This is a genomic window from Winogradskyella sp. PC-19, assembly GCF_002163855.1.
In the GTDB taxonomy this organism is placed as follows: Bacteria; Bacteroidota; Bacteroidia; order Flavobacteriales; family Flavobacteriaceae; genus Winogradskyella.
In genome coordinates, this window is sequence record NZ_CP019332.1 from 2,683,977 (window position 1) to 2,741,647 (window position 57,671).

General features: G+C 33.1%; 59 protein-coding genes and 6 tRNA genes (2 of these 65 cut by a window edge). 49 read left to right on the plus strand and 16 right to left on the minus strand.

Annotated elements, in window-relative coordinates:
* From BTO05_RS12415 to BTO05_RS12435, 5 genes are all read left to right on the plus strand, one after another.
* Window positions 1–2,864: the 3' portion of a tetratricopeptide repeat protein gene (locus BTO05_RS12415; RefSeq protein WP_087492979.1), read on the plus strand. The gene continues 157 nt to the left of window position 1, outside the view; 2,864 of the gene's 3,021 nt are visible here — the last part of the coding sequence; the start codon falls outside the window, past its left edge; it ends in the stop codon at window positions 2,862–2,864.
* Window positions 2,865–2,927: 63 nt separating this feature from the next.
* Window positions 2,928–4,655 carry a TonB-dependent receptor gene (locus tag BTO05_RS12420; protein WP_087492980.1) on the plus strand — a complete coding sequence of 576 codons (1,728 nt, stop codon included), beginning with the start codon at window positions 2,928–2,930 and terminating at the stop codon, window positions 4,653–4,655.
* Window positions 4,656–4,664: 9 nt separating this feature from the next.
* On the plus strand, window positions 4,665–5,123 hold the full coding sequence (locus BTO05_RS12425) for a YciI family protein (RefSeq protein WP_087492981.1): 459 nt from the start codon (window positions 4,665–4,667) through the stop codon (window positions 5,121–5,123).
* A gap of 100 nt (window positions 5,124–5,223) precedes the next feature.
* Window positions 5,224–6,840 (plus strand): amidohydrolase, encoded by a 1,617-nt coding sequence (locus BTO05_RS12430; protein ID WP_087492982.1) that lies wholly within the window; start codon window positions 5,224–5,226, stop codon window positions 6,838–6,840.
* A 25-nt stretch (window positions 6,841–6,865) separates the two neighbouring features.
* Entirely contained in the window at window positions 6,866–7,603 is a 738-nt protein-coding gene (locus BTO05_RS12435) for a hypothetical protein (RefSeq protein WP_087492983.1), read from the plus strand.
* Here BTO05_RS12435 and BTO05_RS12440 read toward each other — a convergent pair.
* A complete protein-coding gene (locus tag BTO05_RS12440) occupies window positions 7,600–8,295 on the minus strand; it encodes a class I SAM-dependent methyltransferase (protein ID WP_087492984.1) in 696 nt (231 codons plus the stop codon). The genes BTO05_RS12435 and BTO05_RS12440 overlap by 4 nt on opposite strands.
* Before the next feature lie 19 nt (window positions 8,296–8,314).
* Here BTO05_RS12440 and BTO05_RS12445 point away from each other — a divergent pair, with 19 nt between their 5' ends.
* The 4 genes from BTO05_RS12445 to BTO05_RS12460 all read left to right on the plus strand — a co-directional run bounded on the left by BTO05_RS12445 (window position 8,315) and on the right by BTO05_RS12460 (window position 11,101).
* Complete coding sequence (locus BTO05_RS12445; protein WP_087493360.1) at window positions 8,315–8,806, plus strand: YkgJ family cysteine cluster protein; 492 nt, start codon at window positions 8,315–8,317, stop codon at window positions 8,804–8,806.
* Window positions 8,807–8,811: 5 nt separating this feature from the next.
* A complete protein-coding gene (locus BTO05_RS12450; protein WP_157662587.1) occupies window positions 8,812–9,717 on the plus strand; it encodes a hypothetical protein in 906 nt (301 codons plus the stop codon).
* Between the two features lie 2 nt (window positions 9,718–9,719).
* Window positions 9,720–10,559, plus strand: coding sequence for a sterol desaturase family protein (locus tag BTO05_RS12455; RefSeq protein ID WP_087492986.1), 840 nt, complete (start codon window positions 9,720–9,722; stop codon window positions 10,557–10,559).
* A gap of 149 nt (window positions 10,560–10,708) precedes the next feature.
* Window positions 10,709–11,101: a hypothetical protein gene (locus BTO05_RS12460; protein WP_087492987.1), complete on the plus strand. Its 393-nt coding sequence runs from the start codon at window positions 10,709–10,711 to the stop codon at window positions 11,099–11,101.
* Here BTO05_RS12460 and BTO05_RS12465 read toward each other — a convergent pair.
* Entirely contained in the window at window positions 11,081–12,370 is a 1,290-nt protein-coding gene (locus BTO05_RS12465) for an exo-beta-N-acetylmuramidase NamZ domain-containing protein (protein WP_087492988.1), read from the minus strand. The two genes, BTO05_RS12460 and BTO05_RS12465, sit on opposite strands and share 21 nt — an antisense overlap.
* A gap of 18 nt (window positions 12,371–12,388) precedes the next feature.
* Here BTO05_RS12465 and BTO05_RS12470 point away from each other — a divergent pair, with 18 nt between their 5' ends.
* The 27 genes from BTO05_RS12470 to BTO05_RS12600 all read left to right on the plus strand — a co-directional run bounded on the left by BTO05_RS12470 (window position 12,389) and on the right by BTO05_RS12600 (window position 38,521).
* Complete coding sequence (locus tag BTO05_RS12470; protein ID WP_087492989.1) at window positions 12,389–13,621, plus strand: ABC transporter permease; 1,233 nt, start codon at window positions 12,389–12,391, stop codon at window positions 13,619–13,621.
* Between the two features lie 66 nt (window positions 13,622–13,687).
* Complete coding sequence (locus tag BTO05_RS12475; protein WP_087492990.1) at window positions 13,688–15,046, plus strand: pyridoxal-phosphate dependent enzyme; 1,359 nt, start codon at window positions 13,688–13,690, stop codon at window positions 15,044–15,046.
* 59 nt (window positions 15,047–15,105) lie between these two features.
* Window positions 15,106–16,380 carry a DUF2851 family protein gene (locus BTO05_RS12480; protein WP_087492991.1) on the plus strand — a complete coding sequence of 425 codons (1,275 nt, stop codon included), beginning with the start codon at window positions 15,106–15,108 and terminating at the stop codon, window positions 16,378–16,380.
* Window positions 16,381–16,389: 9 nt separating this feature from the next.
* Window positions 16,390–16,617, plus strand: coding sequence for a PspC domain-containing protein (locus BTO05_RS12485; protein ID WP_087492992.1), 228 nt, complete (start codon window positions 16,390–16,392; stop codon window positions 16,615–16,617).
* Between the two features lie 3 nt (window positions 16,618–16,620).
* Window positions 16,621–17,643 carry a potassium channel family protein gene (locus tag BTO05_RS12490; protein ID WP_087492993.1) on the plus strand — a complete coding sequence of 341 codons (1,023 nt, stop codon included), beginning with the start codon at window positions 16,621–16,623 and terminating at the stop codon, window positions 17,641–17,643.
* Window positions 17,644–17,735: 92 nt separating this feature from the next.
* The gene (locus BTO05_RS12495; protein WP_087492994.1) at window positions 17,736–19,526 is read left to right on the plus strand and encodes an alanine/glycine:cation symporter family protein; all 1,791 of its coding nucleotides are present in this window, start codon (window positions 17,736–17,738) and stop codon (window positions 19,524–19,526) included.
* A gap of 26 nt (window positions 19,527–19,552) precedes the next feature.
* Window positions 19,553–20,422: a ComEA family DNA-binding protein gene (locus tag BTO05_RS12500; RefSeq protein ID WP_087492995.1), complete on the plus strand. Its 870-nt coding sequence runs from the start codon at window positions 19,553–19,555 to the stop codon at window positions 20,420–20,422.
* Window positions 20,423–20,436: 14 nt separating this feature from the next.
* Window positions 20,437–21,603, plus strand: a complete 1,167-nt coding sequence (locus BTO05_RS12505; RefSeq protein WP_087492996.1) for an acyl-CoA dehydrogenase family protein — start codon at window positions 20,437–20,439, stop codon at window positions 21,601–21,603.
* Window positions 21,604–21,686: 83 nt separating this feature from the next.
* On the plus strand, window positions 21,687–23,117 hold the full coding sequence (locus BTO05_RS12510; RefSeq protein ID WP_087492997.1) for a carboxypeptidase-like regulatory domain-containing protein: 1,431 nt from the start codon (window positions 21,687–21,689) through the stop codon (window positions 23,115–23,117).
* Window positions 23,118–23,203: 86 nt separating this feature from the next.
* Entirely contained in the window at window positions 23,204–23,398 is a 195-nt protein-coding gene (gene rpsU / locus BTO05_RS12515) for a 30S ribosomal protein S21 (protein ID WP_087492998.1), read from the plus strand.
* A 115-nt stretch (window positions 23,399–23,513) separates the two neighbouring features.
* The gene (locus tag BTO05_RS12520; RefSeq protein WP_087492999.1) at window positions 23,514–24,404 is read left to right on the plus strand and encodes a tyrosine-type recombinase/integrase; all 891 of its coding nucleotides are present in this window, start codon (window positions 23,514–23,516) and stop codon (window positions 24,402–24,404) included.
* 14 nt (window positions 24,405–24,418) lie between these two features.
* The gene (hpf, locus tag BTO05_RS12525) at window positions 24,419–24,721 is read left to right on the plus strand and encodes a ribosome hibernation-promoting factor, HPF/YfiA family (protein WP_087493000.1); all 303 of its coding nucleotides are present in this window, start codon (window positions 24,419–24,421) and stop codon (window positions 24,719–24,721) included.
* A gap of 114 nt (window positions 24,722–24,835) precedes the next feature.
* Window positions 24,836–24,909, plus strand: a tRNA-Thr gene (locus BTO05_RS12530).
* An 87-nt stretch (window positions 24,910–24,996) separates the two neighbouring features.
* Window positions 24,997–25,078 (plus strand) — tRNA-Tyr (locus BTO05_RS12535).
* A 46-nt stretch (window positions 25,079–25,124) separates the two neighbouring features.
* Window positions 25,125–25,197, plus strand: a tRNA-Gly gene (locus BTO05_RS12540).
* A 71-nt stretch (window positions 25,198–25,268) separates the two neighbouring features.
* A tRNA-Thr gene (locus tag BTO05_RS12545) sits at window positions 25,269–25,340 on the plus strand.
* 105 nt (window positions 25,341–25,445) lie between these two features.
* Complete coding sequence (gene tuf, locus BTO05_RS12550; RefSeq protein WP_087493001.1) at window positions 25,446–26,633, plus strand: elongation factor Tu; 1,188 nt, start codon at window positions 25,446–25,448, stop codon at window positions 26,631–26,633.
* Window positions 26,634–26,693: 60 nt separating this feature from the next.
* Window positions 26,694–26,766: transfer RNA gene (locus BTO05_RS12555), tRNA-Trp, on the plus strand.
* Between the two features lie 59 nt (window positions 26,767–26,825).
* Window positions 26,826–27,023: a preprotein translocase subunit SecE gene (gene secE, locus BTO05_RS12560; RefSeq protein ID WP_087493002.1), complete on the plus strand. Its 198-nt coding sequence runs from the start codon at window positions 26,826–26,828 to the stop codon at window positions 27,021–27,023.
* A gap of 19 nt (window positions 27,024–27,042) precedes the next feature.
* On the plus strand, window positions 27,043–27,600 hold the full coding sequence (gene nusG, locus BTO05_RS12565; RefSeq protein ID WP_087493003.1) for a transcription termination/antitermination protein NusG: 558 nt from the start codon (window positions 27,043–27,045) through the stop codon (window positions 27,598–27,600).
* A 71-nt stretch (window positions 27,601–27,671) separates the two neighbouring features.
* A complete protein-coding gene (gene rplK, locus BTO05_RS12570) occupies window positions 27,672–28,112 on the plus strand; it encodes a 50S ribosomal protein L11 (RefSeq protein ID WP_087493004.1) in 441 nt (146 codons plus the stop codon).
* A gap of 10 nt (window positions 28,113–28,122) precedes the next feature.
* Window positions 28,123–28,812, plus strand: coding sequence for a 50S ribosomal protein L1 (gene rplA, locus BTO05_RS12575; protein ID WP_087493005.1), 690 nt, complete (start codon window positions 28,123–28,125; stop codon window positions 28,810–28,812).
* Between the two features lie 19 nt (window positions 28,813–28,831).
* On the plus strand, window positions 28,832–29,353 hold the full coding sequence (gene rplJ, locus BTO05_RS12580; protein ID WP_087493006.1) for a 50S ribosomal protein L10: 522 nt from the start codon (window positions 28,832–28,834) through the stop codon (window positions 29,351–29,353).
* A 58-nt stretch (window positions 29,354–29,411) separates the two neighbouring features.
* A complete protein-coding gene (gene rplL / locus BTO05_RS12585) occupies window positions 29,412–29,789 on the plus strand; it encodes a 50S ribosomal protein L7/L12 (protein WP_087493007.1) in 378 nt (125 codons plus the stop codon).
* Window positions 29,790–29,922: 133 nt separating this feature from the next.
* Window positions 29,923–33,735 (plus strand): DNA-directed RNA polymerase subunit beta, encoded by a 3,813-nt coding sequence (rpoB, locus tag BTO05_RS12590; RefSeq protein WP_087493008.1) that lies wholly within the window; start codon window positions 29,923–29,925, stop codon window positions 33,733–33,735.
* A gap of 62 nt (window positions 33,736–33,797) precedes the next feature.
* Window positions 33,798–38,099, plus strand: a complete 4,302-nt coding sequence (gene rpoC, locus BTO05_RS12595; RefSeq protein WP_087493009.1) for a DNA-directed RNA polymerase subunit beta' — start codon at window positions 33,798–33,800, stop codon at window positions 38,097–38,099.
* A gap of 104 nt (window positions 38,100–38,203) precedes the next feature.
* Window positions 38,204–38,521, plus strand: coding sequence for a DUF3467 domain-containing protein (locus BTO05_RS12600; protein WP_087493010.1), 318 nt, complete (start codon window positions 38,204–38,206; stop codon window positions 38,519–38,521).
* Window positions 38,522–38,745: 224 nt separating this feature from the next.
* Here BTO05_RS12600 and BTO05_RS12605 read toward each other — a convergent pair whose 3' ends face one another.
* Window positions 38,746–40,335, minus strand: a complete 1,590-nt coding sequence (locus tag BTO05_RS12605; protein ID WP_087493011.1) for a peptide chain release factor 3 — start codon at window positions 40,333–40,335, stop codon at window positions 38,746–38,748.
* Between the two features lie 166 nt (window positions 40,336–40,501).
* Between BTO05_RS12605 and BTO05_RS12610 the strand changes: the two genes are divergently transcribed.
* The 6 genes from BTO05_RS12610 to BTO05_RS12635 all read left to right on the plus strand — a co-directional run bounded on the left by BTO05_RS12610 (window position 40,502) and on the right by BTO05_RS12635 (window position 43,360).
* Complete coding sequence (locus tag BTO05_RS12610) at window positions 40,502–40,885, plus strand: OmpA family protein (protein ID WP_232459739.1); 384 nt, start codon at window positions 40,502–40,504, stop codon at window positions 40,883–40,885.
* A 104-nt stretch (window positions 40,886–40,989) separates the two neighbouring features.
* Window positions 40,990–41,511 carry an isopentenyl-diphosphate Delta-isomerase gene (gene idi, locus BTO05_RS12615; protein ID WP_087493013.1) on the plus strand — a complete coding sequence of 174 codons (522 nt, stop codon included), beginning with the start codon at window positions 40,990–40,992 and terminating at the stop codon, window positions 41,509–41,511.
* On the plus strand, window positions 41,511–41,921 hold the full coding sequence (locus BTO05_RS12620) for a 6-pyruvoyl trahydropterin synthase family protein (RefSeq protein WP_087493014.1): 411 nt from the start codon (window positions 41,511–41,513) through the stop codon (window positions 41,919–41,921). The genes idi and BTO05_RS12620 overlap by 1 nt, the downstream gene beginning before the upstream one ends.
* A gap of 2 nt (window positions 41,922–41,923) precedes the next feature.
* Window positions 41,924–42,895, plus strand: a complete 972-nt coding sequence (locus BTO05_RS12625) for a type I phosphomannose isomerase catalytic subunit (protein WP_087493015.1) — start codon at window positions 41,924–41,926, stop codon at window positions 42,893–42,895.
* A 72-nt stretch (window positions 42,896–42,967) separates the two neighbouring features.
* Window positions 42,968–43,237 carry a hypothetical protein gene (locus BTO05_RS12630; protein ID WP_087493016.1) on the plus strand — a complete coding sequence of 90 codons (270 nt, stop codon included), beginning with the start codon at window positions 42,968–42,970 and terminating at the stop codon, window positions 43,235–43,237.
* 49 nt (window positions 43,238–43,286) lie between these two features.
* Window positions 43,287–43,360, plus strand: a tRNA-Thr gene (locus BTO05_RS12635).
* 190 nt (window positions 43,361–43,550) lie between these two features.
* On the opposite strand, the gene BTO05_RS12640 is transcribed toward BTO05_RS12635, so the two are convergent.
* The 10 genes from BTO05_RS12640 to BTO05_RS12680 all read right to left on the minus strand — a co-directional run bounded on the left by BTO05_RS12640 (window position 43,551) and on the right by BTO05_RS12680 (window position 50,668).
* A complete protein-coding gene (locus BTO05_RS12640) occupies window positions 43,551–44,273 on the minus strand; it encodes a DUF4369 domain-containing protein (RefSeq protein ID WP_087493017.1) in 723 nt (240 codons plus the stop codon).
* 51 nt (window positions 44,274–44,324) lie between these two features.
* Window positions 44,325–45,584: a DUF819 domain-containing protein gene (locus tag BTO05_RS12645; RefSeq protein WP_087493361.1), complete on the minus strand. Its 1,260-nt coding sequence runs from the start codon at window positions 45,582–45,584 to the stop codon at window positions 44,325–44,327.
* A gap of 550 nt (window positions 45,585–46,134) precedes the next feature.
* Complete coding sequence (locus BTO05_RS12650; RefSeq protein ID WP_087493018.1) at window positions 46,135–46,302, minus strand: Arc family DNA binding domain-containing protein; 168 nt, start codon at window positions 46,300–46,302, stop codon at window positions 46,135–46,137.
* Window positions 46,295–46,786 (minus strand): hypothetical protein, encoded by a 492-nt coding sequence (locus BTO05_RS14160; RefSeq protein ID WP_198295232.1) that lies wholly within the window; start codon window positions 46,784–46,786, stop codon window positions 46,295–46,297. The genes BTO05_RS12650 and BTO05_RS14160 overlap by 8 nt, the downstream gene beginning before the upstream one ends.
* A 1-nt stretch (window position 46,787) precedes the next feature.
* Window positions 46,788–46,940 carry a DUF4177 domain-containing protein gene (locus BTO05_RS14040; RefSeq protein ID WP_157662588.1) on the minus strand — a complete coding sequence of 51 codons (153 nt, stop codon included), beginning with the start codon at window positions 46,938–46,940 and terminating at the stop codon, window positions 46,788–46,790.
* Between the two features lies 1 nt (window position 46,941).
* Window positions 46,942–47,430: a hypothetical protein gene (locus BTO05_RS12660; RefSeq protein ID WP_087493019.1), complete on the minus strand. Its 489-nt coding sequence runs from the start codon at window positions 47,428–47,430 to the stop codon at window positions 46,942–46,944.
* Entirely contained in the window at window positions 47,417–47,602 is a 186-nt protein-coding gene (locus tag BTO05_RS12665; protein ID WP_087493020.1) for a hypothetical protein, read from the minus strand. The genes BTO05_RS12660 and BTO05_RS12665 overlap by 14 nt, the downstream gene beginning before the upstream one ends.
* Window positions 47,603–47,605: 3 nt before the next feature.
* Window positions 47,606–48,466: an SPFH domain-containing protein gene (locus tag BTO05_RS12670; RefSeq protein WP_087493021.1), complete on the minus strand. Its 861-nt coding sequence runs from the start codon at window positions 48,464–48,466 to the stop codon at window positions 47,606–47,608.
* Window positions 48,467–48,758: 292 nt separating this feature from the next.
* Window positions 48,759–49,694, minus strand: coding sequence for an alpha/beta hydrolase family protein (locus BTO05_RS12675; protein ID WP_087493022.1), 936 nt, complete (start codon window positions 49,692–49,694; stop codon window positions 48,759–48,761).
* Between the two features lie 374 nt (window positions 49,695–50,068).
* On the minus strand, window positions 50,069–50,668 hold the full coding sequence (locus tag BTO05_RS12680) for an alpha-ketoglutarate-dependent dioxygenase AlkB family protein (RefSeq protein ID WP_087493023.1): 600 nt from the start codon (window positions 50,666–50,668) through the stop codon (window positions 50,069–50,071).
* A gap of 26 nt (window positions 50,669–50,694) precedes the next feature.
* On the opposite strand from BTO05_RS12680, the gene BTO05_RS12685 reads away from it, so the two are divergent.
* Entirely contained in the window at window positions 50,695–51,381 is a 687-nt protein-coding gene (locus BTO05_RS12685; protein ID WP_087493024.1) for a M15 family metallopeptidase, read from the plus strand.
* Here the strand turns inward: BTO05_RS12685 and BTO05_RS12690 are convergent.
* Window positions 51,378–52,361 carry a hypothetical protein gene (locus BTO05_RS12690; RefSeq protein WP_087493025.1) on the minus strand — a complete coding sequence of 328 codons (984 nt, stop codon included), beginning with the start codon at window positions 52,359–52,361 and terminating at the stop codon, window positions 51,378–51,380. The genes BTO05_RS12685 and BTO05_RS12690 overlap by 4 nt on opposite strands.
* Before the next feature lie 83 nt (window positions 52,362–52,444).
* Window positions 52,445–52,798, minus strand: a complete 354-nt coding sequence (locus BTO05_RS12695; protein WP_087493026.1) for a DUF6249 domain-containing protein — start codon at window positions 52,796–52,798, stop codon at window positions 52,445–52,447.
* A 150-nt stretch (window positions 52,799–52,948) separates the two neighbouring features.
* Between BTO05_RS12695 and BTO05_RS12700 the strand changes: the two genes are divergently transcribed.
* Window positions 52,949–53,527, plus strand: a complete 579-nt coding sequence (locus BTO05_RS12700; protein ID WP_087493027.1) for an RNA polymerase sigma factor — start codon at window positions 52,949–52,951, stop codon at window positions 53,525–53,527.
* Complete coding sequence (locus tag BTO05_RS12705) at window positions 53,517–53,915, plus strand: hypothetical protein (protein ID WP_087493028.1); 399 nt, start codon at window positions 53,517–53,519, stop codon at window positions 53,913–53,915. The genes BTO05_RS12700 and BTO05_RS12705 overlap by 11 nt, the downstream gene beginning before the upstream one ends.
* On the opposite strand, the gene BTO05_RS12710 is transcribed toward BTO05_RS12705, so the two are convergent.
* Complete coding sequence (locus BTO05_RS12710; protein ID WP_087493029.1) at window positions 53,912–55,237, minus strand: hypothetical protein; 1,326 nt, start codon at window positions 55,235–55,237, stop codon at window positions 53,912–53,914. The genes BTO05_RS12705 and BTO05_RS12710 overlap by 4 nt on opposite strands.
* A gap of 121 nt (window positions 55,238–55,358) precedes the next feature.
* Between BTO05_RS12710 and BTO05_RS12715 the strand changes: the two genes are divergently transcribed.
* The 4 genes in view from BTO05_RS12715 to BTO05_RS12730 are tightly spaced (at most 3 nt apart) and all read left to right on the plus strand, a layout consistent with a single transcriptional unit that may run on beyond the window.
* Complete coding sequence (locus BTO05_RS12715; protein ID WP_087493030.1) at window positions 55,359–55,907, plus strand: RNA polymerase sigma factor; 549 nt, start codon at window positions 55,359–55,361, stop codon at window positions 55,905–55,907.
* Complete coding sequence (locus tag BTO05_RS12720; protein ID WP_087493031.1) at window positions 55,891–56,415, plus strand: hypothetical protein; 525 nt, start codon at window positions 55,891–55,893, stop codon at window positions 56,413–56,415. The genes BTO05_RS12715 and BTO05_RS12720 overlap by 17 nt, the downstream gene beginning before the upstream one ends.
* Entirely contained in the window at window positions 56,399–57,595 is a 1,197-nt protein-coding gene (locus tag BTO05_RS12725) for a hypothetical protein (protein WP_157662589.1), read from the plus strand. The genes BTO05_RS12720 and BTO05_RS12725 overlap by 17 nt, the downstream gene beginning before the upstream one ends.
* A 3-nt stretch (window positions 57,596–57,598) precedes the next feature.
* Window positions 57,599–57,671, plus strand: the start of a protein-coding gene (locus BTO05_RS12730) for a hypothetical protein (protein ID WP_087493033.1). The gene runs 575 nt beyond the window's last position; 73 of the gene's 648 nt are visible here — the first part of the coding sequence; it begins with the start codon at window positions 57,599–57,601; its stop codon lies beyond the right edge, outside the window.

The window sequence follows — 57,671 nt, forward strand, 5'->3', positions numbered from 1 at the left end:
TTGATGACATTAAGTACGAAACAGACGATGAAACTTTAAAGTCTGATTGTAGCTATTACATCGCTAATTGTGCTGTGCGTTTAAATCAAAAAAATGCAGATGATTTAATTGAGGATTTTGTGGAAGAATATCCGACAAGCACAAAGCGAAATACCGCTTTTTTAGATGTTGCTGATTATTATTTTGAAAACGATGCTTTTTCATATTCCAGAAAATGGTATGAAAAGGTTGACGAAATGAGTATTTCAAAATCAGAGCAAGACAAATACAATTTTAATTATGGTTATAGTCTTTATGCAACAAAGAATAGAAGTGGTGCCGAAAAATATCTAAATCGTGTAAAAGAAAATGGCGACTATGGGTCACAAGCCAAATATTATTTGGGTTATATGGCATACGAAGGTGATGATTATGATGCTGCAAACGAATATTTTGAGGCCGTTTCTGATAACGAAAAGTATAAAGAGAAGCTTAGTTATTATCAAGCAGATTTAAATTTTAAGCTCGGTAAGTTTGAAAAAGCCATAGAATTGGCTGAAGAACAATTACCAAAAAGTAATGAAGAGGAGACTTCAGAGTTATCAAAAATCATCGGCGAAAGTTATTTTAATCTTGAAAAATATACTGAAGCTATTCCGTATTTGAAAGCTTATAAAGGAAAAGAAGGCCGATGGAATAATACAGACTTTTACCAATTAGGCTATGCATATTATAAACAAAATGATTTTGAAAATGCTATTTCGGAATTCAATAAAATTATAGACGGAAATAATTCTGTAGCTCAAAACGCTTATTATCATTTAGGTGAGAGTTATATCAATCTAGATAAAAAACCTGAAGCCTTAAATGCATTTCGCAACGCATCACAGATGTCTTTTGATGAGCAAATTAAAGAAGATGCTTGGCTTAACTACGCAAAAATTAGTTATGAGATTGGTAACCCATATCAATCCGTACCTCAAGTGTTGGCTGGTTATCTAGAAGCGTATCCAAAAACGGAGTATAAAGATGAGATTGAAACATTATTAATCGACTCATACATTACATCAAAAAATTATGAGGAAGCTTTGGTTCTGCTTAAGGACAGAAATAGTCTTGAAAATAAAATAGCTTATCAGAAAGTTGCATTTTATCGTGGTTTAGAACTGTATAATGAAGATAAATATGCCGAAGCATTAACGATGTTCAATAATTCATTAGACCAGCAACGAGATGATGAATTTACATCTCGTGCAACTTTCTGGAAAGCCGAAACGGATTATAATCTAACGAATTACAACGAAGCTCTGATTGGTTTTAAGCAATTTAATCAAGGTAATGTTTCAAGTTATTCTGAAGCTAAAAATTTAGACTATAATTTGGCTTACACTTATTTTAAGATTAAAGATTATAATCAGGCATCTAACTATTTCAATAGCTTTATTAATACTAATAAGGATGATAGACTTAGAACTAATGATGCATATCTAAGATTAGGTGATGGCTATTTTGTGTCAAGTGATTACAGTAATGCTATCACCGCTTATGATAGAGCTATCAGAATAGGAGAAATCGAAACAGACTATGCTGCTTTTCAAGTTGCCATGAGTAATGGTTACATGGGTAATGCATCAACAAAAATTAAAGAACTGAATAGTTTTATTGCTGGTTATCCTAAATCTGGTTTACGCGATGATGCGATGTATGAGCTAGCAAACTCTTATGTAAAAACTAGTGAAACAGATAAAGCCATGTCCATGTACGACCGTTTAAATTCAGAATATAGCAGCAGTGCTTTTATCTCAAAATCATTATTGCGTCAAGGTTTAATTCATTATAACGCAAGTGAAAATGAACACGCTTTAAGTAAATTCAAAAAAGTAGCAAATGACTACGCAGGTTCACAGGAATCAATCCAAGCGGTTTCTACTGCACGATTGATTTATATCGATTTAGGTCGTGTAGACGAATATGCAAGTTGGGTAAAAAGCCTAGACTATGTAGAGGTTACCGATGCCGAATTAGACAACACAACATATCTCGCAGCAGAAAAGCAATATTTAGATGGTAATACAGATCAAGCTATAAGACAATTTAATAAGTATTTAAATGGATTTCCAAATGGAATTCATGCAGTAAAGTCACATTTTTATTTGGCACAACTGTATTATAAGAAAGATTTATTTGACAATGCAAAACCTCATTACAGAGCTGTTGTTGATGCTGCAAAAAATGAATATACAGAGCAAGCTCTGGTAAAGTTGAGTGAGATTTATTTGAATAATTCTGAATGGGATAATGCTATTTCAATATTAAAATATTTAGAAACTGAAGCGGACTATCCACAAAATATTATCTACGCACAATCCAATATAATGAATGCGCATTACCAATTAGACGATTATTCTGAAGCAGAAGTTTATGCCGAAAAAGTATTATCAAATTCTAATTTAGATATTAAAATAAAAAGCGATGCGCAATTAATCATAGCGCGTTCAGCATGGAAGTCAGGTAACGAAACGAAAGCCAAATCTGCTTATGCTTTAGTCGAAAAAACAGCCTCAGGTTTTGTTGCCGCAGAAGCATTGTATTATAATGCCTATTTTAAAAACAAAGACCAAAGTTACGAGGTATCTAATACTGTAATTCAAAAATTAGCCAAAGACTATAGTAGCTATAAACTCTATTCGGCAAAAGGATTGGTGGTCATGGCGAAGAATTATTACGCTTTAGATGATGCTTTTCAGGCTACCTATATATTAGAGAGTGTTATTTCTAGCTTCCCGGAATTTGAAGAAGTTGTAGAAGAAGCAAAAACTGAATTAAATAAAATAAAAGCTGAAGAAGCAAAAACAAATTCATCAATTGAATCAGATAAAAATTAGAATTCTGTTGTCATTCAGAGCATAGCGAAGAATCTTTTTTTTGTCAAAATCAAAACAAATCACATGAATATCAAATATAAAATAACAGCGCTTTTCATTTTAATGACATCTTTTTTGTTCGCTCAAGAACGAACAAAAGATACTATTGATGACCAAACGGTTAACGTAATTAAACCTTATACGCCCACGATATCTGACGCCTTTAAAATCAAAGACAAACCATCGTTAGAAGATGATAACACTATTAAGAAAAAAGAAGTCAAATACAATATTTTTTCTATTCCTGTAGCATCTACTTTTACTCCCGCAAAAGGTAAAGCAGCAAATGTAGATAAGGCAAAACCAGTAAAGCTTTATGATAATTATGCATCTCTTGGTTTTGGAACTTACACAACTATTTTGGGAGAGGTATATTTGAATCATGAGTTGAGTAGTGGAGAAAATGTTGATGGTTATTTTAGCCATCATTCATCTCAAAGCGGTATAGATAATTTGTTGTTGGGCGATGATTTTTCTAAAACAGGACTGAATGTCAATTACTCGCAAAAGCTAAATGATTTTTCTTGGAAACTTGATTTAGGAGCAGACATAAGGTCATACAATTGGTATGGCTTACCACAACAGTTTTTTGGTCAAACTGAAGCTAATATGATAGATTCAAAAATTAATTATAATAGTTTTTATGTTGGAGGTAAGTTAAATTTTGAAGATTCATTCATTAAAAGTGGTAGTGTACGTTTTAGACGATTTGGAGACGATAGAGATTCTGGAGAAAATCGTTTTGTAGCTAAAGCAGATTTTGATGTACCTATTTCTGGTGAAGTTGTGGAGACAGAATTTAGAGTTGATTATTTAGGTGGAAATTTCGATAGAAATTACAACACTACAACGGCTTTAGATTACGGAAATATAAATGTGAGTTTATCACCGTCATATCAAATAACACAAGATGATTTGACTGTGGATTTAGGTGTGCGTTTAACGTACCTTAATGATACAGAGTTTAACGATAATAAATTATTTATCTATCCAAATATAGAAGCTTCATACCGTTTAGTTAATGATATATTAATTGGTTATGCAGGTGTCACAGGAGATTTAATTCAAAATTCTTATTATGATTTTTCAAATGTCAATCCATTTGTATCTCCAACATTATTAATTACTCCAACAGACCAACAGTACCATGGATTTATTGGTCTAAAAGGAAAGCTTTCAAACAGCGTGAGTTATAATATAAAAGGTAATTATTTTGCAGAAGAGAACAAAGCCTTATTTAAAACTAACAATGCACAAACTTTTGCTACCGAAGATTATCAATACGGAAACTCATTCGGAGTTGTTTATGATAATGTAAAAACATTCTCTGTTGGAGGAGAATTAAATATCGATGTCAACAGAAACTTCAAACTAGCTATAAAAGGAGAATATTTTAATTACAATACAGATGTAGAAGCGCAAGCTTGGAATTTACCAAATATTCAAGGTTCCATCTTTTTAGATTATCAAATATCTAGACAATGGTTTATGGGCGGAAGTGTGTTTTTTACAGGAGAAAGAAAAGATGAATCAGCTTTGTTAGGAACATTAATAACACCAGTTCAAAGACAAACTGTAACCTTAGATAGTTTTTTCGATGCAAATGCTCACGTAGGTTACAAATTATTTGATTACTTGTCCTTTTATGCTAAAGTAAATAATATAGCAAACCAAGATTACCAACGTTGGAATAATTTCCCAGTTCAAGGTATTCAGTTTTTAGCTGGTGCTACATATCAGTTTGATTTTTAACTTTACAAGATGAAACAACTATTACTTCTTATTGTATTCTTAAGCGTTGCCTTACTAATACAAGCTCAAAAAACAAACCCTAAATATGATGCCGAGTTAGCCAAAAAAGTAGGTGCTGATGATTACGGTATGAAGTCTTATATCTTAGTGATTCTTAAAACAGGCTCGAACACATCAAAAGATAAAACCGCAGTTGACAAAGCTTTTGCAGGACATATGGCAAATATGGAAACAATGGTTGAAGCGGGTAAATTAGTAGTCGCTGGCCCTGTAGGTGAAAATGATAAAGATTACCGCGGTATTTTTATCTTAAACGAAAGTGATATAGAAAAAGCAAAAACACTTTTAGCAACTGACCCAGCAATAAAAGCCAAATTTTTGGATTATGATATTTTTCCTTGGTATGGTTCCGCAGCTTTATCCGAATACCTAGAAGCATCTGATAAAGTATGGAAAGTAGGCTTTTAACATAATGACGTTATTCAGTTAGAAAATTTAAATAGCGTTTTCATCCATAACGCTTTTCTTATTTTTACACTTCAAAACTTTTAAAATCCACAATCAACCGATGAAAAAATCACTTTCAATTTTAGCACTAATCACAATATTGTCCTGTGAAACAGCAAAACAAACCGCAGATTTAATTGTTATAAACGCAACTATTTACACTGTCGATGATGCCTTCAGTACAGCGGAAGCATTTGCTGTTAAAGATGGAAAGTTTTTAGCTGTCGGTACTTCCGAAGATATAGCTAGTTCTTACAAATCTGATAATATGGTAGATGCTAATGGGCAAACTATAACACCAGGATTGATTGATGCACATTGTCATTTTTTAAATCTTGGAATAGGTTTGCAAGAAGTGCAACTTATGGGGACAAAAAGCTATGACGAAGTTATACAGCGAGTTGTTGATTTTCACAAAGAAAAAAATGCAGATTACATTATGGGTCGTGGTTGGGACCAAAACGATTGGGAAGACAAAGTTTTTCCAAATAAAGCTAAGTTAGACGAGTTGTTTCCGGATACACCAATAGCACTAACAAGAGTCGATGGACATGCTATTTTGGTTAATCAAGCTGCTTTAGATTTAGGTAAAGTTACAGCTGATAGTAAAATTGATGGCGGCGAAGTCGTTTTAGAAAATGGGCAACCAACTGGTGTTCTTATTGATAATGCAGAATCTTTAGTGATGAACTTCTGGCCAACTTCTACAAAACAAGAAGCGATTGACGCACTTTTAGGTGCTCAAGACGTATGTTTTGATTTAGGATTAACAACAGTTAATGATGCAGGATTAAGTATTGAAGCGATTAACTTAATAGACAGTTTACAACAAACAGGTGATTTAAAAATGCGAGTTTATGCTATGGCTTCTGCGACTCCTAAAAACTTAGATTACTTTATAGGTAAAGGCATTATTAAAACAGATTTTTTAAACGTGCGATCATTCAAGTTTTATGCAGACGGTGCATTAGGGTCAAGAGGTGCTATGATGCGTGATCCTTACAGCGACAAACCGGGACACTTTGGGCTTTTGGTTAATGATATTAAAACACTAAAAGCAACAGCAAAGCGTATAGCAAATTCTGAATATCAAATGAATACACACGCTATTGGCGATTCTGCAAACCACGCAGTTTTGGATATCTATAAGGAAGTACTTAACGGTAAGCCAAACCGTCGTTGGAAAATTGAGCACGCTCAAATAGTGTCTGCAGAAGATTTTCCAAAATTCAATGATATTATACCTTCTGTGCAACCAACCCATGCTACGAGTGATATGTATTGGGCTGAGGACAGAATTGGCGAAAAGCGTATGAAAGGTGCTTATGCTTTTAAAGATTTATTAAAACAATACGGAAAAGTAGCTTTAGGTACAGATTTCCCCGTGGAGCGTGTAAATCCTATGCTAACTTTTTATGCAGCTGTGGCAAGACAAGATTTAGAGCAATATCCAGAAGGTGGTTTTCAGATGGAAAATGCATTAAGTAGAGAAGAGGCATTAAGAGGTATGACTATCTGGGCAGCCTATTCTAATTTTGAAGAAGAAGAAAAAGGCAGTATCGAAGTTGGTAAATTTGCTGATTTTGTCATCTTAGATAAAGATATAGTTACGGTTGAGGCTAAAGAAATTCCACAAACTAAAGTTGTCGGAACTTATGTTGGTGGTGAGAAGCAATAGAAATAGATGATTTTTTGTTTTGTATATGATTAGATTTAAATTAACCTTTATCATCTTTATTTTTTTCTTTTTTTCTAAAGCACAGAAAAGTGTAGAGTATATTCAAATGCCAACTTGTGAAGAAGGAGTCAAAGATGCAATTTCTGATGCTGATAAAGGTTTTTTTGTGTCTAAATCATATGGATTAACTTTAGATATTAAATTTGATGGTTTTGCGGATTTTTACAATAGCTACCTAAAAAATCAATATAAAATATCGTTTGAAAATGGTGGTTGCGTGTCCTCTAATTATTCAGAATGTTATAAAAAGACAACAGAAGAATTAATCATTCAAAAATATGGGGATGATATATACGTTAGAGCACGCAAAGAAGCTGCTATTGAATTTAAAAAAACAAATGAATTTCTCGAAATAGTAAAGCCTAAAATTGATTCAGGCTATGTGTATTCTTTTGTGTCATTTGGAATGGAGCCAAAGTTTTTAGTTAGCAACCAAGAAACTGATTTTATTAAATATTTGGGATTTCCGAATTTTCAAATAGATTATTTTAATCCTCAAAACTACTGTAGAATCTCATTTGTCGTAGAGAAGGATGGAAGTTTGAGTAAATTCAGTTTAAAGAATGCTAAAACGTTGGAAGAAATTAACAATCAAAAACTAATGAAGAAGTTACGTAATTCTCCCAAATGGTTACCTGCTAATTATCTGGAAGAGGTCATAAGGTATGAGGTTTCTTATAAGGTTCCTTTAAGTTTACTTTAGAATAATCTAGCCAAATAATCAAAATGCTCACCATCCATAACTTTCTCACATTTTAGTCCAAGCGTTTTACAAGCTAGTTTTAAAGTCTCAAAATCGAGGTACAGCCATTTCATTGGTTCTTCTTTTTCGTTTTTGTAGCTGAGGTAATAATCTAATTCACCATAATAACCCCCACTTAAATCTAGCCAAGTACCGCCATCATCATCTTCGAACATGTATTTAATATCAGAAGAATCTATTAAGATTTGACCATTAGGGTTTAAAAGAGATTTTAAATGCTTCAGATATTTCGAAACTTGTAGGACTTCTTCAAAAATCCCTGTACCATTCATTAGGAGTAAGATGGTGTCAAAGTTTTCAGTTTCGTCTAAGAGTGGTTTTAATTCAATATTCAAAACACCACGCTGGCTAGCAACGTTTACTGCACCTTTTGATATGTCAATGGCTTTTACATCAATACCGTTTTGTTGTAAATACAGACTGTGACTACCCGAGCCACAACCAACATCAAGCGTCTTTCCTTTTGCTAACTGTAACGCCTTTTGTTCAAGCTTTGGCATTTCGGTATACGCTCTAAATAAGTAGGGAAGAGGCAATACATCTTCATCAGAAATATTAGTAGATGTAATAAGGTCTTCAGAATAATTATCCGAGTAATAATCTAACATCGCTTTTCCGAAAATGTCTTTCATATTAAGTAACTTTGTTTTTATGCAAGACTACATTAATAATCTACCAAAGCTCGCCAAAGATAAGCATAAAGAGAATGCAGCGTTTTTTAAGAAGCTTAAAAAAAAGCCACCAAAGCAATTAGATTATATCATGCAAGATTTGCATGAAGCAGAGTTTGAACGTACCGATTGTTTAGAGTGCGCCAATTGCTGTAAAACAACAGGGCCATTATTTACCGATAAAGATATTTTGCGTATTGCAAAACATTTTAAAATGAAACCACAGCAATTTACGGAACAATTTTTGAGGCTAGATGAAGAAAATGATTACGTCTTGCAGTCTGTACCTTGTACATTTTTAGGCGCTGATAATTACTGTTCTATTTATGAAGTTAGGCCAAAGGCATGTCGTGAGTTTCCGCATACGGATAGAAAGAAGTTTCAGCAAATATCTAATTTGACACTAAAAAATGTAGCTATATGTCCAGCTGCTTTTAATATAGTTGAAGCTATGAAAGCTCGAATCAAATAATACCTATGAGAAAAATAATTTGTATTCTATTACTATCCATTTATTTTCAAAGCAGTGATGCCCAAATAAGAGAATGGATGACACCTTTAAAGTTTGCCCAAATCAAAGCTAGAAGTGAGAATAAGCTTATTATAATGGCATGGAGTAGATCGTTAGAGATTCCTTTTCCAGCAATTGTTAAAGACGAAAACGGTAAAGACGTATATCTAAGAAATCTTTTTGAATCTCCTGTTATTAAAGAGTTTTTATGGACTTATTTTATTCCAGTAAAAGTTGATGATGATTTTTATGGAGAGTTAATGAAAGACTTAAAAGTGAAAAGAAGTCAAAGTTATATTGATGCATTTGAAGATGACTCGCTTAAGATTATGGATGCTAATGGGAATATTATTGGTACTTCTGGTGCTTTTACTGAGGTTCTTAATTTTTCTAAATTTGTAACAAAGTATAATTTAAACACATCGTTTTTAAAGCAAGAATTAATTAATTATCATACCAACAAGGACTTTTATTCGACATTTTATTTGGCTTCAAAATATATAGATTACAGCATTTTGGTGAATGATAAAGTTAGAGATGAGATTTTAGAGTTATCTAATATTTATTTCAATGAAGCAGAGCAGATTTTGTCAGAAGACCAAAGTTTAGAAAATAAAGAAGCATTAATTCAGCGCATTCAATTAACAAAACTAAAACAAGATTTAATAAAAAATAAGTCTCGAAAAGTTTTACGTCAATTGAATAAAATAGCTGAGCTTGGTTTGCAAGATGTCAATAAACCTTTAGAGAAATTTCTGCAATACACGGCCTATCGTTTAAGAAACGACACTGAGAATTTTTCAATTCTAGAAAAAGATTTATCTTTATTATACAAGAAACAAGCGCAAAGCATTGTAGATATAAATCGATAATATTGGAAACTTTATACAACTATTTCGAAACTATTCCGTCTTCGCACAGAAGCTTAATACTAGTTTCTGGGATTACTTTTTTTTGGCTACTAGAAGGTGTATTACCATTGTTTAGATTTGATTATAAGAAGTGGAAACACGCTGTGCCAAATTTCTTCTTTACATTAACAACTATTGCTATTAATTTTGGATTGGCTTTTTTGCTGTTATGGTCTGCTGATTGGGTAAAAGCAAATAATTTTGGAATTATAAATTGGTTGCCAGAAATACCACTTTGGGCATACATGTTTTTGGGTATTTTTTTACTCGATTTTTTTGGTGCTTATTTAGCTCATTTTGTCGAGCACAAAGTAAAGCCTTTGTGGATGGTACATTTGGTACATCATACCGACCATAAAGTAGATACAACCACGGCAAATAGACACCATCCTATTGAAAGTGTTATAAGATTTACTTTTACTTTGCTTGGGGTTTTTGTTGTTGGCACTCCAATAGCAATTGTTATGCTATATCAAGCTTTATCTCTAATTTTCACACAATTTACTCATGCTAATATCAAACTCCCAAAGGCAGTTGATAAAGTGATTAGTTATTTGCTGATTTCTCCTGATATGCATAAAATTCATCATCATTACAGGTTGCCTTATACAGATTCTAACTACGGAAATATATTCTCAGTTTGGGACAGGTTATTTGGAACATATATGTATATGGACCGCGAAAAATTAGTCTATGGTGTTGATGTTTTTCCTGATGAGGTGAAGAATAGTAATATCAAAGATTTACTGAAACAACCTTTTCAGCCTTATGAAAAACCAACGCTTACTTCAGAGTTAGAGTGATTTTATTTTAGTTACTTATATCGATTTTTAATAACGATACATCGAATAAAAATTTTACGTAATCTAAAACTGCATTATTCTCGTATCTTAACCAAGATTAATTAATTCTATTGAGGAAAACAATTTTGTTTGACTTAAGAGAAATTTGAATGAAAATATTCCCCCGATTTATATTCGCAATCTTATTGCTAGGATTTGCGCATGTTTCCTTTTCCCAATCCGGAAAGGCTGTCTTACATAAAAATAACAATGTTCAAGCTTCTGGTTTAATTCATAAATTAAACGCGTCAAAAGATGCAATCATTTTAAAAAGTGATAAAAAAATAAACTACGTATATACCGCAAATAATACAGATTTTGAGGATGTAATGTTTAGAATAGATGGTACATCTTATGAGCTACCTTTGTATAAACTAAATAAAGGACGCAATGTAATTGTTGCCATACAATCACCACTTCGAATAGTGTTTGTAGTTAATATTATTGAGGAATTCCCTAAGCCAAAACTAGTAGGTAACACTTTAAGCTCGGTCGTAGATTAGGTATTTTTCACGTTTTTGTTTGTAAGCTTCTAAATCAGTTTGCCAGCTTTTTTTAATTTCAGTTTCAGTCTTACCTGCTTCTATTTGTTTCTGTAGATTTTCTGTCCCTGCATGTTTTGTGAAGTTTGCTGTATTAAAAACTTTAGACTTGTCTTTAGCATGTTTATAAGCGTCTATAACATATTTTAAGGTAAATCTTCTTTCAGCTTTTATTTCAGATAAGTCCACGCCATAGCAAACTTTATTTTGGTATTTAGGGTATTTAGCACCAAAATTAGAAACAGGTGTGTAGTTAAAATCATAATGATTCTTATCTAAGTTAGGTGAGCCATAACGTTGAAATTGAAATTCTGTTCCACGACCAGCATTGATTGTAGTACCTTCAAATAAACCTAAACTTGGATATAATTTTATGGATTGGTCGTTTGGTAAATTCGGAGAAGGTCTTATCGGTAAATTATAAGAGGATTCGTGTGAGTAATTTTCTAATTCTATAATTGTAATGTCGCAAGCTACACTGTTGTTAAGCCAAGCTTCACCATTAATCATTTTTGCGTATTCTCCAATAGTCATTCCATGAACTAACGGAATTGGATGCATACCTAAAAAACTGCTATGTTGTTTCTCTAAGGTTGGCCCATCAACATAATTACCGTTAGGGTTTGGTCTGTCTAAAATTAAAAGCGGAATGTTTTGCTCAGCACAAGCTTCCATCACATAGTGTAATGTCGATATATAGGTATAAAATCTAACCCCAACATCTTGTATGTCAAAAACCATGATGTCTATACCATCTAGTTGTTCCTTCGTTGGTTTTTTATGTTTTCCATGTAAAGAATGAATTGTTAAACCAGTCTTTGTGTCTTTGCCATCTTTCACCAATTCCCCAGCATCTGCTTTTCCTCTGAAACCGTGCTCTGGAGAAAATACTTTTTTGATGTCTACATTCAACTTTAAAAGTGAGTCAACGAGGTGAGTGTAAGGATAGGCATATTTTTCAAACACTACTTCATCAGTTTCTGGGTCAACTAAGTAAATAGAATCACCTTCGGTTTCAAAAATAACAGACGTCTGATTCGCTACAATACCGACCTTTTTTCCATTTAATATTGGCAAATATTTTTCAGTTTGATTGGCGCCAACAATAATCTCTTTTTCACGCTGATTTTGTTTCGGAACTTCATTATTTTCGGTTTTATTATTATCTGCTTTAGAACCACAAGACATCATCATTAAAACCAATAATAAAACTGTATTTTTGAACATCATAAACGGCTTAGATTTATTTTGAATTTCGAACTCTTTATAGCCAAACGCATAATTGGCAGTAAAACGTATAAAAGTAGTGTTTCGGCACCAATAATTAAAATTGGTATTGCTGCTATTGCTATTGGCATCATAGTAATGCTTATTGCTATTGCAACAGGTCTAGGGTTACAACAAAAAATCAGAGATAAAGTTGTGGCGTTTAACGGTCATATAATTATCGATAATTATGATACCAATGCGTCGGACGAGTCTCAAGTGCCCTTAAGTTTAGACCAAGATTTCTACCCGGATTTTAAAACTGTTGAAGGCGTAACCCATATTCAAGGTACTGCAAATAAATTCACCATTATAAGAACAAAAACTGATTTTGAAGGTGTTTTTATTAAAGGTGTTGGTAAAGATTACAGGTGGAATTATTTTGAAGAATTTCTTACTGATGGACGCTTACCAGATTTTACTGGAAAACTGAATAACGAAATTTTAATTTCAAAATATCTTGCTAATCGATTAGGATTTAAAGTTGGTGATACATTTCAATCTTTATTTGGAGAAGATTTAAACCGTCCGCCAAGAATACGGAATTTTGAAGTCGTAGGTATTTATAATTCAGGTTTTCAGGAATTGGATGAAAAATTCTGCATTGCCGATATTAGACATATACAGCGTCTTAATAAGTGGGAAGAAAATGAAGTTGGTGCTTTTGAGGTTTTTATTGATGATTTTTCTAAAATTGAAGAAAAAGGAGAAGCTGTTTACCGTGAAGTACCTTCGTTAATGAAGTCAACAACTGTTACCAGAAAGTATAATACCGTTTTTGATTGGATTAAGATTTTTGATAGTAATACCTATGGGATAATTGCAATTATGATTTTGGTTGCAGGTATTAATATGATTACTGCGTTACTAGTCTTAATTTTAGAGCGCACACAAATGATTGGCATTCTTAAAGCTTTGGGTACCGCTAATTGGTCTGTTCGAAAAGTGTTTTTATACAATGCCTCATATTTAGTCGGTTTAGGATTGTTTTGGGGAAATATTATAGGATTAGGATTGTTGTTTGCTCAGAAATATTTCAAGCTCTTTCCTTTAAATCCAGACACCTATTATGTTAGTGAAGCGCCAGTATATATTAGCCTAGACTACATTCTTATACTTAATGTAGGTACTTTTGTAGTATGCTTATTGATGCTTCTTATACCTTCAATCATTATTTCAAAAATTTCGCCAGTAAAAGCAATACGCTTCGACTAAAACATAATAGTCTTTTAACTTTTGCTTTTTAACTTTTAGAGTAACTTTGCAACGCAAAATAATATTATGGACTACGCAGAAAATATTTTAGGAACTATTGGTAATACGCCAATGGTAAAAATGAACAAATTAGTTGAAGATTTACCATGTTTAGTATTGGCTAAATACGAAACTTTTAATCCAGGAAATTCTGTAAAAGATAGAATGGCACTTCAAATGATTGAGGATGCCGAAGCAGATGGAAGATTAAAACCAGGCGGAACTATTATTGAAGGTACTTCGGGTAATACAGGTATGGGATTAGCTTTGGCTGCGATTATAAAGGGTTACAAATGTGTTTTTGTATTAAGTGATAAGCAGTCTAAAGAGAAAATGGATATTTTGCGTGCTGTTGGTGCAGAGGTTGTGGTTTGTCCAACAGATGTAGAGCCAACTGACCCAAGAAGTTATTATTCAGTTTCAAAACGTTTAGCCGAAGAAACTCCAAATTCTTGGTATGTTAATCAGTACGATAATCCAAGTAATTGTAAAGCACATTTTCAAAGTACAGGTCCAGAAATTTGGGAACAAACCGACGGAAAAGTTACTCACTTTGTCGTAGGTGTTGGAACTGGTGGTACAATTTCTGGTGTAGGAAGTTATTTAAAAATGAAAAATCCAAATGTAAAAGTTTGGGGAATTGACACTTATGGTTCTGTGTTTAAAAAATACCATGAAACAGGTGTTTTTGACGAAAATGAAATTTACTCATACATCACCGAAGGTATTGGAGAAGATATATTACCAGCCAATGTAAACTTTGACGTTATTGATGGTTTTACAAAAGTAACTGATAAAGACGCAGCAGTTTATACACAAAAATTAGCCAAAGAAGAAGGCATGTTTCTTGGTAACTCTGCAGGTGCAGCTATCAAAGGTGTTTTACAATTAAAAGAACATTTTGGACCTGATGATGTTGTTGTGGTATTATATCATGACCACGGTAGTCGTTATGTTGGTAAAATGTTTAATGACGATTGGATGCGCGAACGCGGTTTTATAGAAGATGAAGTTACAGTGGCTTCAGACTTAATAAAAGATCACTCAGATAAACCTTTAGTTACGGTAAAAACAGAAGAGTTGGTGTCGCATGCTATTGAGCGAATGAAAACTTTTAAAATTTCGCAAATACCAGTAGAAGATATTACAGGTTTTGTTGGTGCTGTTGATGAGACTGATTTGTTTAGACGTTATGTCGAAGACAAAAACATATCTGACCTACCAATCAAAGAGGTAATGAGTAAACCTTATCCAGTGGTTAAGATGAACACCAAGATTGAAGAAATCTCCAAGCTTATTAATAAAGAAAACAATGCAGTTTTAGTTGATTTAGAAAACGGGAAATATCATATTATTACCAAGCACGATATTATTAGTGCATTGTAATTTTAAAATAGAATTAAATAAAAATCCTGAGCATTGCTCGGGATTTTTTATTTTAGAGCATGCAAGAAGACTTTCTTCATTTTGTTTGGAAACATAAACGGTTTGATACTTCAAATTTGAAGTCAATAAATGGTGAATCAATTTCTATAATTAATCTTGGACAGCATAATTTTAATGCAGGTCCAGATTTTTTTAATTCGCAATTAGTAATTAACAGTCAAAAATGGGCTGGTAATGTAGAGATACACATAAAATCTAGCGATTGGTATGTGCATAATCACGAAACTGATACCAATTATGATAATGTAATTCTGCATGTCGTTTGGGAACATGACACCGATATTTTCAGGAAAGACAATACTGAAATTCCAACTCTAGAGCTTAAAAATTATATCGATAAAGGTTTACTGAATAATTATAAAAAACTCATGCAATCAAAAGCTTGGATTAATTGCGAAAGTGATTTCCCTAAAGTAGATGAATTTAGTTTTAATAATTGGCTAGAGCGATTATATATTGAGCGTTTAGAACGAAAATCTGAAGACATATATCAACTTCTTGAAACTTCAAAAAACGATTGGGAAGCTGTACTTTTTAAAATGCTTTGCAAAAACTTTGGTTTGAAAGTGAATGGCGAATCATTTTTGAGTTTATCCAATTCGGTAGATTTTTCAGTAGTAAGAAAAGTAAAACATAATATTAAAGATTTAGAAGCCTTACTTTTTGGTCAGGCTGAATTACTAAAAGATGATATACAAGATATATATTATATCGAACTACAGAAACGCTATCAATTTTTAAAGCAAAAGTTTCAATTGAATAATCAAGGTGTTTTGCCATTACAGTTTTTTAGGTTGCGACCACCAAATTTTCCAACGATACGCTTATCTCAACTAGCAGCTCTTTTTAATAGAGAGCAAAGCTTATTTTCAAAAATAATTGAATTAAATGCTACTGAAGACTTTTATAATTTATTTGAAGTTGAAACGACTGAATTCTGGAAAACACATTATACATTTTCAAAAACTTCAAAATCTGTAAAAAAGAAATTGACAAAATCATTTATAGATTTATTGTTAATCAATACGATTCTGCCTATAAAATTCGGCTATTTAAAATCTTTAGGAAAGTCATCAGAAGAAGAGATTTTTGAACTCATAAAATCTATAAAAATTGAAAAGAATAGTATTGTAGATAAATTTTTAAGCCTAAAAGCAATTGGTAAATCGGCAATGACTTCTCAAGGATTAATTCAGCTTAAAACCGAATATTGTGATAAAAATAAATGTTTACAATGTGCAATTGGTAGCCAATTAATCTCAAAAAATCAATAACTTGCAGTTATGAAATTGTTCTACAGTTTGTTATTGTATTTTCAAAAGCGTGGCTATTATGTTTGCCAGCGTATCGCAGATCGTATGGGTATCCGAGCAAAAGTGGTACGCACAACTTTTATTTATCTCACTTTTGTAACAGTAGGATTTGGCTTTGCGGTTTATTTGTTTTTAGCATTTTGGATACGTATAAAAGATATTATTTACACAAAAAGAAGTTCGGTTTTTGATCTATAATTTATGTTGAATCCAATATTAAATCTCTTTAAATCCAAAATTTACACAGCACTATCTTTACTTTTAGTAGTCATGTGTATTGGTGTTTTAGGCTACCGATTTATATCAGATTATAGTTGGGTAGACTCAGTTTATATGACTGTTATTACTATTACAACAGTTGGTTTTGCTGAAGTAAATCCTCTAGATACGCCTTCAAAAATTTTCACTATTTTTCTGATTCTAGCTAGTGTTGTTATTGTAGGTTATGCAATCTCTATTATCACCGAATTTATTCTAAGTAAAAATAATTTTGAAGACCTAAAACAGCGAAAGATGCAAAATAAAATAGACAAGCTAACCAACCATATTATTATTTGTGGTTATGGAAGAAATGGAAAACAAGCAGCAAAGAAGCTATTGTCTTACAAAAGACCTTTTGTTATTATAGAGCAGGATAAAGACTTGGTCGAAAAGTTTCAAAGTGACGAGATTCCTTTTGTTCACGGAAATGCAAATGAAGACGAAACACTAATAAAAGCTGGTGTAAAAAATGCTAGTACTTTAATTTCTGCTTTGCCAGACGATGCCGATAATTTATTTGTTGTTTTATCAGCAAGACAAATAAATAGTAATATGTGTATCATAAGCCGCGCATCGCAAGAAACATCATATGATAAACTAAAGCTTGCTGGAGCAAATAATGTAATTCTTCCAGACCGTATTGGTGGTGACCATATGGCGTCTTTAGTTGTTGTGCCAGATTTAATAGAGTTTATTGATAATTTATCGATTGTTGGTAGTAAGAATATTAATATTGAAGAAATCGAAGTTGAAAAACTCTACAACACAAATAAAATTAAAACTATCAGAGATTTAGATTTACGAAAAAAAACAGGTTGTACGGTTATAGGTTTTAAAGATCTCGAAGGCGAATATATTGTAAATCCTGAAGCAGATATAAAACTAATTTCAGGTTCAAAAATAATTGTCTTAGGACAACCAGAGCAAATTGAAAAATTAAATTCTGAATACAACATCGATTAGCAATTAATCCTTTTTAACGCTCCAAGCTTTAAAAACTCATTTTTTTTTAGCATCTTGTCAGCTACTTTAATAAACTAACTAATACTGTACTCATGAAGAAATCTCTTCTACTAATTTTTACAATTCTATTACCATTATTTAATTTTTCGCAAGACTTATCTGTTACACAGAAAGTTACTGATGACTCTGATGAGCTTAATACAGCAAAAATTGTTATTGATGTGCAAGGTGGTCAAGCACCGTACCAATATTTTTGGTCTGAAAAATCTGTAGATACTAAGACTAGTGTTATTAACGGAGCAACAGAAGGAAAAGAATATTCAGTTAAGGTTGTAGATGCTAACGGAAAAGAGAAAGAGTTAACGTTTGAAGTTCCAACTAATTCTGTGCCTGAGAGTATGAGTGCAGCTTTTGCACCAGTTGTAGGGTTTATGGATACATATTTCTTTTTTGACCCTTTTCACGCAATTGGTTTATATGACAACAGAGTTAAGGATGAAAACGGAGTGGTTTTAAAAAATCCAAACGGAACCGATAGAACTATAAAAGTACCTTTTATGGTAATTTGGTTAATTCTTGGAGCGCTTTTTTTTACACTGCGTTTTAGATTTATAAACTTTAGAGGAATTAAGCACTCTCTTGATTTGGTTAGAGGTAAATACGATGATCCAGAAGCTATAGGTGAAGTTACTCACTTCCAGGCATTAGCTACTGCTGTATCAGGTACAGTAGGTTTAGGTAATATTGCTGGTGTTGCTGTCGCAGTAGCTACTGGTGGTCCTGGGGCAACATTTTGGTTAATATTAGCAGGTCTTTTAGGTATGTCCTCAAAATTTGTAGAGTGTACACTAGGTGTAAAATATAGAACCTTAGAAGAAGATGGTACCATTTCAGGTGGACCAATGGAATATCTGAAAAAAGGTTTTGCTGAGCGTGGATTTAAAGGTGTAGGTAAAGGTTTATCATTCGTTTATGCTGTCATTATTATGCTAGCAGCATTTGCTGCAGGTTCAATGTTTCAAGCTAATCAAGCTACGGCACAATTATCGAGTGTTTTAGGAGTTGGAGGTATTGCCAAAACATTTATTGGTATTGGTATTGCCGTTATAGTTGGTATTGTAATTATTGGTGGATTAAAAGGTATTGCTAAGGTAACAGAAAAAGTAGTGCCATCTATGGCAGCTCTATACATTTTAATGTGTGTAATTGTTATTGGTGCCAACATCACTGAAGTTGGAAGTGCATTCAGTTTAATTATTGATGGGGCTTTCAATCCACAAGCTATTTATGGTGGTTTCTTAGGTGTATTAGTATTAGGTTTTCAGCGCGCAGCGTTTAGTAATGAAGCTGGTTTAGGTTCTGCATCAATTGCCCATTCGGCAGCAAAAACTAAGCACCCAGTTTCTGAGGGTTTTGTAGCATTATTAGAGCCATTTATTGATACGGTTGTGGTTTGTACATTAACTGCTTTAGTATTAATATTCACTGGTACTTACCAAGGTGAAGAAGCAACTGGTTCTGCTTTAACTGCAGTTGCTTTCGGTAAGGTTATTCCTGGAGCAAGTATATTCTTAACAATAGCAATTTTCTTATTTGCATTTTCAACAATACTAACGTGGTCATACTACGGCGTGCAAGCTGCACAAAGTATTTTTGGAGAAACTAAATTGGTAACAAACATATTTAAAATAGTTTTCCTATTAACGGTTGTTCTTGGAGCATCAATTGGTTTAGGAGCAGTAATTGATTTTGCAGATATGATGTTCTTAACACTTGCAATACCAAATCTTATTGGATTGTATATGATGAGTGGAAGCGTCGCAAAAGACTTAAAAGCATATATGGCCAAAGTAAAGTCTGGCGAAATAGCTAAAACAAAATAATGATTTTATAAATAATCATTAATAATATGAAATCTCACTTTAAGTTTTCCAAACAAAAACGGAGTGGGATTTTTTTATTGGTTTTATTTATTATAATTGTGCAATGCACTTACTTTTTTGTTGATTTTTCTTCTGAGGACATTGTAAAACCAAATGAAGATGAACTAAAGCATTATAGAGCCGAAGTTGATTCTCTACGAGAAATTGCATTACAACAAAAAGCACCTAAAATATTTCCCTTTAATCCAAATTACATTACCGACTATAAAGGCTACACTTTGGGGATGTCAAACGAAGAAATTGACAGATTGCATAAATTTAGAGCTACAAACAAATGGGTCAATTCTGTAAATGATTTTCAGAATATTACAAAGGTTTCAGACTCATTGCTGGCAGAGATTTCTCCGTATTTTAAATTTCCTAACTGGGTTACTAATCAAAAATCTAAATCACATAATAGTTCATATTCCACTTCAAATAAACCAAAGACTAATGCTCAAAAAATAGACTTAAATATAGCTACTGCATCTCAGCTTCAAAAGGTTTATGGCATAGGAGAAGGTTTTTCAAATAAAATTATAGAGTATAGAAACAAATATCAGGGTTTTATAAGTACCGATGAACTTTCTCAAATTTGGGGATTAAAACCAGAAGTTATCAAGCGAGTAAAAGAGCAGTTCATTGTTAAAACACCTCGACAGGTCACTAAGTTTAATCTTAATAAAGCTACACGAGATGAATTAGTTACAATTCCTCATATTGACTACGAAATTGCAAATAATATTATTGAAGAAAGAATAATTAGAGAAGGTTTTAAAAACATTGATGATTTAACAAAAGTTGAACAGTTTCCAATAAAAAAGCTACAGATTATTAAGTTATATTTGCAACTGTAAAAAAAGCGAAACAAATGTCAAAGTTATATTTCACCGAAGAGCACAGTTTATTTAGAGAAAGTTTAAGAGATTTTCTTCAAAAAGAAGTCGTTCCACATATTGATAAATGGGAAGAAACAGGTAAAATTGAGCGTTTTATTTGGAAGAAGTTTGGAGACATGGGTTACTTCGGTTTGGCAACTCCTGAAGCTTATGGAGGACTAGATTTAGACCTTTTTTATACCGTCATATTGTTAGAAGAAATGCAGCGTATAAACTCAGGAGGTTTTGCTGCTGCTATTTGGGCACATGCTTATCTAGCGATGACCCATTTAAATAAAGAAGGAAATCACGAACAGAAAGAAAAATATTTGACGCCAAGTGCATTGGGTGATGCTATAGGCTGCCTTTGTATAACAGAACCTTTTGGAGGTAGTGATGTAGCAGGAATGCGAACTACGGCAGTTAAAAAGGAAGATACTTATATAATTAATGGTTCAAAAACATTTATTACTAACGGAGTATACAGTGATTACTTAGTGGTTGCTGCAAAAACAAACCCCGATTTAGGAAATAAAGGAATTAGCATATTTGTTATGGATAGAGATACCCCAGGTATTTCTACTACTAAATTAGACAAGTTAGGTTGGAGAGCATCAGACACCGGAGAAATTGCTTTTGATAACGTGGTAATTCCAGCAGAAAATTTAATGGGAGAGGAAAATCAAGGTTTTCCTTACATAATGCAACACTTTGCTTTAGAACGTCTAATTATGGGGGTTAATGCGCATGCTCGCGCCGAATATGCTTTAGAGTATGCCAAACAATATATGTCAGAGCGAACGGCATTTGGTAGAACAATAAATAAGTTTCAAGCTTTAAGACATACCTTTGCAGATTGTGAAACACAGATGGAAATTTGTAAACAATTTAACTATTACGTTGCAAGATGTTTAGATAATGGAGACTATATGGTTAAAGAAGCTACGATGTCTAAGTTGCAATCCACTAAAATGGCTGACGATGTTATTTATCAGTGCCTTCAATTTTTAGGTGGTTATGGTTATATGGAAGAGTATCCACTGGCTCGTATGGCAAGAGATAGTCGTTTAGGCCCGATTGGAGGCGGGACCTCTGAAATTTTAAGAGAAATTATCGCTAAAATGGTAATCGATAACAAAGATTATAAACCAGCGACATAAAATAATTTGATTAGTTTTGAAGTTTATATAATGCGGAATGGTATTTGCCATGATGTAATTATAAAACACCAAATCAACTTATAATGTATTATAATCACTTCAAACTAGTTTTTACTTTAGCTTTATTTTTGACATCTTTTTTCGTCTTTTCGCAAGTCGAACTTAAGGGGAAAGTAATTGACTCAGCTTATGTCTTACCAGTTGAGAATGCAAGTATTTACATAAAAAATACAACGATAGGAACTATTAGTAATTCTGATGGTAGATTTGTTTTGTTAGTGCCTTCAGAGCATCAAAACGATACTTTAGTAGTTTCTTCAATAGGTTTCAAGAGCTTTAAAGTATTGGTAAACGAATATGATGGTTCAAAAGATATTTTTCTTGAAGAAGATATTGCATCATTAGATGAGATTGTTATTGTTGCTGATCCAAGACCAACAACAGGAAACGGAATTGTTCTTAAGGCTCTAGAAAATCTATCCGAAAACTTACCCGATTCAGCATATCTTCAAAAAGGTTTTTTGCGTCATAAGGAGCGAAATAGTCTAGAATTTAAGTGGCTTATAGAAAGTGCAATTACGGTCTATGATTCTGGATACGGTTCAAAAAGCACAGAACATCTAAAGGTTAATGTAGATGAGATGCGTAAAAGTTATGACCTCAGAGACGTGGATAGTATATTTTCATATGTGTCATACCGAAATAGAAATACAAAGCGAAATAAATTAAAAGCTCAAGATATTAGAAGAAGTGATGTTTCTAAAGAACAATTAGTAAAATCGATTAAGTGGAATGATACTCGAGTAAATGGGCTTCAAAATTTATTTCAAGGGAAACTAAATTTGTTAAGAAATGCTCAAGACACAAAAGCACTTTTTGGAAACGATATTTTGAAGACACATCAATTTAAAATGGATACACTTCTTGTTGATGATGGTCGAAAAATTTACAAAATTAAAATAGACGAAAGTACAGATTTTGTTGGATTAGGAACTAAGGGTATATATAACGAAGGCTATAAAGCTCAAGGTTGGCTTTATATATATTATGATAATTACGCTATAAAGAAAGTAGAATATGAATTGGTAGCTTCATCCGATGCTCAGAAAAGTAGGAGTAAACGATTATTTGGCACACAAACTAATCACAAACTTGTTATCAATTATATAGAGTATAATGATAAGATGTATCCCAATTATATTTATTATGAAACACCAAAACTTGTAAATGTTGGATTAAAAACCAATAAAAGAGTTTCTCAAAAAGAAATTGATAGATATAATAGAGAGGAGCGATATTATTCTACAGTACAAGAAATTTTATTTTCTGAAATTATTTTGGATAAAGAAATTGTTCAGTATGAGTTAAATAGTAAAACATGGAATATGGATATCTTCTTATCAAAACCATATAACAAGGAATTCTGGAAAAATTATAACGTACTTTTAGAAAGTGAAGAGGACGAGCAATTAATAGATGACCTTTCGCAGAGAGCCTCTTTATTCAAGGACTAATTTTAAAAATGTAGAACTGTTTTTATAAAGCTGAATTACTTCCTATATTTGCGCCGCAAAATCTAAAAGAGAGGAGGTTAAGACCTATGTTAAAAATTCAGATAAACTCAGGAGAAAATATAGAGAGAGCATTAAAACGCTATAAACAAAAGTTCAATAGAACAGGCGTTAGACGAGAGCTTCAAACAAGAAAGCAATATGCCAAGCCTTCAATTGTTCGCAGAACAGAAATGCAAAAGGCAGAATATGTTCAAAGTTTGAAAGATTCTGAACAGATTTAAAATAAAAGAAACTAAAGAGATTAAAATCCCGTTACTATATTAGTAAACGGGATTTTTTACTTCTAGCTTTTATCATAATCAAATAAAAGCTATTTTTAATTTTACATTTAAATATATGTCGTTAAATAAATTTTCAGATTATTTATTATTAGAAAAGAAGTATTCGGTTCATACGGCTACAGCTTATATAAAAGATCTTGAAAGTTTTCAACGCTTTTTGGATACAGATTATAATATAGAAGTAATCGATTCTACAGGCTATAATGTCATTAGACAATGGATAGTCAGTTTAGTCAATTCAGGTATAACTAACAGAAGTATTAACCGAAAAGTATCATCTTTAAATTCATATTACAAGTTTTTAATAAAAACTGGTAATCTAGAAATCAATCCATTAAAAAGTCATAAAGCATTAAAAATTGAAAAGAAAATTCAAGTTCCATTTTCTCAAAAAGAGTTAAGTGATGTACTAGCGGATTTTAACCATGTAACTGACTTCAAAAGAGCAAGAAATAAACTAATTGTTGAATTGTTTTACGCCACAGGAATTAGACGTATAGAGTTAATAGAGATAAAAATTAATGACGTTGATGTTAATAATAAAACATTGAAGGTCTTAGGAAAACGTAATAAGGAGCGATACATACCTTTAATACCATCGGTTATTCAAACAATAAATGTCTACAAGGAGTATAGAACAGATTTAGAAGAAATAAAGGATAAAAATCACTTACTTTTAACCAATAAAGGTTTTAAAATTTATGAGACACTTGTTTATAGAATAATAAATAAGTATTTTAGTAAAGCATCTTCAAAGCTAAAATGTAGTCCGCATGTGCTTAGGCATTCTTTTGCAACACATTTACTAAATGAAGGTGCAGATATTAATGCAGTAAAAGAATTACTCGGACATTCAAGTCTGGCGGCAACACAAATATACACACATAATAGTATAGCAGAATTAAAAAAAGTTCACGCCAAATCTCATCCGAGAAATAATAACTAAAACCAAACTAGCTTATGAATGTAAACACGCAATCCATCAATTTTGTAGCAGACGTTAAATTAAAGGATTTCATCCAGAGACGTTTTGAAAAGTTAAATCTTTATTATGATAAGATTATTCAGGCAGATGTATATTTAAAAGTTGAAAATACTAGTGATAAGGAAAATAAAGTATTTGAGGCAAAACTAAGTGTACCCGGTGACACCTTTGTAGTAAAAAAACACAGCAAGTCATTTGAAGAAGGAGCAGATTTAGTTGCATCGTCATTGATGAGACGATTAAAAAAAAGAAAAGAAAAATTAAGGTCACATTCTTGATGAAAATTTTTTCAAAAATATTTTGAAAGAAAAAATAAAACATTACATTTGCAGTCCGTTAGAAATAGCGGGCTTTTTTATGTCAAAAATTTGACTAAAAAAAGCAGTAAAAAAGCCGATGTAGCTCAGCTGGCTAGAGCAGCTGATTTGTAATCAGCAGGTCGTGGGTTCGAGTCCCTCCATCGGCTCTTTTTTATTAAAAGAAAATAGTTCTTTATAAAGAATGAAATGTCAATAAAAAAAGCTGTATTTTTGCAGACTCAAAATTGATTATTGGGGAGATACTCAAGCGGCCAACGAGGACAGACTGTAACTCTGTTGTTTTTAACTTCGCAGGTTCGAATCCTGCTCTCCCCACAAAATTGAAATATTGATACCATTAATTAGAAATTCTAATTAAAAAGCGAGAGTAGCTCAGTTGGTAGAGCGTCAGCCTTCCAAGCTGAATGTCGCCGGTTCGAACCCGGTCTCTCGCTCTAAATTTACTGGTTACGATTTACGCTTTGAAAAAATGTGTATATCAAAAGTCGGCAGTCATAAGTGATAAGCCGGTGTAGCTCAGGGGTAGAGCGTTTCCTTGGTAAGGAAGAGGTCACGAGTTCAAATCTCGTCATTGGCTCTAAATTAAAATCGAAGTCATCATGTAAAGAGCATGAATAGTGACTTCATTTGTAGTAGAATTAAATTGAACACTAATAATAATTAAGATTAAAATAAATTAAACATGGCAAAGGCAACTTTCGATCGTTCAAAACCACACCTTAATATAGGTACAATTGGACACGTAGATCACGGTAAAACAACTTTAACTGCTGCTATTACTAAAGTATTAGCTGATGCAGGTTTATCTGAAGCAAAAGACTTCGATCAAATTGATAACGCTCCTGAGGAAAAGGAAAGAGGTATCACAATTAACACATCTCACGTTGAGTACGCAACAGCAAACCGTCATTACGCACACGTTGACTGTCCAGGTCACGCCGATTACGTAAAGAACATGGTAACTGGTGCTGCACAAATGGATGGTGCTATCTTAGTAGTAGCTGCAACTGACGGTCCAATGCCACAAACTCGTGAGCACATCTTACTAGGACGTCAGGTAGGTATTCCTCGTATCGTTGTATTCATGAACAAAGTGGATATGGTTGATGATGAAGAGTTACTAGAATTAGTAGAGATGGAAATCAGAGATTTATTATCTTTCTATGAATATGATGGAGATAACGGACCTGTAATTGCTGGTTCTGCTCTAGGTGCACTTAACGGTGAGCAAAAGTGGGTTGATACAGTAATGGAATTAATGGAAGCTGTTGATAACTGGATTGAAGAGCCAACTCGTGAAGTTGATAAGGACTTCTTAATGCCAATTGAAGATGTATTCTCAATTACTGGTCGTGGAACTGTAGCAACAGGTCGTATCGAAACTGGTATTGCTAACACTGGTGATCCTGTTGAGATTATTGGTATGGGTGCTGAGAAGTTAACTTCTACAATCACAGGTATCGAGATGTTCCGACAGATATTAGATAGAGGTGAAGCTGGTGATAACGCTGGTATCTTATTAAGAGGTATTGAGAAAACTCAAATCTCTAGAGGTATGGTAATTACTAAGCCTGGATCTGTAACACCACATGCTAAATTCAAAGCTGAGGTTTATATCCTTAAGAAAGAAGAAGGTGGACGTCACACACCATTCCATAACAACTACCGTCCACAGTTCTACGTTCGTACAACTGACGTAACTGGAAACATTGCGCTTCCTGATGGAGTTGAAATGGTAATGCCTGGAGATAACTTAACAATTACTGTTGAGCTTATTCAGCCAATCGCACTTAACATTGGATTACGTTTCGCAATACGTGAAGGTGGTCGTACAGTAGGTGCAGGTCAGGTAACTGAAATTTTAGACTAATAATAAGACTAAATATACATTAAGGTGTCCCGTTTTTTCGGGATACCTTGATTTATGTTTACGGGTTTAGCTCAGTTGGTAGAGCACTGGTCTCCAAAACCAGGTGTCGGGAGTTCGAGTCTCTCAACCCGTGCAAGCTAAGTATAGTAAGACAAAATCAATAGATTTGGTCTCAAAAAATATAGAAATCAAATGGCAGGAATAGCAACATACGTTAAAGAATCGTTCGAAGAGCTTAAAAATAATGTGACATGGACACCTTGGTCAGAAGCACAAAGGTTAACTATTGTAGTAGCGGTTTTTTCCATATTGTTTTCTTTAGCGATTTGGGGAGTCGACACAGTATTCAGTAGAGTTATTAAAGCCTATTTTGGTCTAATAGCAAATTAAACAACCATTAATCAATTATATGTCTGAAAAAAGCGGAAATAAAAAGTGGTATGTTGTTAGGGCTGTAAGTGGTCAAGAAAACAAAATCAAGACTTATATAGAAAATGAAATTTCTAGATTAGGTTTAGGTGATTTTGTTGACCAAGTTTTAGTACCGACTGAAAAAGTAATACAGATTCGTAACGGAAAGAAAATAAATAAAGAACGTACTTATTTTCCTGGTTACATTATGATACAAGCTAATCTCTCTGGGGAAGTCCCACATATCATAAAATCAATCACTAATGTAATTGGTTTTTTGGGTGAAACAAAAGGAGGAGAGCCGGTGCCATTAAGACAGTCAGAAGTAAACCGTATGTTAGGGAAAGTTGACGAATTAGCTTTAGAAGCTGATGCGAATGTTGCAATACCTTTCACAATCGGAGAAACTGTAAAAGTTATCGACGGTCCATTTAATGGATTTGATGGTACGATTGAAAAGATTAATGAAGAGAAGCGTAAGCTTGAAGTAATGGTGAAGATTTTTGGAAGAAAAACACCATTAGAGTTAAGCTATATGCAAGTAGAAAAAGTATAATAATTGTTACATTATATAGCGATTGTTTTTAGGCTTCCAATTTAAAAACAACGCACAATTTTAAATTTAAAATGGCAAAAGAACTAGACAAAGTAGTTAAATTACAAGTTCGGGGAGGTGCAGCGAATCCATCGCCACCGGTTGGACCCGCTTTAGGTGCCGCTGGAGTTAATATCATGGAGTTCTGTAAGCAGTTTAATGCTAGAACTCAAGATAAACCAGGTAAAGTTTTACCTGTGGTAATCTCTGTTTACAAAGACAAATCATTTGAATTTGTAATCAAGACTCCACCAGCAGCAGTACAATTATTAGAAGCGGCCAAAGTAAAGAAGGGATCTGGAGAACCAAACCGACGTAAAGTAGCAAAAGTAACTTGGGATCAAGTTAAGACTATTGCAGAAGACAAGATGGTAGATTTAAACGCATTCACGATTGAATCAGCTATGAAAATGGTAGCTGGTACAGCGAGATCGATGGGAATCACTGTTAAAGGAGGAGACGCTCCAAATTAAAATTTTTGAAATGGCAAGATTAACAAAAAAGCAAAAAGAAGCTAGAGCTAAAGTTGATAAGAACAAACTTTACTCAGTAGAAGAAGCTTCAGCTTTACTAAAAGAAATCACATACACAAAATTTGATGCCTCAGTAGATTTAGCCGTAAGATTAGGCGTAGATCCGCGTAAAGCAAATCAAATGGTACGTGGTGTAGTTTCATTACCACACGGTACAGGTAAAGACATGAAGGTTCTTGCATTAGTTACACCAGACAAAGAAGACGAAGCTAAAGCAGCTGGCGCCGATTATGTAGGGTTAGACGAGTACTTACAAAAAATTAAAGATGGTTGGACAGATGTAGACGTTATCGTTACTATGCCAAGTATTATGGGTAAGTTAGGACCATTAGGTAGAGTATTAGGACCAAGAGGTCTTATGCCTAACCCTAAGACAGGTACAGTAACTATGGATGTAGCTAAAGCAGTTACAGAAGTAAAAGCTGGTAAAATAGACTTTAAAGTAGACAAAACAGGTATCGTTCACGCTCCAATAGGTAAAGCATCATTTAGTGCAGATAAACTAGTTGGTAACGCAAATGAATTACTTACAACTTTAATGAAGTTAAAACCAACTGCATCAAAAGGTGTATATGTGAAGAGCATTTTTATGTCAAGCACAATGAGCCCAAGTATTGCAATTGATACAAAAATAGGATAGTAGTTAAACTTAGAATATTATGACAAGAGAAGAAAAATCCCTAGTAATTGAAGAGTTAACTGCGCAATTGGCTGATAATACAAATATCTACTTAACAGATATCTCTGGATTAAATGCCGTTGACACTTCAAACCTACGTCGTGCTTGTTTTAAAGCAGATGTTAGGCTAGCAGTTGTAAAGAATACATTATTAGAAAAGGCAATGGAAGCTTCAGACAAAGAGTTTGGAGATTTACCAACGACCTTAAAAGGTAACACCTCTGTAATGTACTCTGAAACTGGTAACGGACCTGCAAAAGTAATCAAAGCTTTTCGTAAGAAATCAGAAAAACCTTTATTAAAAGGTGCTTTCATCGAAGAGTCTATTTACATAGGAGACGACCAATTAGATGCCTTAGTAGAAATCAAATCAAGAGAAGAATTACTTGGTGAGGTTATTGGATTATTACAATCTCCTGCTAAGAATGTTATTTCAGCACTTAAATCAAGTGGTGGAGCATTAGCAGGTATCTTAAAAACATTATCTGAAAAAGAAGGATAATAAACGCTTACGCACTTAAAAATTAAAATAAAAACACACACATTAAAACGATAGAAAAATGGCAGATTTAAAAGATTTCGCAGAACAATTAGTTAATTTAACTGTAAAAGAGGTTAATGAATTAGCTGATATTTTAAAAGACGAATACGGTATCGAACCAGCAGCAGCAGCAGTAGCAGTAGCAGCAGGTGGCGGAGCAGCAGGTGGAGACGCCGCTGAAGAAAAAACTGAATTTGATGTAGTCCTTAAGGCAGCAGGTGGTTCTAAACTAGCAGTTGTAAAATTAGTTAAAGAATTAACTGGTTTAGGATTAAAAGAAGCAAAAGGTTTAGTTGATGACGCACCAAGCGCAATTAAAGAAGGCGTTTCTAAAGATGAGGCTGAAGGATTAAAAGCATCATTAGAAGAAGCTGGAGCTGAGGTTGAGCTTAAGTAAGCTCGGTTAATACCTACAATACAAGGTTTAGGTTTATCCCGCAAAAATTGCGGGATAATGCCTAGACCATTTTGTGTATATAAATAGTATGTACACTACATTACATTATTTTTAATCAAAAACGCGTTCATCGATGTTAGCAAAAAAAGCTGAAAGATTAAATTTCTCCTCGATTGTAAACAGAACTGAGTATCCAGATTTTCTGGACATTCAGATAAAATCCTTCCAGGATTTTTTCCAATTAGAGACAAAATCTGATCAAAGAGGTACAGAAGGTTTATACAACACCTTCATGGAAAACTTTCCAATTACCGACACAAGAAATCAATTCGTATTAGAATTCTTGGACTATTTTATAGACCCACCAAGATATTCAATCGAAGAATGTATAGAAAGAGGACTAACATACAGTGTGCCATTAAAAGCACGTTTGAAATTGTACTGTACAGATCCTGAACACGAGGACTTCGAGACTATTGTTCAAGATGTATACTTAGGAACAATTCCTTACATGACACCAAGCGGTACATTTTGTATTAATGGAGCAGAACGAGTTGTTGTGTCTCAATTGCATAGATCACCTGGTGTATTTTTTAGCCAGTCTTTCCATGCCAATGGTACTAAATTATATTCTGCAAGAGTAATTCCTTTTAAAGGATCTTGGATAGAATTTGCAACTGACATCAATCAAGTGATGTACGCATACATTGACAGAAAGAAAAAGCTTCCTGTTACAACATTATTTAGAGCCATCGGTTTTGAACGTGATAAAGATATCTTAGAGATATTTGATCTTGCCGAAGAAGTAAAGGTTTCTAAATCTGGATTAAAGAAAGTTATTGGTCGCAAACTTGCTGCACGTGTACTTAATACATGGCACGAGGATTTCGTAGATGAAGATACTGGAGAAGTAGTTTCTATCGAGCGTAACGAAATTGTATTAGATCGTGATACAATCATAGACAAAGAAAATATAGAGGAAATCCTTGAAGCTGGAGTAAAAACTATTCTTTTACATAAAGAAAGTGGTCAGCAAGGAGATTATGCTATTATCCATAATACATTACAAAAAGATCCAACAAATTCTGAAAAAGAAGCTGTTGAGCATATCTATCGTCAATTACGTAATGCTGAGCCGCCAGATGAGGAAACAGCACGTGGTATTATTGACAAATTATTCTTTTCTGACCAACGTTACTCTTTAGGTGAAGTAGGTCGTTACAGAATGAACAAAAAACTACAGTTAGATATCGGTATGGATAAGCAAGTGCTTACAAAAATAGATATTATAACGATTATTAAATATTTAATAGAGCTTATCAACTCTAAAGCAGAGATTGATGATATCGATCACTTATCTAACCGTCGTGTACGTACAGTAGGTGAGCAGTTATCATCTCAGTTTGGTGTTGGTTTAGCACGTATGGCGCGTACCATTCGTGAGCGAATGAATGTTCGCGACAACGAGGTGTTTACACCGATTGATTTAATTAACGCTAAGACATTGTCTTCAGTTATTAATTCATTCTTTGGTACAAATCAATTGTCTCAGTTTATGGATCAAACCAATCCATTAGCAGAGATTACACACAAACGTCGTCTATCGGCTTTAGGACCTGGAGGTTTATCTAGAGAAAGAGCTGGTTTCGAGGTACGTGATGTTCACTATACTCACTACGGGCGTTTATGTCCTATTGAAACACCAGAAGGACCAAATATTGGACTTATCTCTTCTTTATCAGTATATGCAAAAGTGAACTCTATGGGATTCATCGAAACACCATACCGTAAAGTAGAAAAAGGTGTTGTAGATATTAAAAATGCACCAACATATCTAAGTGCCGAAGAGGAAGAAGATATGTTAATTGCACAAGCAACTATTGAAGTTGATGGTAAAGGAAAAATACTTCCAGAGAAAATTATTTCTCGTCAAGAAGGTGATTTCCCAGTAATTGAACCATCAAACGTAAATTACACAGATGTTGCTCCTAACCAAATTGCATCGATTTCTGCATCGTTAATTCCATTCTTGGAGCATGATGATGCCAACCGTGCATTAATGGGGTCTAACATGATGCGTCAGGCCGTACCATTATTACGTCCTGAAGCACCAATTGTTGGTACAGGTTTAGAGCGTCAGGTAGCTTCAGATTCTAGAGTATTAATTAACGCTGAAGGCGCTGGTACTGTAGAATATGTAGATGCAGAAAAAATAACAATTAAGTACGAGCGCACAAAAGAAGAAGGAATGGTAAGCTTCGATAGTGATACCAAAACTTATCCTCTAGTAAAGTTCAGAAAAACAAACCAAGGTACGTCTATAAACTTAAAGCCTATTGTTCAGAAAGGTGATAAAGTTGCAAAAGGACAAGTGCTTTGTGAAGGTTATGCAACTCAAAAAGGAGAACTTGCTCTTGGTCGTAATATGAAAGTGGCCTTCATGCCATGGAAAGGTTACAACTTTGAGGATGCGATTGTAATTTCTGAAAAAGTAGTTCGAGAAGATGTATTTACATCTATTCATATCGATGAGTATTCTTTAGAGGTAAGAGATACAAAATTAGGTAACGAAGAGTTAACCAATGATATTCCTAACGTATCTGAAGAAGCTACAAAAGATTTGGATGAAAATGGTATGATTCGCGTTGGTGCAGAAATCAAACCAGGAGATATATTAATTGGAAAAATTACGCCAAAAGGTGAGTCAGACCCAACTCCAGAAGAAAAACTTTTACGTGCTATCTTCGGCGATAAAGCAGGGGATGTAAAAGATGCTTCTTTAAAAGCTTCACCATCATTAAACGGTGTTGTTATTAACAAGAAGTTATTTGCAAGAGCAATAAAAGATAAGCGTAAAAGAGCACAAGACAAAGAGGATATCGAAAAGCTAGAAGATGCTTACGATAACCGTTTTGATGATCTTAAAAACGTATTAGTTGAGAAGTTATTTGCTATCGTAAATGGTAAAACAGCGCAAGGTATTTATAACGATTTAGGAGAAGAAATTATACCTAAAGGAAAGAAGTATACCTTAAAGATGTTAAATGCTGTTGATGATTATGCTCACTTAACTTCAGGAAGATGGACAACTGATGACGCTACAAATGAAATGGTAGCAGATTTAATCCATAACTATAAGATTAAGGAAAATGACCTGCAAGGATCATTACGTCGCGAGAAATTTACAATTTCTGTGGGTGACGAATTGCCAGCCGGTATTATCAAATTAGCTAAGGTTTACATTGCTAAAAAGCGTAAACTAAAAGTTGGTGATAAGATGGCAGGTCGTCACGGTAACAAAGGTATTGTTGCTCGTATTGTTCGTCAAGAAGATATGCCATTCTTAGAAGATGGAACTCCAGTAGATATTGTATTAAATCCACTAGGTGTACCATCTCGTATGAATATCGGTCAGATTTATGAAACAGTTCTTGGATGGGCAGGTCAAAAATTAGGAAGAACTTATGCGACACCTATTTTTGATGGAGCTACTTTAGAGCAAATCAACGGATTTACAGATGAAGCTGGTGTACCACGTTTTGGTCATACTCACTTATATGATGGAGGAACAGGTGATCGTTTTGATCAAGCTGCTACCGTTGGCGTTATTTATATGATTAAGTTAGGTCACATGATTGACGATAAGATGCATGCACGTTCTATCGGACCATACTCATTAATTACACAACAACCATTAGGTGGTAAAGCACAGTTTGGTGGTCAGCGTTTTGGAGAGATGGAAGTTTGGGCACTTGAAGCTTACGGAGCATCAAGTACATTACGTGAAATCTTAACTGTAAAATCAGATGATGTAATTGGTAGAGCTAAAACTTACGAAGCAATCGTAAAAGGTGAACCAATGCCAGAACCAGGACTACCTGAATCTTTCAACGTACTTATGCACGAATTGAAAGGACTAGGATTAGATATTAGATTAGAAGAGTAAAACTTAGGTACATAATTTCAGTCTTTTTTATCTGAAATTATGTGCTGAATACCATAAATAAAATGGCAAGAAGACAAGATAAGAATACAGTACAGAAATTCAATAAAATTTCTATTGGTTTAGCATCACCTGAGTCTGTTTTAGCAGCATCTCGTGGTGAGGTATTAAAGCCAGAAACTATTAATTATCGAACACACAAACCTGAACGTGACGGTTTGTTTTGCGAGCGTATTTTTGGTCCTGTGAAGGATTTTGAATGTGCTTGTGGTAAATATAAAAGAATACGCTATAAAGGTATCGTTTGTGACCGTTGTGGTGTAGAAGTAACAGAAAAGAAAGTACGTAGAGATAGAGTAGGACACATAAACTTAGTTGTGCCAGTAGCTCATATTTGGTACTTCCGTTCGTTACCAAATAAAATAGGATATTTATTAGGTTTACCTTCTAAGAAATTAGACATGATTATTTACTACGAGAGATATGTAGTAATACAGCCAGGTATAGCTATGAATGCTGAAGGAGAACCATTGCAAAAGATGGATTTCTTAACTGAGGAAGAGTACCTAAATATTTTAGAATCTATTCCACAGGAGAATCAGTATTTAGATGATACAGATCCTAATAAATTTATCGCTAAAATGGGTGCAGAATGTTTAATAGACATTTTAGCACGTATAGATTTAGACCAGTTATCTTATGACTTACGTCATAAGGCAAATAACGAAACGTCTAAACAGCGTAAAACAGAGGCTTTAAAGCGTCTTCAAGTTGTTGAGGCTTTTAGAGATTCTAACTTAAATAGAGAAAACAGACCTGAGTGGATGATTATGAAGGCTGTTCCTGTAATTCCACCAGAATTAAGACCTTTAGTGCCTTTAGATGGTGGTCGTTTTGCGACATCAGATTTAAATGATTTATACCGTCGAGTAATTATCCGTAACAATCGTCTTAAAAGATTGGTTGAGATAAAAGCACCTGAAGTGATTTTACGTAACGAGAAGCGTATGCTTCAAGAATCCGTAGATTCTTTATTCGATAATACACGTAAGTCATCTGCAGTAAAAACAGATTCTAACAGACCATTAAAGTCTTTATCAGATTCTCTTAAAGGTAAGCAAGGACGTTTCCGTCAAAACTTACTAGGTAAGCGTGTTGATTATTCTGCACGTTCTGTAATTGTTGTTGGACCAGAATTAAAATTATTTGAATGTGGATTACCAAAGAACATGGCAGCAGAGCTATACAAACCTTTTATTATTAGAAAATTAATTGAAAGAGGAATTGTAAAGACTGTAAAATCTGCAAAGAAAATTATAGATAGAAAAGAGCCAGTAGTTTGGGATATCTTAGAGAATGTTCTTAAAGGACATCCAGTATTACTAAACCGAGCGCCTACGCTTCACCGTTTAGGTATCCAAGCATTTCAGCCAAAGCTTATCGAAGGAAAAGCAATTCAGTTACACCCATTAGTGTGTACTGCATTTAATGCCGATTTCGATGGTGATCAGATGGCTGTTCATTTACCATTAGGACCAGAGGCAATATTAGAAGCGCAATTATTAATGCTAGCGTCTCATAATATTCTTAACCCTGCAAATGGTGCGCCAGTTACTGTACCCTCTCAGGATATGGTACTTGGGTTATATTACATGACTAAGTTAAGAAAGTCAACGAAAGAAGTGCCAATTAAAGGTGAAGGTTTAACTTTCTATTCTCCAGAAGAAGTAACAATTGCTTACAATGAGAAGAAGGTAGACTTGAATGCTGGGATTAAGGTTCGAACTATTGACTTTAATGAAGAAGGAGAATTAACAAAGCAAATTATAGAAACCACTGTTGGACGTGTACTTTTCAATGAAAAAGTACCTGAAGCAGCTGGATATATCAACGAAGTATTAACTAAGAAGTCTTTAAGAGATATCATTCATGGCATCTTGAAGAAGACGAGTGTGCCAGAAACAGCTGCATTCCTTGATGAAATTAAAACACAAGGGTATAAGTTTGCATTCCAAGGTGGATTATCATTCTCTTTGGGAGATATAATTATTCCGCAGGAAAAGCATACTATGATTGCTGCTGCTAACAAGCAAGTAGATGGTATTATGGGTAACTATAATATGGGTCTTATTACCAATAACGAACGTTATAACCAAGTTATTGATATTTGGACATCTACAAATGCCGAATTAACAGAGTTATCTATGAAGCGTATTCGTGAGGATCAGCAAGGATTTAACTCGGTATTTATGATGCTAGACTCTGGAGCTCGTGGATCTAAAGAACAGATTCGTCAGTTAACTGGTATGCGTGGATTAATGGCAAAGCCTAAAAAATCTACTTCAGGCGGTGGTTCAATTATTGAGAATCCGATTCTTTCAAACTTTAAAGAAGGACTTTCAATTTTAGAATACTTTATTTCAACACACGGTGCACGTAAAGGTCTTGCCGATACCGCACTTAAAACTGCCGATGCTGGTTATTTAACTCGTCGTTTAGTAGATGTATCTCAAGACGTAATTGTATATCAAGAAGATTGTGGTACGTTAAGAGGAATCGAAGTTTCTGCATTGAAGAAGAATGAAGAAGTTGTCGAGAAACTTGAAGCTAGAATCGTTGGTCGTACATCTGTAAATGATGTTTATAACCCTTTAACTGAAGAATTATTAGTTGAAGCTGGAGCTCATATTGATGATGTTATTGCTAAAAGAATTGGTGATTCTCCTGTAGAATCAATCGAAGTACGTTCACCATTAACATGTGAGGCCAAAAAAGGTATCTGTGTTAAGTGTTACGGTCGTAATCTAGCAACTGGTAAAATGGTTCAACGTGGTGAAGCTGTTGGTGTAGTTGCTGCACAATCTATTGGTGAGCCAGGTACCCAGTTAACATTACGTACATTCCACGTAGGTGGTATTGCGGGTAACATTTCTGAAGAGAATAAGTTAATAGCTAAGTTTGCTGGTGTTGCAGAAATAGAAGATTTAAAAACTGTAAAATCTAAGGATAATGAAGGTAATGAAGTAGATGTTGTTATATCTCGTACTTCTGAACTTAAGTTGACTGATGCAAAAACAGGTATTGTTTTAAGTACAAATAATATTCCTTACGGTTCTCATATTTATGTTAAGCCGGGAGCGAAGATTAAAAAGGATACAGTAGTTTGTCAATGGGATCCGTATAACGGTGTAATTATTTCAGAATTTGCTGGTAAAGTGAAGTATGAAAATATCGAACAAGGTGTAACTTATCAAGTTGAAATTGATGAACAAACAGGTTTCCAAGAGAAAGTAATTTCTGAATCTAGAAACAAAAAGTTAATTCCAACATTACTGATAGAAGATAAGAAAGGTGAAACAATCCGTTCTTACAATTTACCAGTAGGTGCACACATTATGATTGACGATGGTGAGAAAATTGAAATTGGTAAGATTTTGGTTAAGATACCTCGTAAATCTGCTAAAGCTGGTGATATTACAGGAGGTCTTCCTCGTGTAACTGAGTTATTTGAAGCGCGTAACCCATCTAATCCAGCTGTAGTAACAGAGATTGATGGTGTTGTGTCATTCGGTAAGATAAAGCGTGGTAATCGTGAGATTATCATCGAGTCTAAGTTAGGTGAGGTTAAAAAATACTTAGTTAAATTATCTAGTCAGATTCTTGTACAAGAGAACGATTATGTAAAAGCTGGTATGCCGTTATCTGATGGTTCAATTACACCAAACGATATATTAAACATAAAAGGCCCATCAGCAGTACAACAGTACTTAGTTAATGAGGTACAAGAAGTTTATCGTTTACAAGGTGTAAAGATTAATGATAAGCATTTCGAAGTTGTTGTAAGACAGATGATGCGTAAGGTAAGAATCATAGATTCTGGTGATACTATTTTCTTAGAAAATCAATTAGTTCATAAATCAGATTTCATCGAAGAAAATGATAAAATTTTCGGCATGAAAGTGATAGAAGAAGCTGGAGATTCTGAGAATTTAAAATCAGGACAGATTGTTACAACACGTCAGTTAAGAGATGAAAACTCTATACTAAGAAGAGAAGATAAGGCTTTAGTTACTGCTCGTGATGCGAGTCCAGCAACGGCTACTCCAATCTTACAGGGTATAACAAGAGCATCTTTGCAGACTAAGTCATTTATTTCTGCAGCATCATTCCAAGAAACAACTAAAGTTCTTAACGAAGCCGCTGTTAATGGTAAGGTAGATACTTTAGAAGGTCTTAAAGAAAATGTAATTGTAGGTCACAGAATTCCTGCCGGAACAGGTGTTAGAGATTACGAAAATATTATCGTAGGTTCTAAATCGGAATTTGATGAAATGATGAAGCAAAAAGAGGAAATGAATTACAACTAGTTTGTACTCAATCTCGCGAAGGCGAGAGTATAAATTTAAAGCCTTCATTCTATTAAGTTTGAAGGCTTTTTAAATTTTTGATAATAACTAAAATAATATAGAAAATGGCAGACGATAAAAAACAACCAAAACAAGGACAAATAAATATAGAGTTAGACGCATCAGTTGCTGAAGGTACTTACTCTAATTTGGCAATAATAAATCACTCAGTTTCTGAGTTCGTAGTAGATTTTGTAAATATTATGCCAGGTGTACCAAAAAATAAAGTCAAATCTCGTATAATATTAACACCTCAACATGCCAAGCGTTTAGTAAAAGCCTTAAGTGAAAATGTTAAGCGTTTTGAAAAAGCACATGGTCCAATTAAAGATTATGAGCAACCACAAATGCCAATTAATTTTGGTCCAACGGGACAAGCGTAATTTTTATATAAAAATAATTTTATCTAACAAATCCTTCAATTTTGAAGGATTTGTTAATTATTTATATATTGAATTGAATTAAAATTTATTATAAATATTATCTATAAAAAATTGATTATTTTAAGTTTAATCAAGGCTTTAATAAAAAAGTAGAATTACATGTTATTGAAAAAGTATTAAACGCTCTTAAATCGCTTAAAAAGAGTTTTAGCTACTTTTTATCTTTATTTATACTCAGAAGTATAATGAAATTTAATACTAGGATATTTTTGTTCAGTCATTTGTAATGTGAACATAGAATCAGCTAAAAATACTAATTGGTCACTTTTATCTTTTGCTAAAAAACGTTGCTTGACACGTTTGAAATCTTTAAACTCTTCACTTTTTTCATTTTCAGGTTGTACCCAACAAGCTTTATGGACATTCAAGTTTTCATAGGTACATTTTGCACCATATTCATGCTCTAGTCTATACTGTATAACTTCATATTGTAAGGCGCCAACAGTTCCTATAACTTTTCGTCCATTGAGTTCTAAAGAAAATAACTGTGCAACACCTTCATCCATAAGTTGATCAATACCCTTGTAAAGTTGCTTAGATTTCATCGGGTCAGCATTATTAATATATCTAAAATGCTCGGGCGAAAAACTTGGTACACCTTTGTAATTAATAATTTCACCTTCTGTTAAAGTGTCTCCGATTTTAAAATTCCCAGTATCTTGTAAACCGACAATATCACCTGGATAAGAGATATCTACAATCTCTTTTTTCTCAGCAAAAAATGCGTTTGGACTAGAGAATTTTAGCTTCTTATTATGGCGTACATGTAGGTAAGGTGTGTTACGCTTAAATTCTCCTGATACGACCTTTACAAATGCCAATCTATTGCGGTGATTTGGGTCCATATTGGCATGTATTTTAAATACAAATCCTGTAAATTTATCTTCGTCTGGTGCAACCAAGCGTTCTTCACTTTGTTTTGGTCTTGGCTTAGGTGCAATGTCTACAAAACAATCTAGTAATTCTCTTACCCCAAAATTATTTAATGCCGAACCAAAAAATACAGGTTGTTGATTTCCGTTTAAGTAACTTTCTTTATTAAATTCTGGATAAATACCATCAACAAGTTCGATATTATCACGCAAATCGTTAGCATGAGAGTCTCCTACCAAACGCTCTAATTCTGGCGATGATAAATCAGTAATTTCAACCGTATCTTCGATGTCTTTTTTTGGGTCTCCTGTAAAAATATTAACGTTCTTTTCCCACAAATTATAAATCCCCTTAAAGTCATAACCCATACCAATAGGAAAACTCATTGGACATACCTTAAGACCTAACTTTTGTTCGACTTCATCTAATAAATCAAAAGCATCTTTACCTTCGCGATCTAATTTGTTTATAAAAACAATCATAGGTATGTTTCGCATACGACAAACCTCTACCAATTTTTTAGTCTGTTCCTCAACACCTTTTGCAACATCAATAACAACAATAACACTATCTACAGCAGTGAGTGTTCTAAAGGTATCTTCAGCAAAATCTTTGTGACCAGGTGTGTCTAATATATTTATCTTAATGCCATTATATTCAAAGGCTAAAACAGAGGTCGCAACCGATATACCACGTTGACGCTCAATTTCCATAAAATCACTTGTAGCACCTTTTTTTATTTTATTACTTTTTACGGCGCCAGCTTCTTGTATAGCACCACCAAAAAGTAAGAGTTTTTCGGTAAGTGTTGTTTTACCTGCATCTGGGTGTGATATAATACCAAAAGTGCGTCTTCTGTTAAGTTCTGAAATAAAGCTCATAGATAATTTTATAATAATGCAAAAATATCGTTTTAAGACAAACGGATACAATTATTTTATAGTTTATTAACCTTGTGAAGTACTGTTAAACAAAATATTTATATCAGATTTAAATTTACAGAAAGAAGAAATAGTACTAGAACCTTGTGACGATTTAGCGGTTGCTTTGAAAATACCAAAGATATTTTTTGACCTGGATAAATACGATATTAAGTATGTGGCAGAGATTCAGCTTCAAAAAGTCTTAGCTATACTTAACCAATATCCAACAATGTCTATAGATATTCGTAGTCATACAGATTGTAGAGCCTCTTATGCATACAATGAAAGGTTGTCAGACAATAGAGCAAAAGCAACAAGAATGTACTTAATAGATAAAGGGGTAGCACCAAATCGATTAACAGCAAAAGGTTATGGAGAATCACAACTGGTAAATGACTGTGGTTGTGAACCTACTAATGAATCTAGTTGTTCTGAGTTAGAGCACCAAAAGAATAGACGTAGTGAATTTATTATTACAAGTATTAATGGAAAAACTTGTAATGAATAATTTTTAAGAAATTTCAAAAACTTAAAAAGTCGTTTTGTTAAAAAACGACTTTTTTTATGATATCATTATAGATTTTATTAACATTTGATTGTAATTTTGCTTTTATGATTGAAGAAAAAGTCATCTTAGTTAACGAGAAAGACGAGCAAATAGGCTTAATGCCAAAATTAGAAGCGCATGAAAAGGCGGTCTTGCATCGTGCATTTTCAGTTTTTGTATTTAATGATAAAAACGAATTAATGTTGCAGCAACGTGCTTTACACAAGTATCACTCGCCAGGATTGTGGACTAATACTTGTTGTAGTCATCAAAGAAATGGTGAAAGTAATCTACAAGCAGGAACAAGGCGATTACAAGAAGAAATGGGTTTTGTAACACCTTTAAAAGAGACGACATCTTTTATCTACAAAGCGCCATTTGATAACGGATTAACCGAGCACGAGCTAGACCATATCATGGTTGGTAATTACGAAGACGCCCCAATAATAAATCCAGAAGAAGTCGCAGATTGGAAATGGATGCCTTTAGAAGGCGTTAAGCAAGATATTGCTGACAACCCTCAATTGTACACAGCTTGGTTCAAAATCATATTCGAAAAGTTCTACGAACACATAAACATAGCCTAATGAAAGTAACCGTATGTAGACGTGCACATTTTAATGCAGCACATAGATTATATCGAAAAGATTGGAGTTTCGAAAAGAATGACCAAATATTCGGAAAGTGTAATAACCCAAACTTTCATGGACACAACTATGAATTAATAGCAGCTGTCACTGGAGATATTGACCCAGAAACAGGTTATGTTATTGATGTAAAGATTTTAAAAGACCTAATTAAGTCTGAGGTAGAAGATGCATTTGATCATAAAAATCTAAATCTTGAAGTGCCAGAGTTTCAGGATTTAAATCCTACAGCCGAAAATATTGTTGTCGTTATTTATAATAAACTAAAAGCCAAATTAGACTCTAAATTTGATTTAGAAATCACACTTTACGAAACTCCTCGTAACTTTGTGAAATATTCAGGTGAATAAGAATGCAACAAAATCTACATCCTTTAAAGTTTAGTCCTATCCTAAAAGATAAAATTTGGGGAGGCCAAAAAATTTCAAAATACCTTAACAAACCGTCTGACTCAAATCAGTTAGGAGAGAGTTGGGAGATTAGCGCTGTAGAAGGCGACACTTCTGTAGTATTTAACGGAGAGTTAAAAGGAAAATCCCTAAAACAACTTCTTGAAGAATTTAAATCTGATTTAGTCGGACATAAAAATTATGCTCAGTTTGGTAACAAATTTCCATTACTTATCAAGTTTATTGATGCAAAACAAGACTTAAGCATACAATTACACCCAAACGATAGATTAGCTGCAGAACGCCATAACTCTTTTGGTAAGACCGAAATGTGGCATGTTATGCAAGCAGATAATAATTCAAATCTAATTGTTGGTTTTAATCAAAAGGTAACACCTAAGAAATACCTTCAGCATTTAGAAAACAAAACACTTACTGAGATTTTAAATTTTGATAAAGTAAAAAAAGGAGACACTTATTTTATTGAGGTTGGTCGTGTTCACGCTATTGGTGCTGGCGTTATGCTAGCCGAAATCCAGCAGACTAGTGATATCACATATCGTGTTTACGATTGGGATAGAGTAGATGACCATGGTAATGAACGAGAGTTACACAACGACTTGGCAATCGATGCAATAGATTTTGATATGCAAGACAATTTTAGAGTACAATACAGTACCTCTAAAAATCAGTCAAACAAAATGGTCAGTTGCCAATATTTTACGACTAATTATATTCACCTTAATACTGAAGTCAAAAAACAAAACACCTTAGATTCTTTTGTGATATACATTTGCACCGAAGGTTCTGCGAAGATTACGACTGATTTTGGTATAGAAATAATTAAAAAAGGAGAAACACTTCTTTTACCAGCGGTAATCAAAAACTACAGCATACAAAGTGACAATGCCGAACTATTAGAAGTCTACGTTTAGCAACATCTTATTCGTAAAAAATCGATTAAAAATTACAGGGATTTATTACTTTTGTCGCATAAATAAAATATTATGGCAAATAAAAGAGATTTAAAGAAAGACATCAACTACGTATTAGGAGATATTATTGAAGCAGTTTACGTTTGGGAACTTGCAAATGCAGAAAAGCCAACCAAAGAGAGCGATGCAATTATAGATGAGGCTATCGTAACTTTTGACTCATTAATAGCTAAGGTAAATGATAGAAGTGCAGAAGATAAAAAAACACATTTTAAAGCTATCAATACTGAGCTTGAAACTAAAGGGCGTGAGTTGATTGAAAAAATCAATAAATTAAAATAACAATAGGTTTGCAAATTTGAATATCTAATTTAAATTTGCGCTCTGTTTTGCCGATGTAGCTCAGCTGGCTAGAGCAGCTGATTTGTAATCAGCAGGTCGTGGGTTCGAGTCCCTCCATCGGCTCTAAAATAAAAACTCCAATCGTAATTGATTGGAGTTTTTTTTATTGAATTTTAGAGGTTTCGTTTAACGTCCACTGATAAAAAATCGTTTCAATACTTCGACTTTGCTCAGTAACAGTTTTTTATCAAGCGTTAAACGAAGTTAGACTTTTAAAAATGAAAAGTCAAGCCAGTATTATGTAGAAGAAACCTTATTTAATACTATCCTGAGCTTTTTTAAAGTCAGATAATACTTTTCCTAACTTTTTACCGTAGTAGGATGCTCTGATATCTTCGGTAAGATTATTGTAGATGCTGTCTACATACTTTGCACTAGTATTTGGTATTTCGTAAAGCGCCAAGTATGGTGCGACTTCGCTATCCTTATGATTTAATGCAAAGTTAATCGTCGAGGCATATTTAAGTCTCAATAAGCGTTCAGATTGTTTGTATAGCGAATTAGTTGTGGCAGTATCGTTTTTCTTAATAGCTTCGAAGTTAGCTTCGATAAGGTCTAGATTTTTGTTTTTAAAATCTGTCATTAACTCTTGGTAGTCTTCTAATACATCTTGTTGTTTAGAGCCTTTGATTTTTGCTTCGCCAGTAAATCCTTTTAATGTGGTATTGATTTCAGTAACGCCTTTGTCTGCAAAAAACGGAATGTAATGCTCTTGCCCATCATTTTTTTGAAGCTTTAAATACAATAATACTGGTTCTTTGATATTGGCTTTAAGTTCAAAATTTGGTTCGCCTTTTACAACTACAGAGTCTAAGTCAATAATTGTAGACTTGCCGTCTTTTTGTAGATATACGACTCCTTTTTTAAGATTTTTCACATAACCTTTTAGGGTGAAGTTAGTGTCACTATCGTTGTTACAAGAAAATAATAGAGAAGCTATAATAGCTGTATATAGTAGATTTTTAATCTTAGTCATTGGTCAAAATTTTTAGCAAGGCAAATATCTCATTTTAGTTTAAAAAAACAACTAACCGCCAGCAGCAATTTGCATTAAAATTGTACAGCCAATCGCTGCTATAGTTCCGACGGCATAACCAAACACTGCTAATAAAACACCTACTGTCGCCAATGAAGGATGAAAAGCAGATGCAACAATAGGAGCAGAGGCAGCACCACCAACATTGGCTTGACTACCAACCGCCAAGAAAAAGTAAGGTGCTTTTATGATTTTTGCGACCACAATAAGTAATAACGCGTGAATGGTCATCCATATTATACCAATAAGAATAAGCCAACCGTTATCAAAAATTAAGGATAAATCCATTTTCATACCTATAGTTGCAACTAGTATATAAATAAAGACACTCCCGAATTTACTAGCGCCAGCACCTTCGTAATTTTTGGCTTTGGTATATGATAAGCCTATAGCTAGTAAGGTCGCGATACTAATCATCCAAAAGAATTCTGAGCTTAAGAATGTAAATATATTTTTTGTGGTTGAGCTCTTAATACCATCAACTAGGATTTCAAAATAAGGACCTAAATATCCTGCGCACAAATGTGCAATACTGACAGCACCAAACGCGAGCGCAGCAATAATCATAATATCTGTAAGAGAAGGATTCCTTTTTACACTTTCAGAAAATTGAGAAACTTTTTCTTTCAAATCTTCAATTGCTGAGGTGTCAGCTTTTAACCATTTATTGAAGCGATTTCTTTTTCCTATACCGATTAAAATTAATGCCATCCAAATATTTGCCACTACAATATCTACAAATACCATTCCTCCATATAGTTTTTGATTATACCCATAAATTTCGAGCATTGCGGTTTGGTTGGCACCACCACCTATCCAACTTCCAGCCAAAGTAGATAAGCCACGCCACACAGCATCTGGGCCTGTAACACCTATTAAATCTGGATTAAACAGCGCGATTAAAAGTAATGCGATTGGACCTCCAATTAAAATCCCAATTGTTCCTGCAAAAAACATAACTAAGGCTTTCCAGCCTAGATTAAATACTCCTTTTAAGTCAATACTTAGTGTCATTAATACCAAAGCTGCTGGTAATAAATAACGACTTGATACATAGTAGAGATTAGTGCCATGTTTCACAATTGAATTGTCTTTTTCTATTGTTTCCCATTCTGGTGAGATTAGCCCCAATGTTGTCAACAGGGCAGGTAGCATATATGCAACAAATAGTCCAGGTACAATTTTGTAAAACTTTGACCAGAAACCAGTTTTGAAGGATTCAGAAAAGAATACTATACCTAGAGCTAGCATTAAAAGGCCAAAAACTATTGAATCTTTTGTAAATAGAGGCGCTTTAACTATTGCTGTCGATTTTTTGCTAATAGAATTGATAAATACTTTTTTATCTTCTTTCAAAAAATCTGCTTTTTCAATCTGAATAATTCTTTTGTCAACAAAACTTTCATCAGATTTGATTTCAATATTAAAAATTATGTCAGAATCAAATACAACTTCTTTTTTAGATTTAAATTTTATTGTAGCACTATAATTATTAACTTCTACTTTAAAATTATTTACGTATTTATTTAGATTGATATCCTTAAACTTAGCAATGGAATCTAAAGTTCTTAATTCAATCTGAAACTCATTAGATTTTATGTCGTTAATCCTTACAGGTATTTCAAATTTTTTCGAACTGTTTTTATATACGCTTTCTATTATCAATTCTTGTGCAATAGAAAAATTTGAAACAAAAAACATTATAAAAAATGGTAGGATAGTTTTAAAATTTCTGTTCATAGTAGATGATTATGTATTGCAAAATACAAAAATAGAAGTACAAAAAAAGTGACTGTTACAGTCACTCTTTATCTTTTTGTTTGGGTTGGCGTTTGTGCTCTTTTAGGGTTTGCATTAACATCCACTCTAATTGACCATTAGTGCTGCGAAATTCGTCCGCAGCCCATTTTTCAATAGCTTTGAGCATATCTTCATTAATCCGTAATGCAAATGCTTTTTTCTTAGCCATGATGTTTTGGGTTATAAGTTAAAAGCACATCTTGCGCTTGTTCTTTTTTTCTTGTACCGATTAGCAGCTTTTTTCCGTTTTTTAATTCGAGTTGAATGCCAATATCGCCAGAAACATTAATAGCTCTACCTTTTGATTTGTTCCATAAAGCACCACCTTTTAATCCCCAACCACCATATTCTCCGATTGGGTCATAGGTTCTTACATGAGCGTTTTCGATTTTATTCCATTCAATTATTTTGAATTTAAGATGAAACGGGAAGAACTTATAATGGATGCCTTTTTCGTCTATTCTGGTTGTAAGTTTAAACAAGAAAATTAATCCAGAAGCCAAAATAATTCCACCAATCGTAAGAACAAATTCTGATGTAGATAAATTATCAGCTTCTTTTACAGTAACGGTTATTGGAACAATAAGACTTATAATAATTATTAGTATAAGCCATGTCTGTGTAAAGCGTTGTTCTTCTTTAAAAATTCTCATCTTATCTATTTTTATCGCGTTCTAGAATTATTAAAGTTCCAACGACTTGCTTAACTATCCAGCCTTCTCTAGCATATTGATTTAATAAATCTTCATACTTCTGTATTCGATTTCTCATACCAAGTTTTGGTACTATTACTTTATATTCTTTCATTTTATATTTTTTTTATAACGATTCTTGAATTTCTTTTTTTAAGAGCTTCAATAAAAGGCTCAAGCTGATTTTCTAACTTTCTAAAGCTAATTATCTTTTCTCTTTTTGAATTTGTAATTAATGAGACCTCATGTTCAAATTCATCTTCACTATCAATTTCAATTTTTGAAATATCAATGATTTCAATATTGTTTTTCCATTTATGTCTAAATATTAAATACAGTATTAAGCAAATAATAAAAATTAAGCCTATACTTTGTAATCCAATCGAAATATAGTCAGATATAGTTTCGGAAAAGCCCTTGATAATTTTCCTTGTTAAATTCCCAGTCAAAACAACACCGATAACAATTAACCAGCCATTGTTTTTACTGAATAATTCATTTTTAATTCGCTTCCCTTTTTTGTCAATAATATTTATTTGGTTATTCGATATTTCTAAATAACGGTCAGTTAATACAAAGCGTTCACTAGACTTATTCGTTTCCATCTTCAAATCCTTTAAATACAACGAAGGCAATTACTACTCCTATAATTATTCCGATTAAAGAACCGTAAACTGTACCCATTGTGACATTACTTGTCACAGCACCAATGGTAGTGCCAACACTCGTGCCCATTGCACTACCAATAGCAATGCTATATATTTGATTTTTATTCATCTTTTAGTGACTTAAAGTTCCTGTATTTACTACTGGAGACGCGTCTTTGTCGCCGCATAACACTACCATTAGGTTACTTACCATAGCAGCTTTGCGCTCTTCATCTAGATTGACAACATCTTTTTTGTTTAGTTCTTCAATAGCCATTTCGACCATACTTACTGCACCTTCTACAATTTTGTGTCTTGCAGCTACAATAGCTGTAGCTTGTTGACGCTTAAGCATAGCATTTGCAATTTCTTGAGCATAAGCTAAGTATCCAATACGAGCTTCGAGTACTTCGATACCTGCAATAGACAAGCGCTCATCTATTTCTTTTTCTAGAGCAGTACTCACTTCGTTAACACTAGAACGAAGTGTGATGTCTTCGTCATGACCTTCATCAGCGAAATTGTCATAAGGGTACATACTCGCTAACTTACGTACGGCAGCATCTGTTTGCACTCTAACAAAGTTTTCGTAGTTATCGACATCAAAAGCTGCTTTATATGTATTTTCTACACGCCAAACTAAAATGGTACTTATCATTACTGGATTACCTAGTTTGTCATTTACCTTTAAACGCTCACTATCAAAGTTACTAGCACGTAATGATATTTTCTTTTTTGTATAAAAAGGATTCACCCAGTAGTAACCATTCTTTTTTACAGTGCCAACATACTTTCCGAATAAAAGAAGAACTCTAGATCCGTTAGGTTGTACCATTAAAAAACCAAAAGCAATGACTAAAGCTGCTACGATACCAAATGCAGGCCATGGAGTTTCGTAGATTGGGATAAGTGCAATACTCCCAAAAAATAATATTAGGAATACAAATAACATTAGGTAACCATTTGCTGGGACGATGATTTTCTCTTCTTTCATAATTTTAGATTTAATTGGTTAATCATTTATTTTGATATTAAAATGATATCATAAAGATATAATATATTCTGTTAGTATACAAATACATTCTTTTGTTACAATTAAAAAAACTTTTTCAAGTAAAATAAAGTTTGGCACGCCATTTGCAATTATAGAAGTGTAATGATAAATGCGAGAGTCGGCTGGTTACCGACATACTACAAACGCTTTCATTACGATTGGTTGGTTAGTTAGTAAAAAAGCCGTTTCATTTGAAACGGCTTTTTTAATTGAAGATATTTTTTGAAAAGAATTACTCTTGTTTTTTAATAAATCCGACTATGGAATTAATCAATTCTGGATTGATTTTTCTAAATGATTCACCATATGATTTAGAATTTTCTAATCTATCACCTTCTATTGTAAATAAAACATGATTCATGTTATCTATAATCTTTAATTCAGCATCTGGATTTGCATTTGCTAAAAGTTTGGCTTCTTCTACAGAAACCTGTAAGTCTTTTGTGCCATTAAGGATTAGGGTCGGTGTTTTTAATTCGTTTATTAAAGTACTTGGATTGTAAGCCATCCAGGAAATCATAAATGGTTGTGTGTCTAAATTAAACATTGAAGCAAGCTCAGGCGGAAAATCTGTTGTTGTCTTGCCTGCTTTTAAATTAGATATAACCTTCTTAGTTTGATCAACAAATTGTCTTGCGGTATTATTTATTTGTTCCACAATGACATCTCCGATGTTTTGACCAGCACCAGCAATGGATATAAAACCCTTTACGCTACTATCAATTGCAAGTAGTCCGACCAAACTACCTTGGCTATGACCAGCTATGTATATGTTTGAATATTCATTTTTATCCTTAAAATATTTGACGACATCTTTTGCATCATACACAAAATCTTCAAAACGCATAGACTTAACATCGACCTTGCCAGTTTTGATTTGCTTGACGATGCGTTTATCATATCTAAAAGATGCAATATCATTTTTTGCTAATCCTTCAGCTAATTTTTTAAGATTATTACTTTTTAAAAAGTTTTGATTGCCATTACGGTTGGTTGGACCAGAGCCAGCAATGATTATAACCAAATCATTTTTACTATAACTTTTTGGAATAATTAAGCTGCCATCGATTAATTCCGAAATTTCAATCTCAGTTTCAGTGTATGTTTTTTCCTGAGCAGAAGTAAAGCTTACAAGTAGAAAAGCTAATACGTATAATATGAATTTCATGTTTTTGAATATACTTTAATAAAACAAAGATAGTTACATATTTATAAACGTTTAATGTTCGTAAAATTGTATATGAGTGAGAATTGCTGTTTGTAAAATGTGTATTTCATCGATAAAATAGTGTTTTTTACAGATAAATGTTAAAATTAAGTGTATTTCATCGATAAATAGGGTTTTTAATCGTTGTAATTAAAATACGCTATTATATTTGTGGTGTACTAAATTAGTTTTAGTTCAATGGATTAATTAATTAAATATTTGCATTATGTTGTTGGCTTTAGAGACCCTGAATCTACTAGCATAAAATCAAAGCAAATTAGGAAAACCGAGATTGAGGGATCTCGGTTTTTCATTTTTATAGACTTTTATAATTATTAATTTATAGTCCTGAATGTTAGATTAATTCGCTCTCCTATTTCTTTTTTTGTTTTTGCTATTTGATGTAACCAATGTTCTTGCATAGCACCTTTCATAATTAATAAACTACCGTGTTTAAGTGTAAGCTTATGTCTTTCATTTTTTATTCTTCGGTGTTTAAAATGGAATGGACGTTCTTCGCCAAAAGTAACAGAAGCAATTACAGGATGTTTACCCAATTCTTTCTCGTTATCTGCATGCCAACCGTTACTGTCATTTCCGTGGCGGTATAGATTTAATAAAACAGTATTAAAATGAGACTTTGCTAACTCTTCTACTTTATGTTTAATATTTGTAATTTCAGAAGTATAAGGTTCTGGATACATAGTAATACTAGAGTAAGAGTATGGTTTGTTATTCTCACTATAAAGCGCTGTTAATCTTGGCTGTTTATAGGTTTTTCCAAATATAGTAATGTCGTCTTCTTGCCAATTTGTATTATGACGGAGCGACTTAAAATGTGTGTCAGCTTCAGTCTTTGAAAAACAATTTGGTACATAAATAAGATCTGCATCTGGTAAATGAAATTCTTGTTTTTCTTCAGAAAATAAATCCATAAATATTTTTATCTAAATTAGCCAATATGAAGTTTTACAAAAATAGAGTATTTATCCTTTTTGTTGGATTAGTCTTTTTGGCAATGCAGCAAAAAAATGCGATTCCTGATAGTTTTGTAAAGGTTTCTGATGTAATTTCGGATTTAAATGTTGAGCTTAAATATTATTCAACTCATAATTTTGTTGGCGATACTATAGATGGTTATAAATCCAATACGCTTTATCTCACTAAGGCATCTGCAAAGCGCCTAAAATTGGTTCAAGATGAGTTGCAAACGCAAAACTTATGTCTTAAAGTTTATGACGGTTATAGACCGCAGCGTGCAGTCAATCATTTTGTGCGTTGGGCACGACAGATTAATGATACTTTAAAAAAGGCTGAATTTTATCCTCATGTAAACAAGCGAGATCTATTTAGAGAAGGTTATATAGCTAGTAAATCAGGACACAGTCGCGGTAGTACCGTTGACTTAACAATCACTAATGGAGAAACTGGAATTCCTTTAGATATGGGAAGCCCTTTTGATTTTTTTGGTGAACAATCTTGGGTTGATTATCCCAATATTACTGAAGAACAAAAGAAAAATCGTCAGCTTTTACAGTCAGTAATGATTAAGTATGGCTTTAGAAATTATCCCAAAGAATGGTGGCACTTTACGCTACGAGGAGAACCATTTCCAAGCACTTTTTTTGATTTTGAGATTGTGGATTAATCTTTATAAACATGTAGGTCTATACCAATACCGTAATTGTTAAGTCCTTTTTTAAATAACGAAGACTTTAAGCCATTTCCTTGTTTGAAAACTTGCCAGTTATTACCATTAATAAACACGCGTTTCACAAAAGTTTTGTGACCTTCGATTTCGTCTGTAAAAGGTAAAAGTGGTCTAAAATTAGTAGGTATTTTGACAATACCATCTCGACCCTTTATTTCTTTATATTTTTTGTTTGGCAATAGTTTGCCATTTTTATCTGTATAGCCTAAGACTTGTATCGAAATAAAAATACCATTTTCTGGCATTAATATGTCTTGTTCGGTGATGTCTAATTCATGATAATCGCCATCTTTTTCTGTAGTTCTAAAAACAATAGTTTCGGTGTTCAGATTTTTACCAGGCTTACCATTAACACTTTCATATATGTTTACTTTAAACAAAGTTGAGAATCTTTTTTTATCCTTATTAGAACGTTTACGTTTTTTCCAATCTTTAGACTCTAAAGCAATCGGGAATTTTACCTTTGCTATGCGTTTTTGTTTGCTATCATTGTTAGAAAAAAACACAGCGATTTCCGACTCAATTGTAGGTAGCCAACAATTGTAGTAATCATCGTCGAGAAAAGGCTTTATAGACTCAGTTTTATATTTTTTGTTCCTATTTACTCTAACTCCAATTATGATTTCATCGAGCTGGTCAGCTTGTGGTTGTAAGTATAACTGAGGTTTTATATCAGTCGAAGCAATAGCTAAATCTTTAAATCCCAAAGCCGAAATAAAAAGCGAGTCGATATCAGGATATAATTTTTTTGTAAATAAAAAAGTACCTGCGTCATCGGCAACAATGCCATTACCATTTCCGAAAGAAATAGAAGCATAAGATACTTCTAGTTTAGATTCTGAATCTATAATTGAAATTTGAGATTCGGCTTTTAAAACAAACACAAGGCAAATAATAAGGCTAAGTCTTTTCAGCATGAATTAAAGATACATTTTTTGCGATATAAAAAAAGCCGTTATCAATAATTATGATAACGGCTTTTAATTAGGTTGATTGATTGTTAATTGTCTAAGTCTTTTTTGGTTTGTGTGTAACCGACGTAAAGTCCAACACCAGCCATAAAAAATATCACGGCTGCCATAGCGCCTTCTTCCAGCTCAGTATAAGTATCAATAATTGCTGCGATGAATGTGCCTAAGCCAATACCCATTAAAAGAAATGCAAAGTTGATGACGACAACTTTCCAAGAAGAACCTCTTTTACCAATATTAAAAATACTAGCGTCTGCTCCTTTTTCTATAAGTGCTAAGCGTTCTTTGTTACGTGTAGAGAAATACAAGTAAATAATTCCAAAAACGACGAGGAAAAAACTAATAGGTATTAATAATTCTGCGGCGTCGTCTGATGTGCTCATAAGTAAACTGGTTGTCATAATGTTTGTTTTTTAATTGATTAATTTTAATGCGTTCATAGCTTATGACGATAGCTTTGAGATTTAGGTTACAAAAATTTTATTTTTTTTATTTCTGTAACCTAAATCAAGTATAAGTCGTCTTAGAATAAAATGGCCACTAACGACAATCAACTAATAACACGTGTCTTGGATGGAGACCATCATGCCTATGGGCAATTGGTTAACCGATACAAGGACTTGGTCTTTACTTTAGCTTTACGTATGTTAAAGCATAGAGAAGAAGCAGAGGAAGTAGCGCAAGATGCATTTATAAAGGTTTACAGGTCGTTAGATAAGTTTAAGGGCGATTCAAAGTTCTCGACATGGATATATAAGGTTACTTATAATACCTGTTTAGACAATATAAAAAAGAATAAGAAATACCTAAATAACGTGCCTATCGATGATTTTACATTTAATAAGCTAGAAACCATTGATAACGCTTTAGAAGGAATGATCAAAGCAGAGAAAACAGCGGTGATTAAACAAAGTATTAATATGTTGCCGTCTGAGGACAGCTATATTTTAACACTATATTATTTTGAAGAATTATCTTTAGAAGAAATGACAAAAATAATTGACGCTTCGTCAAATACAATAAAAGTGAAACTCTTTAGAGCTCGAAAAAAATTAGCCGTAATTTTAGAAAAGCATTTAAAGACCGAAAATATGAGTAGTTATGGAAGATAGAAAGTTGGAAGCATTTGTAGATAAGGTGATGTCAAATGATACGTTAGAAAAACCACCTATGAGTTTTACTAATGAGGTCTTAGGGAAGTTAGATATTAAGTCTAAGTCAATTACTTACGAACCATTAATTTCTAAATGGGTTTGGATTATTTTAGGTATATCGTTATCATTAATTGTAGCTTACGCCTTATTTAACCATGAAGGCTCAGATACTAGCTCAAGATTATCAGAGTTTTTGAGTTTTTCAAAAATTGAATTTAAGCCATTACAGGACATAGACTTTAATGTTTCTAAAACCTTAATTTATTCTGTAGTTGCTTTTTCTATAATGATTGGATTACAAGTACCTCTATTAAAATCTTATTTTAATAGACGTTTACAATTTTAGTTTGGGTAAAACCAGAACGGAATTCTAGAAACATATATTTCTGATGTATCTTTATTCCTAGTAATTTGTTTTCGGGTAATATTCATTAGATGTTTACCTTCTGGTAGATTTTTAATATTGATATAAGTTTCAAAACCTTTTTGACGTTTCTTATTTTTTGCTAATATAAATTCACTTTCATACAGAGTTGTATCAATTTTTACACGATATACTTCGTTTAATGTTTTCATGTATTCACGCTCTAAACTATCCACTCTAGTAAATAAATAGTTGTCATTTGTAAAACTCATTTGTGAGGTTAAGCCGCGTTTATCTTTTTCTGGTTTTAATCCTTGGTTGAATGAGAAAATATCGTCTTCTATGACGTCTCTATAAACCATAAAAATTTTAAGGTATCTATCTGTTATTACTTTTGAAGGTAATGATGCACGTTTTATAAAATCTTTATCTTCGATTGATAAATCTTCGTAGTTTGAAGAATTACCAATTATTGAATTAGAACTATAATTACGATTAAAGTAGTTCGAATTCATATTTGTAAAAGATGAGCTAAAAAGTATTAATATATATGCGGGTAGTAATGCTAGTATAATGCGTTTTCCAAACTTGTTATCCAAAAAATTATAGACAATTGGGCGATATAAAAACGAAAGTGTTACAAAACTAAACACCCAATAAAAAGGGAAATATATTTTGCTTAACCACTGTTTCTTCTTTAACCAACCTTGAGTAGCAAAGTCTATAAAAGTTAAAATCATTCCAAAAGCTATAAAAACAATCAAGGGAATGCCTATTATTTTTGCAATTGTGCCACCAAATACCTCTCCATTAAGAAAGATGCGGATAATAGCCATAATACAAATTATGGTAAAAGCTAGTGCTAAAACATAGAAAATTAATAAAAATGAAATAGCAAAAATAATACTACAGTAAGTCTCTAGTTTTGAAATGTATTTGTCAAAAGAGCCAACTTTATTTTTAAGATGTTTAGTGAATTTTGGGCTGTATTTTAAATATTCATAATCTATATCCCCAGAAACATAACGCAACCCTAAAGCACCTATCCATAAACCTCTTAAAACAACATGGAGCAATAAATTAAATAATAAAATCAAACAAGAGATATAGCCAATCATTAATATGGCAAACGCATATGGATTATCGTTAATCTGTGTTTCGGTGAGCAGGACTTGAAACTTTGGATAAGCAGAAAATAAACCAAATATTGCAAAACCAGAAATTAGTAATTCTAACTGCCAGCTTTCTTCTTGTAGTCTTTGCAGTAGCTTTTTAAAAGCAGGATTATTGTAGTCGTTGCTCATTTGTAAAGGTATATTAGATCTTAAATTTAGTAATATTGAAATTAAAAATAGATTTTTTTAATCATTTTGAAACCTTCAAGAATTTTTCACGTTTTTATAAGTAGACAAGCTAACCAAACTAATGCAAAATAAAGTCAATCAATTAATTAAAAAATGTAAGCGCGGTAATCAAGTAGCCCAAATGCAGATTTATGATAGTTATTGTAATGCAATGTATAATGTGGCTTTACGGTATTTAAAAAACGAAGAAGACGCTAAGGATGTTATGCAAGAAGGGTTTTTAAAAGCGTTTTTAAATATTGAATACTATGAAGAAACTGCAACATTTGGGAGTTGGTTAAAGCGAATAATTATCAATAAATGTATCGATATGATACGGAAACATCAATTTGATACCAAATCCTTAGAAAACGAAAATTTGCACATTGTAGATGACAATGATTGGCAATTTGAATCTTCAATAACAAAAGAACAAATTGTAAAAACGATAAAACAATTACCAGAAAAATACAGATTGGTCATTACGCTTTACCTAATAGAAGGTTATGACCACGAAGAGATATCGCAAATACTAGATATCGCCATAAAAACATCAAGAACACAATTGCGTCGAGCAAAATTACAATTACAAGAGCAATTAAAAACACAATACAATGAAGCGAGATATTAGAGAGTTATTTGAAAAAGAAGATTTGGAAGCAACGCAGAGCCTAGCAAAAAATCACCGTAAAGAATTTTTACAAAAATTAGAATCTGAAGCATCTAATAAATCTCTCAAACCTAAAAATCTAATTTTAAAAATCGCAGCCATATTTATAATCGCATTAATGGTTGGATATTTCGTAATTAATAAAGACGAAGCTGAAGAAATCTCACCATTAGTCGCGCAAATTGAGGCAGTAGAAATGGAATATCTAGAAAGTATTCAGGCTGAGTGGATAAACTTCATTAAGCTTACTGATGATGAAAATTTGGTAAAACGCTACGAAAAAAGACTCAACGATTTAGATTATGATTATCAAGTAACTTCAGAAAACTTTAAAAAAGACCCTAATAATATTCTAGTAGTAGAGAGCTTAATAACCAATCTTCAAACAAGATTGCAATTACTCAAAGACATACAGAAGCATATCAAGATATTAAATCAAAAAAACGAACAAAATGAGAATACTATTTAAAATGGCTTTACTGATGCTCATCACATCTGTAAACTTAAATGCACAAGATTTTAGAAAAATAAGTTCTAAATCTATACCTGCGACAAAGGATATGAGTGTCATATTTAACTTAAAGAATACTACCGTTAGGATTGAGGAGTCTACTGACGGTAAAATTCATTACAATTATTCAATGGAATTTACTGGCTACACAAAAAAACAAATAGCCGAAACATTAAAAAAAGTAACTATAAAAACAGCTCATTCTAAAAACCATATGACTTTAGAAGTAGATAGTGATAAGGTGATACAGTTACTTAACTATTCAGTAGATGATGTTGATGAGTTGATGTTTAGACCAAAAAAATCGAGCTATTTCAACAAGAGTTCAAGCGATACTATTGTTAGAGTGTCTAAAGATTCCATGTTACAAGCGGTTCGTCGAAATAGAAATTCCAATCCTAAGCAGTTTCTGCAGCAGTTTACTTTTTTCAAAGGAAATGACAGAAATAACATGTTCAATGAAGTAAGTAGTAAACGTGTTGATATTATGAAGAGTAAATTTGTAATAAAAATTCCACCGTTTATTAAGCTAAATATTAATGCAGATAATTCTAATATCTACTTTAATGGAGAAATTCAGAATGAGTTATCTATAAACCAAACTAAAGGAAAGCTTAAAGTTGAAGAACTTAGAAATGCTTACAATAATATTATTTTGAATAATGTACTTTCTTTTGAGGCTCAAAATATAGTTGGTGGTAATTACAAACTTAAGAGCTTATATCATTCTAATATAGTAGCAATATCTAGTGTAAAAGTAGAATCAGAATTCTCTAAAATTAAGTTTGGAGAAATAGGAAGAGCTACAACTATCACAGATTTTAATAGCGAATATTGGTTTTACAATTGGTCTAATGATTTTGAGCGTTTCAATTTGTATTCAGAATATTCTAAAATTCACCTTTTTTATCCAAAAGCTAACCATAGTCTAAGTGCTATAGGAAACAATACCAAAATGTTGTTGGGTAATGGTGATTTTGAAGTCGAAATGCAACCAACACGCAACGGTGAAAAATTTACAATGATGACAAAAGGTGCCAAAGACGAAACCAAGCCAGTTAATGAAATCTATTTCGATATTGTACATGGCATCATCTTCACTCACGAGGATTCGATCAAACAAATAAATAAAGACTAAATCATGAAAAAATTACAAGTATTAGCTGTCGCATTAATTTGCTTCAGCGGTTTAAAAGCACAAGAAAGTCAAACTC

Excerpts from the sequence above, each read along its gene's own strand:
- idi (WP_087493013.1), top strand. The coding sequence starts at position 40,990 with ATGATTGAAGAAAAAGTCATCTTAGTTAACGAGAAAGACGAGCAAATA.
- BTO05_RS12420 (WP_087492980.1), top strand. The coding sequence starts at position 2,928 with ATGAATATCAAATATAAAATAACAGCGCTTTTCATTTTAATGACATCT.
- BTO05_RS12500 (WP_087492995.1), top strand. The coding sequence starts at position 19,553 with ATGAAATCTCACTTTAAGTTTTCCAAACAAAAACGGAGTGGGATTTTT.
- BTO05_RS12605 (WP_087493011.1), bottom strand. The coding sequence starts at position 40,335 with ATGAGCTTTATTTCAGAACTTAACAGAAGACGCACTTTTGGTATTATA.
- BTO05_RS12625 (WP_087493015.1), top strand. The coding sequence starts at position 41,924 with ATGCAACAAAATCTACATCCTTTAAAGTTTAGTCCTATCCTAAAAGAT.
- BTO05_RS12485 (WP_087492992.1), top strand. The coding sequence starts at position 16,390 with ATGAAATTGTTCTACAGTTTGTTATTGTATTTTCAAAAGCGTGGCTAT.
- tuf (WP_087493001.1), top strand. The coding sequence starts at position 25,446 with ATGGCAAAGGCAACTTTCGATCGTTCAAAACCACACCTTAATATAGGT.
- BTO05_RS12660 (WP_087493019.1), bottom strand. The coding sequence starts at position 47,430 with ATGGAAACGAATAAGTCTAGTGAACGCTTTGTATTAACTGACCGTTAT.
- rpoC (WP_087493009.1), top strand. The coding sequence starts at position 33,798 with ATGGCAAGAAGACAAGATAAGAATACAGTACAGAAATTCAATAAAATT.
- BTO05_RS12700 (WP_087493027.1), top strand. The coding sequence starts at position 52,949 with ATGGCCACTAACGACAATCAACTAATAACACGTGTCTTGGATGGAGAC.
- rplJ (WP_087493006.1), top strand. The coding sequence starts at position 28,832 with ATGACAAGAGAAGAAAAATCCCTAGTAATTGAAGAGTTAACTGCGCAA.
- hpf (WP_087493000.1), top strand. The coding sequence starts at position 24,419 with ATGAATGTAAACACGCAATCCATCAATTTTGTAGCAGACGTTAAATTA.
- BTO05_RS12675 (WP_087493022.1), bottom strand. The coding sequence starts at position 49,694 with ATGAAATTCATATTATACGTATTAGCTTTTCTACTTGTAAGCTTTACT.
- BTO05_RS12650 (WP_087493018.1), bottom strand. The coding sequence starts at position 46,302 with ATGGCTAAGAAAAAAGCATTTGCATTACGGATTAATGAAGATATGCTC.
- BTO05_RS12725 (WP_157662589.1), top strand. The coding sequence starts at position 56,399 with ATGAGAATACTATTTAAAATGGCTTTACTGATGCTCATCACATCTGTA.
- BTO05_RS12465 (WP_087492988.1), bottom strand. The coding sequence starts at position 12,370 with ATGATGTTCAAAAATACAGTTTTATTATTGGTTTTAATGATGATGTCT.
- rplA (WP_087493005.1), top strand. The coding sequence starts at position 28,123 with ATGGCAAGATTAACAAAAAAGCAAAAAGAAGCTAGAGCTAAAGTTGAT.
- BTO05_RS12505 (WP_087492996.1), top strand. The coding sequence starts at position 20,437 with ATGTCAAAGTTATATTTCACCGAAGAGCACAGTTTATTTAGAGAAAGT.
- BTO05_RS12495 (WP_087492994.1), top strand. The coding sequence starts at position 17,736 with ATGAAGAAATCTCTTCTACTAATTTTTACAATTCTATTACCATTATTT.
- BTO05_RS12695 (WP_087493026.1), bottom strand. The coding sequence starts at position 52,798 with ATGAGCACATCAGACGACGCCGCAGAATTATTAATACCTATTAGTTTT.
- BTO05_RS12600 (WP_087493010.1), top strand. The coding sequence starts at position 38,204 with ATGGCAGACGATAAAAAACAACCAAAACAAGGACAAATAAATATAGAG.
- BTO05_RS12640 (WP_087493017.1), bottom strand. The coding sequence starts at position 44,273 with ATGACTAAGATTAAAAATCTACTATATACAGCTATTATAGCTTCTCTA.
- BTO05_RS12520 (WP_087492999.1), top strand. The coding sequence starts at position 23,514 with ATGTCGTTAAATAAATTTTCAGATTATTTATTATTAGAAAAGAAGTAT.
- BTO05_RS12670 (WP_087493021.1), bottom strand. The coding sequence starts at position 48,466 with ATGAAAGAAGAGAAAATCATCGTCCCAGCAAATGGTTACCTAATGTTA.
- BTO05_RS12440 (WP_087492984.1), bottom strand. The coding sequence starts at position 8,295 with ATGAAAGACATTTTCGGAAAAGCGATGTTAGATTATTACTCGGATAAT.
- BTO05_RS12435 (WP_087492983.1), top strand. The coding sequence starts at position 6,866 with ATGATTAGATTTAAATTAACCTTTATCATCTTTATTTTTTTCTTTTTT.
- BTO05_RS12710 (WP_087493029.1), bottom strand. The coding sequence starts at position 55,237 with ATGAGCAACGACTACAATAATCCTGCTTTTAAAAAGCTACTGCAAAGA.
- BTO05_RS12705 (WP_087493028.1), top strand. The coding sequence starts at position 53,517 with ATGGAAGATAGAAAGTTGGAAGCATTTGTAGATAAGGTGATGTCAAAT.
- BTO05_RS12475 (WP_087492990.1), top strand. The coding sequence starts at position 13,688 with ATGGACTACGCAGAAAATATTTTAGGAACTATTGGTAATACGCCAATG.
- BTO05_RS12510 (WP_087492997.1), top strand. The coding sequence starts at position 21,687 with ATGTATTATAATCACTTCAAACTAGTTTTTACTTTAGCTTTATTTTTG.
- BTO05_RS12645 (WP_087493361.1), bottom strand. The coding sequence starts at position 45,584 with ATGCTAGCTCTAGGTATAGTATTCTTTTCTGAATCCTTCAAAACTGGT.
- BTO05_RS12460 (WP_087492987.1), top strand. The coding sequence starts at position 10,709 with ATGAAAATATTCCCCCGATTTATATTCGCAATCTTATTGCTAGGATTT.
- BTO05_RS12425 (WP_087492981.1), top strand. The coding sequence starts at position 4,665 with ATGAAACAACTATTACTTCTTATTGTATTCTTAAGCGTTGCCTTACTA.
- rplK (WP_087493004.1), top strand. The coding sequence starts at position 27,672 with ATGGCAAAAGAACTAGACAAAGTAGTTAAATTACAAGTTCGGGGAGGT.
- rpoB (WP_087493008.1), top strand. The coding sequence starts at position 29,923 with ATGTTAGCAAAAAAAGCTGAAAGATTAAATTTCTCCTCGATTGTAAAC.
- BTO05_RS12690 (WP_087493025.1), bottom strand. The coding sequence starts at position 52,361 with ATGCTGAAAAGACTTAGCCTTATTATTTGCCTTGTGTTTGTTTTAAAA.
- BTO05_RS12630 (WP_087493016.1), top strand. The coding sequence starts at position 42,968 with ATGGCAAATAAAAGAGATTTAAAGAAAGACATCAACTACGTATTAGGA.
- BTO05_RS12480 (WP_087492991.1), top strand. The coding sequence starts at position 15,106 with ATGCAAGAAGACTTTCTTCATTTTGTTTGGAAACATAAACGGTTTGAT.
- secE (WP_087493002.1), top strand. The coding sequence starts at position 26,826 with ATGGCAGGAATAGCAACATACGTTAAAGAATCGTTCGAAGAGCTTAAA.
- rplL (WP_087493007.1), top strand. The coding sequence starts at position 29,412 with ATGGCAGATTTAAAAGATTTCGCAGAACAATTAGTTAATTTAACTGTA.
- BTO05_RS12490 (WP_087492993.1), top strand. The coding sequence starts at position 16,621 with ATGTTGAATCCAATATTAAATCTCTTTAAATCCAAAATTTACACAGCA.
- BTO05_RS12715 (WP_087493030.1), top strand. The coding sequence starts at position 55,359 with ATGCAAAATAAAGTCAATCAATTAATTAAAAAATGTAAGCGCGGTAAT.
- BTO05_RS14040 (WP_157662588.1), bottom strand. The coding sequence starts at position 46,940 with ATGAAAGAATATAAAGTAATAGTACCAAAACTTGGTATGAGAAATCGA.
- BTO05_RS12445 (WP_087493360.1), top strand. The coding sequence starts at position 8,315 with ATGCAAGACTACATTAATAATCTACCAAAGCTCGCCAAAGATAAGCAT.
- BTO05_RS12720 (WP_087493031.1), top strand. The coding sequence starts at position 55,891 with ATGAAGCGAGATATTAGAGAGTTATTTGAAAAAGAAGATTTGGAAGCA.
- BTO05_RS12620 (WP_087493014.1), top strand. The coding sequence starts at position 41,511 with ATGAAAGTAACCGTATGTAGACGTGCACATTTTAATGCAGCACATAGA.
- BTO05_RS12680 (WP_087493023.1), bottom strand. The coding sequence starts at position 50,668 with ATGGATTTATTTTCTGAAGAAAAACAAGAATTTCATTTACCAGATGCA.
- BTO05_RS12685 (WP_087493024.1), top strand. The coding sequence starts at position 50,695 with ATGAAGTTTTACAAAAATAGAGTATTTATCCTTTTTGTTGGATTAGTC.
- BTO05_RS14160 (WP_198295232.1), bottom strand. The coding sequence starts at position 46,786 with ATGAGAATTTTTAAAGAAGAACAACGCTTTACACAGACATGGCTTATA.
- BTO05_RS12665 (WP_087493020.1), bottom strand. The coding sequence starts at position 47,602 with ATGAATAAAAATCAAATATATAGCATTGCTATTGGTAGTGCAATGGGC.
- rpsU (WP_087492998.1), top strand. The coding sequence starts at position 23,204 with ATGTTAAAAATTCAGATAAACTCAGGAGAAAATATAGAGAGAGCATTA.
- nusG (WP_087493003.1), top strand. The coding sequence starts at position 27,043 with ATGTCTGAAAAAAGCGGAAATAAAAAGTGGTATGTTGTTAGGGCTGTA.
- BTO05_RS12450 (WP_157662587.1), top strand. The coding sequence starts at position 8,812 with ATGAGAAAAATAATTTGTATTCTATTACTATCCATTTATTTTCAAAGC.
- BTO05_RS12430 (WP_087492982.1), top strand. The coding sequence starts at position 5,224 with ATGAAAAAATCACTTTCAATTTTAGCACTAATCACAATATTGTCCTGT.